Source organism: Collinsella aerofaciens (assembly GCF_015554145.1).
GTDB lineage: Bacteria > Actinomycetota > Coriobacteriia > Coriobacteriales > Coriobacteriaceae > Collinsella > Collinsella aerofaciens_AA.
On sequence record NZ_JADNHZ010000004.1, the window covers coordinates 56,884 to 114,554 of the forward strand.

General features: G+C 61.1%; 54 protein-coding genes and 1 tRNA gene (2 of these 55 only partly in view). 6 read left to right on the top strand and 49 right to left on the bottom strand.

Annotation, left to right across the window (positions count from 1 at the left end; all coding sequences use genetic code 11):
* The 4 genes from I2E13_RS02540 to pyrR all read right to left on the bottom strand — a co-directional run.
* A protein-coding gene (locus tag I2E13_RS02540) for a dihydroorotate dehydrogenase electron transfer subunit (RefSeq protein WP_117564270.1) crosses the window boundary here: on the bottom strand, positions 1-129 show its start. The gene continues 639 nt to the left of window position 1, outside the view; only the first 129 of its 768 coding nucleotides appear in the window; its start codon is at positions 127-129; the stop codon falls past the left edge of the window.
* A gap of 116 nt (positions 130-245) precedes the next feature.
* On the bottom strand, positions 246-1,535 hold the full coding sequence (locus I2E13_RS02545) for a dihydroorotase (RefSeq protein ID WP_117637247.1): 1,290 nt from the start codon (positions 1,533-1,535) through the stop codon (positions 246-248).
* On the bottom strand, positions 1,519-2,463 hold the full coding sequence (locus tag I2E13_RS02550; RefSeq protein WP_035138537.1) for an aspartate carbamoyltransferase catalytic subunit: 945 nt from the start codon (positions 2,461-2,463) through the stop codon (positions 1,519-1,521). The genes I2E13_RS02545 and I2E13_RS02550 overlap by 17 nt, the downstream gene beginning before the upstream one ends.
* Positions 2,464-2,467: 4 nt before the next feature.
* Complete coding sequence (pyrR, locus tag I2E13_RS02555) at positions 2,468-3,052, bottom strand: bifunctional pyr operon transcriptional regulator/uracil phosphoribosyltransferase PyrR (RefSeq protein WP_117800135.1); 585 nt, start codon at positions 3,050-3,052, stop codon at positions 2,468-2,470.
* A 451-nt stretch (positions 3,053-3,503) separates the two neighbouring features.
* On the opposite strand from pyrR, the gene rpmB reads away from it, so the two are divergent.
* The 3 genes from rpmB to I2E13_RS02570 all read left to right on the top strand — a co-directional run bounded on the left by rpmB (position 3,504) and on the right by I2E13_RS02570 (position 7,543).
* Positions 3,504-3,692, top strand: coding sequence for a 50S ribosomal protein L28 (gene rpmB, locus I2E13_RS02560; protein WP_022094725.1), 189 nt, complete (start codon positions 3,504-3,506; stop codon positions 3,690-3,692).
* Positions 3,693-4,041: 349 nt separating this feature from the next.
* A complete protein-coding gene (adhE, locus tag I2E13_RS02565) occupies positions 4,042-6,690 on the top strand; it encodes a bifunctional acetaldehyde-CoA/alcohol dehydrogenase (protein WP_117797767.1) in 2,649 nt (882 codons plus the stop codon).
* An 88-nt stretch (positions 6,691-6,778) separates the two neighbouring features.
* Positions 6,779-7,543 carry an aminoglycoside phosphotransferase family protein gene (locus tag I2E13_RS02570; protein WP_006236119.1) on the top strand — a complete coding sequence of 255 codons (765 nt, stop codon included), beginning with the start codon at positions 6,779-6,781 and terminating at the stop codon, positions 7,541-7,543.
* Positions 7,544-7,721: 178 nt separating this feature from the next.
* On the opposite strand, the gene I2E13_RS02575 is transcribed toward I2E13_RS02570, so the two are convergent.
* The 26 genes from I2E13_RS02575 to rpsP all read right to left on the bottom strand — a co-directional run bounded on the left by I2E13_RS02575 (position 7,722) and on the right by rpsP (position 34,436).
* Complete coding sequence (locus I2E13_RS02575) at positions 7,722-9,443, bottom strand: proline--tRNA ligase (RefSeq protein ID WP_229057793.1); 1,722 nt, start codon at positions 9,441-9,443, stop codon at positions 7,722-7,724.
* Positions 9,444-10,526 (bottom strand): flavodoxin-dependent (E)-4-hydroxy-3-methylbut-2-enyl-diphosphate synthase, encoded by a 1,083-nt coding sequence (ispG, locus tag I2E13_RS02580; protein ID WP_195404100.1) that lies wholly within the window; start codon positions 10,524-10,526, stop codon positions 9,444-9,446. It abuts the gene before it with no gap.
* 13 nt (positions 10,527-10,539) lie between these two features.
* Positions 10,540-11,901: a M50 family metallopeptidase gene (locus I2E13_RS02585; RefSeq protein WP_195404101.1), complete on the bottom strand. Its 1,362-nt coding sequence runs from the start codon at positions 11,899-11,901 to the stop codon at positions 10,540-10,542.
* 25 nt (positions 11,902-11,926) lie between these two features.
* On the bottom strand, positions 11,927-13,114 hold the full coding sequence (gene dxr / locus I2E13_RS02590; RefSeq protein ID WP_195404102.1) for a 1-deoxy-D-xylulose-5-phosphate reductoisomerase: 1,188 nt from the start codon (positions 13,112-13,114) through the stop codon (positions 11,927-11,929).
* Positions 13,114-14,013 carry a phosphatidate cytidylyltransferase gene (locus I2E13_RS02595; protein WP_253274573.1) on the bottom strand — a complete coding sequence of 300 codons (900 nt, stop codon included), beginning with the start codon at positions 14,011-14,013 and terminating at the stop codon, positions 13,114-13,116. Before I2E13_RS02595 ends, dxr begins: the two co-directional genes overlap by 1 nt.
* Before the next feature lie 2 nt (positions 14,014-14,015).
* The gene (locus tag I2E13_RS02600; protein ID WP_117735162.1) at positions 14,016-14,810 is read right to left on the bottom strand and encodes an isoprenyl transferase; all 795 of its coding nucleotides are present in this window, start codon (positions 14,808-14,810) and stop codon (positions 14,016-14,018) included.
* A 1-nt stretch (position 14,811) separates the two neighbouring features.
* The gene (frr, locus tag I2E13_RS02605) at positions 14,812-15,348 is read right to left on the bottom strand and encodes a ribosome recycling factor (RefSeq protein ID WP_055250029.1); all 537 of its coding nucleotides are present in this window, start codon (positions 15,346-15,348) and stop codon (positions 14,812-14,814) included.
* A 2-nt stretch (positions 15,349-15,350) separates the two neighbouring features.
* On the bottom strand, positions 15,351-16,073 hold the full coding sequence (gene pyrH, locus I2E13_RS02610; protein WP_035138557.1) for a UMP kinase: 723 nt from the start codon (positions 16,071-16,073) through the stop codon (positions 15,351-15,353).
* 118 nt (positions 16,074-16,191) lie between these two features.
* Positions 16,192-17,061 carry a translation elongation factor Ts gene (gene tsf, locus I2E13_RS02615; protein WP_022094736.1) on the bottom strand — a complete coding sequence of 290 codons (870 nt, stop codon included), beginning with the start codon at positions 17,059-17,061 and terminating at the stop codon, positions 16,192-16,194.
* A gap of 45 nt (positions 17,062-17,106) precedes the next feature.
* Positions 17,107-17,835 (bottom strand): 30S ribosomal protein S2, encoded by a 729-nt coding sequence (gene rpsB / locus I2E13_RS02620; RefSeq protein WP_006236109.1) that lies wholly within the window; start codon positions 17,833-17,835, stop codon positions 17,107-17,109.
* Between the two features lie 219 nt (positions 17,836-18,054).
* A complete protein-coding gene (locus I2E13_RS02625) occupies positions 18,055-18,975 on the bottom strand; it encodes a tyrosine recombinase (protein ID WP_195404125.1) in 921 nt (306 codons plus the stop codon).
* Complete coding sequence (gene trmFO, locus I2E13_RS02630; protein WP_195239256.1) at positions 18,972-20,309, bottom strand: methylenetetrahydrofolate--tRNA-(uracil(54)-C(5))-methyltransferase (FADH(2)-oxidizing) TrmFO; 1,338 nt, start codon at positions 20,307-20,309, stop codon at positions 18,972-18,974. The genes I2E13_RS02625 and trmFO overlap by 4 nt, the downstream gene beginning before the upstream one ends.
* 14 nt (positions 20,310-20,323) lie before the next feature.
* Positions 20,324-21,256: a DNA-processing protein DprA gene (locus tag I2E13_RS02635; RefSeq protein ID WP_117745984.1), complete on the bottom strand. Its 933-nt coding sequence runs from the start codon at positions 21,254-21,256 to the stop codon at positions 20,324-20,326.
* Positions 21,256-22,779, bottom strand: coding sequence for a YifB family Mg chelatase-like AAA ATPase (locus I2E13_RS02640; protein ID WP_195404103.1), 1,524 nt, complete (start codon positions 22,777-22,779; stop codon positions 21,256-21,258). Before I2E13_RS02640 ends, I2E13_RS02635 begins: the two co-directional genes overlap by 1 nt.
* On the bottom strand, positions 22,779-23,264 hold the full coding sequence (locus tag I2E13_RS02645) for a YraN family protein (protein WP_117637238.1): 486 nt from the start codon (positions 23,262-23,264) through the stop codon (positions 22,779-22,781). The genes I2E13_RS02640 and I2E13_RS02645 overlap by 1 nt, the downstream gene beginning before the upstream one ends.
* Positions 23,265-23,453: 189 nt before the next feature.
* Entirely contained in the window at positions 23,454-24,242 is a 789-nt protein-coding gene (locus I2E13_RS02650) for a ribonuclease HII (RefSeq protein WP_195404104.1), read from the bottom strand.
* 93 nt (positions 24,243-24,335) lie between these two features.
* A complete protein-coding gene (rplS, locus tag I2E13_RS02655) occupies positions 24,336-24,677 on the bottom strand; it encodes a 50S ribosomal protein L19 (protein WP_006236098.1) in 342 nt (113 codons plus the stop codon).
* Between the two features lie 210 nt (positions 24,678-24,887).
* On the bottom strand, positions 24,888-27,638 hold the full coding sequence (gene ppdK / locus I2E13_RS02660; protein WP_271817584.1) for a pyruvate, phosphate dikinase: 2,751 nt from the start codon (positions 27,636-27,638) through the stop codon (positions 24,888-24,890).
* A 326-nt stretch (positions 27,639-27,964) separates the two neighbouring features.
* Positions 27,965-28,840: a pyruvate, water dikinase regulatory protein gene (locus I2E13_RS02665; protein ID WP_117797758.1), complete on the bottom strand. Its 876-nt coding sequence runs from the start codon at positions 28,838-28,840 to the stop codon at positions 27,965-27,967.
* A gap of 34 nt (positions 28,841-28,874) precedes the next feature.
* Positions 28,875-30,971, bottom strand: a complete 2,097-nt coding sequence (gene glyS, locus I2E13_RS02670) for a glycine--tRNA ligase subunit beta (protein ID WP_195404105.1) — start codon at positions 30,969-30,971, stop codon at positions 28,875-28,877.
* Positions 30,972-30,974: 3 nt separating this feature from the next.
* Complete coding sequence (locus tag I2E13_RS02675; RefSeq protein WP_006236091.1) at positions 30,975-31,886, bottom strand: glycine--tRNA ligase subunit alpha; 912 nt, start codon at positions 31,884-31,886, stop codon at positions 30,975-30,977.
* 59 nt (positions 31,887-31,945) lie between these two features.
* Positions 31,946-32,509: a signal peptidase I gene (lepB, locus tag I2E13_RS02680; RefSeq protein WP_055250011.1), complete on the bottom strand. Its 564-nt coding sequence runs from the start codon at positions 32,507-32,509 to the stop codon at positions 31,946-31,948.
* Positions 32,510-32,511: 2 nt separating this feature from the next.
* The gene (gene trmD, locus I2E13_RS02685; protein ID WP_055250008.1) at positions 32,512-33,270 is read right to left on the bottom strand and encodes a tRNA (guanosine(37)-N1)-methyltransferase TrmD; all 759 of its coding nucleotides are present in this window, start codon (positions 33,268-33,270) and stop codon (positions 32,512-32,514) included.
* 10 nt (positions 33,271-33,280) lie between these two features.
* A complete protein-coding gene (gene rimM / locus I2E13_RS02690; RefSeq protein WP_055309865.1) occupies positions 33,281-33,802 on the bottom strand; it encodes a ribosome maturation factor RimM in 522 nt (173 codons plus the stop codon).
* Between the two features lie 4 nt (positions 33,803-33,806).
* Positions 33,807-34,052, bottom strand: a complete 246-nt coding sequence (locus I2E13_RS02695; protein ID WP_171021534.1) for a KH domain-containing protein — start codon at positions 34,050-34,052, stop codon at positions 33,807-33,809.
* Positions 34,053-34,094: 42 nt separating this feature from the next.
* Positions 34,095-34,436 carry a 30S ribosomal protein S16 gene (gene rpsP / locus I2E13_RS02700; protein WP_022094749.1) on the bottom strand — a complete coding sequence of 114 codons (342 nt, stop codon included), beginning with the start codon at positions 34,434-34,436 and terminating at the stop codon, positions 34,095-34,097.
* Positions 34,437-34,637: 201 nt separating this feature from the next.
* Here rpsP and dinB point away from each other — a divergent pair, with 201 nt between their 5' ends.
* Complete coding sequence (gene dinB, locus I2E13_RS02705) at positions 34,638-35,891, top strand: DNA polymerase IV (protein ID WP_195404106.1); 1,254 nt, start codon at positions 34,638-34,640, stop codon at positions 35,889-35,891.
* 98 nt (positions 35,892-35,989) lie between these two features.
* On the opposite strand, the gene rsfS is transcribed toward dinB, so the two are convergent.
* The 19 genes from rsfS to I2E13_RS02800 all read right to left on the bottom strand — a co-directional run bounded on the left by rsfS (position 35,990) and on the right by I2E13_RS02800 (position 55,866).
* Complete coding sequence (gene rsfS / locus I2E13_RS02710) at positions 35,990-36,445, bottom strand: ribosome silencing factor (protein ID WP_055250002.1); 456 nt, start codon at positions 36,443-36,445, stop codon at positions 35,990-35,992.
* Between the two features lie 28 nt (positions 36,446-36,473).
* Positions 36,474-37,007, bottom strand: coding sequence for a bis(5'-nucleosyl)-tetraphosphatase (symmetrical) YqeK (gene yqeK, locus I2E13_RS02715; protein WP_197736885.1), 534 nt, complete (start codon positions 37,005-37,007; stop codon positions 36,474-36,476).
* Between the two features lie 86 nt (positions 37,008-37,093).
* Positions 37,094-37,771 carry a nicotinate-nucleotide adenylyltransferase gene (nadD, locus tag I2E13_RS02720; RefSeq protein WP_055249998.1) on the bottom strand — a complete coding sequence of 226 codons (678 nt, stop codon included), beginning with the start codon at positions 37,769-37,771 and terminating at the stop codon, positions 37,094-37,096.
* A gap of 3 nt (positions 37,772-37,774) precedes the next feature.
* On the bottom strand, positions 37,775-39,238 hold the full coding sequence (obgE, locus tag I2E13_RS02725; RefSeq protein ID WP_195404107.1) for a GTPase ObgE: 1,464 nt from the start codon (positions 39,236-39,238) through the stop codon (positions 37,775-37,777).
* 85 nt (positions 39,239-39,323) lie between these two features.
* The gene (rpmA, locus tag I2E13_RS02730; RefSeq protein ID WP_006236075.1) at positions 39,324-39,581 is read right to left on the bottom strand and encodes a 50S ribosomal protein L27; all 258 of its coding nucleotides are present in this window, start codon (positions 39,579-39,581) and stop codon (positions 39,324-39,326) included.
* A 33-nt stretch (positions 39,582-39,614) separates the two neighbouring features.
* Complete coding sequence (gene rplU, locus I2E13_RS02735) at positions 39,615-39,989, bottom strand: 50S ribosomal protein L21 (RefSeq protein ID WP_035138585.1); 375 nt, start codon at positions 39,987-39,989, stop codon at positions 39,615-39,617.
* Between the two features lie 67 nt (positions 39,990-40,056).
* Positions 40,057-40,869, bottom strand: coding sequence for a TIGR03936 family radical SAM-associated protein (locus tag I2E13_RS02740; protein WP_195404108.1), 813 nt, complete (start codon positions 40,867-40,869; stop codon positions 40,057-40,059).
* Positions 40,866-42,743: a TIGR03960 family B12-binding radical SAM protein gene (locus tag I2E13_RS02745; protein ID WP_055249992.1), complete on the bottom strand. Its 1,878-nt coding sequence runs from the start codon at positions 42,741-42,743 to the stop codon at positions 40,866-40,868. The genes I2E13_RS02740 and I2E13_RS02745 overlap by 4 nt, the downstream gene beginning before the upstream one ends.
* A 10-nt stretch (positions 42,744-42,753) precedes the next feature.
* On the bottom strand, positions 42,754-43,683 hold the full coding sequence (locus I2E13_RS02750; protein WP_195404109.1) for a YcjF family protein: 930 nt from the start codon (positions 43,681-43,683) through the stop codon (positions 42,754-42,756).
* An 18-nt stretch (positions 43,684-43,701) separates the two neighbouring features.
* Complete coding sequence (locus I2E13_RS02755; protein ID WP_117816853.1) at positions 43,702-44,928, bottom strand: FtsW/RodA/SpoVE family cell cycle protein; 1,227 nt, start codon at positions 44,926-44,928, stop codon at positions 43,702-43,704.
* A gap of 9 nt (positions 44,929-44,937) precedes the next feature.
* Positions 44,938-47,007: a penicillin-binding protein 2 gene (gene mrdA, locus I2E13_RS02760; RefSeq protein ID WP_195404110.1), complete on the bottom strand. Its 2,070-nt coding sequence runs from the start codon at positions 47,005-47,007 to the stop codon at positions 44,938-44,940.
* Between the two features lie 13 nt (positions 47,008-47,020).
* Positions 47,021-47,587 carry a rod shape-determining protein MreD gene (locus I2E13_RS02765; RefSeq protein WP_195404111.1) on the bottom strand — a complete coding sequence of 189 codons (567 nt, stop codon included), beginning with the start codon at positions 47,585-47,587 and terminating at the stop codon, positions 47,021-47,023.
* 11 nt (positions 47,588-47,598) lie between these two features.
* On the bottom strand, positions 47,599-48,540 hold the full coding sequence (mreC, locus tag I2E13_RS02770) for a rod shape-determining protein MreC (RefSeq protein WP_195404127.1): 942 nt from the start codon (positions 48,538-48,540) through the stop codon (positions 47,599-47,601).
* A gap of 78 nt (positions 48,541-48,618) precedes the next feature.
* The gene (gene mreB, locus I2E13_RS02775; RefSeq protein ID WP_006236061.1) at positions 48,619-49,650 is read right to left on the bottom strand and encodes a rod shape-determining protein; all 1,032 of its coding nucleotides are present in this window, start codon (positions 49,648-49,650) and stop codon (positions 48,619-48,621) included.
* 127 nt (positions 49,651-49,777) lie between these two features.
* Positions 49,778-51,082, bottom strand: a complete 1,305-nt coding sequence (locus tag I2E13_RS02780; protein ID WP_055309859.1) for a tetratricopeptide repeat protein — start codon at positions 51,080-51,082, stop codon at positions 49,778-49,780.
* A gap of 11 nt (positions 51,083-51,093) precedes the next feature.
* Entirely contained in the window at positions 51,094-51,636 is a 543-nt protein-coding gene (locus I2E13_RS02785) for a peptidylprolyl isomerase (RefSeq protein ID WP_195404112.1), read from the bottom strand.
* A 107-nt stretch (positions 51,637-51,743) separates the two neighbouring features.
* Positions 51,744-52,886: a double zinc ribbon domain-containing protein gene (locus I2E13_RS02790; RefSeq protein ID WP_195404113.1), complete on the bottom strand. Its 1,143-nt coding sequence runs from the start codon at positions 52,884-52,886 to the stop codon at positions 51,744-51,746.
* Between the two features lie 103 nt (positions 52,887-52,989).
* Entirely contained in the window at positions 52,990-55,713 is a 2,724-nt protein-coding gene (locus tag I2E13_RS02795; protein WP_195404114.1) for an HAD-IC family P-type ATPase, read from the bottom strand.
* 76 nt (positions 55,714-55,789) lie between these two features.
* A tRNA-Arg gene (locus tag I2E13_RS02800) sits at positions 55,790-55,866 on the bottom strand.
* Positions 55,867-56,070: 204 nt separating this feature from the next.
* On the opposite strand from I2E13_RS02800, the gene aroF reads away from it, so the two are divergent.
* Both aroF and I2E13_RS02810 read left to right on the top strand, forming a co-directional pair.
* Complete coding sequence (gene aroF / locus I2E13_RS02805; protein WP_195404115.1) at positions 56,071-57,096, top strand: 3-deoxy-7-phosphoheptulonate synthase; 1,026 nt, start codon at positions 56,071-56,073, stop codon at positions 57,094-57,096.
* 3 nt (positions 57,097-57,099) lie between these two features.
* Positions 57,100-57,671 carry the 5' portion of a prephenate dehydrogenase gene (locus I2E13_RS02810; RefSeq protein ID WP_195404116.1) on the top strand. The gene runs 343 nt beyond the window's last position, so only the first 572 of its 915 coding nucleotides appear in the window; it begins with the start codon at positions 57,100-57,102; the stop codon falls past the right edge of the window.

The following is a 57,671-nucleotide window of genomic DNA, read 5'->3' on the forward strand; positions in this document are numbered from 1 at the left end:
ATCGCCGGGGACGGCGATGTTCACAAACTGACCGGGCTTGAGCGCACTTGCAAGCTTGGGGGCCGAGATGACGAGCGAGAAGATGCCGTCGGCGATCTCCCGGTTCGAGACGACCTCGAAGTCGTGCATGCGTGCAGTGGAAGGTGTGGGCATAGACGCTCCAATCCCCCATGCGGTTGCATGGTCTAAACGAACAGAAAGCGCGGCACCGCAAGGGCGCCGCGCACAAAAGCGATAAGGCTATGCTAGCAGATGCAGCCGTCGGCGAGCGTCTGCTTGCCACCGACAAATACATCGGTGGCACGACCGGTGAGCGTGCGGCCGGCAAAACCGGAGTTCTCGGCGCGCGACTCGTAACCGTCCTCGCCAACCGTCCAGGTTGCGGAGGGGTCGAACACGGTCAGGTCGGCGACAGAGCCCGCCTTGACCTGAACCTGATCGAGGCCCAGAATCTCACGCGGCTTGATGGCCATGAGCTCGACCATGCGGCTCACGCTCATCTTGCCCGTGTTGACCAGCTCAGTGAGCACGAGCGACAGCGAAGTCTCGAGGCCAATCATTCCAAAGGGCGCGAGCTCGAACTCGCGGGCCTTCTCCCACGGGGTGTGGGGAGCGTGGTCGGTAACGATAGCGTCGACGGTACCGTCGATGACACCCTGACGGATGGCCTCGGCATCCTCGTCGGTGCGCAGCGGCGGATTGACCTTGAGCGAGGTGTTGTAGGTCTCGTCCAGGTCGTTCTCGGTCAGGAACATGTGGTGCGGGGTGGCCTCGCAGGTCACCTGGACACCGGCAGCCTTACCGGCACGCACGAGCTCCAGGCCATGAGCGGTGGAGATGTGCTGGATGTGCAGCTTGGCACCGGTCAGCTTGGCAATCTCGATGTCGCGGGCGATCTGGAGCTCCTCGCCGGCAGCCGGCCAGCCCTCGAGGGCCAGACGGGTCGAGACCTTGCCCTCGTTGATCTGGCCGTGACCGACCAGGTCCTCGTCCTGGCAGTGGCTCATAAAGACCTTGCCGAACATCTTGCCGTAGTCCATGCAGCGACGGAGCATGCCTGCGCCCTGCACGCCGCGGCCGTCGTCGGTGAAGGCGACGGCGCCGTGGGCGACCATATCGCCCATCTCGGACATGGCCTCGCCCTTAAGACCGCGGGTCATGGCGCCCGACGGATAGACGCGGCAGTGACCGACCTCGGCAGCGCGGGACTTGACGAACTCCACGACAGTGCCGTTATCGGTGACGGGATCGGTGTTGGGCATGGCGCACACGCCGGTAAAGCCGCCCTTGGCAGCTGCGCGGGTGCCGCTCTCGATGTCCTCTTTGACCTCGTAGCCGGGCTCGCGAAGGTGAACGTGCATATCCACCAGGCCGGGGACGAGGTACTTGCCGGAAAGGTCGCGGACCTCGGCTCCCTCGACGGCGAGATTCTCGCCGACCTCAGCGATCTTGTCGCCGTCAATCAGGACGTCAACGACACCGTCAAGCTCGACGGACGGGTCGACGACGTGGGCATTCTTAAGAAGCAAGGCCATTATCGGCACCTCCAAGCAGCAGATACAGGATAGCCATACGCACGCAGATACCGGCGTAGACCTGCTCCAGGATGACGGAGCGTTGCGGGTGGTCGGCCATATAGGAATCGAACTCGACGCCGCGGTTGATGGGGCCCGGGTGGCAGATGATCGCGTCGGGCTTCATGAGCTTCTCGCGGTCCTTGGTCAGGCCGAAGAGCTTGTGGTACTCGCGAATGGTCGGGAACGGGGCACCCTCGAGGCGCTCCTGTTGCACGCGCAGCATGTAGACGACGTCCAGCTCGGGCAGGACGGAATCGAGGTCGCTCGTCACGTGGTCGCAGCCCAGAACCTCGGGCGCCGGCGGCAGCAGCGTGCCGGGGGCGACGGCGTAGGTCTCGCAGCCCATGATCTTAAGGGCGGGGATCAGCGAGCCGCAGACGCGGGAGTGGGCGATATCGCCGACGACGGCGACCTTCAGACCGTGGAAGTCACCCTTGTGCTCCCAGATGGTGTACAGGTCGAGCAGGGCCTGCGTGGGATGGTTGTGCTTGCCGTCACCGGCGCAGATGACGCTTGCGGGCGAGTTCTGCGTGACGATGTAGGGAGCGCCGGCGTGCTTATCGCGCACGACAATGCAGTCGATCTTATAGGCGTTGAGGGTCTCGACGGTGTCGACGAGGCTCTCGCCCTTGACCGTGGAGGTCGAGGAGCCGCCAAAGTTAAGGCTGTCGGCCGAAAGACGCTTCTCGGCGAGCTCGAAGGAGCTGCGGGTGCGCGTCGAGGGCTCGTTGAACATGTTGACGATGGTCTTGCCCTTGAGCGTGGGGACCTTCTTGATCGCACGCTCGTTGACCTCGGAGAACGCCTTGGCGGTCTCGAGGATGAGCTTGATGTCCTCTTCGGAGTACTCGGTAATGTCGATCAGGTGCTTATGGTTGAACGCCACGGTACTACTCACCTCCCAGCGGCGCGGAGCCCACGTGGGAACCCGGCGCGACGTCGTTAATCTCGACGGCGGTGTGGCCGTCGACTTCCTTCATATATAGGTGCACGTTCTCCTCATGCGACGAGGGAACGTTCTTGCCGACAAAGTCCGGCGAGATGGGGAGCTCGCGGTGGCCGCGGTCAACGAGGACTGCCAGCTCAACACGGCTCGGACGGCCCAGGTCCATAACGGCGTCCAGAGCGGCGCGGATGGTACGGCCCGTATACAGGATGTCGTCCACCAGCACGACGCGCTTGCCGTCGACGCTGAAGGGAATGTTGGTAGCGTGGATCGCGGGAGCGAAATTGGTCGCATAGTCATCGCGGTAGAAGCTGATGTCCAGGCTGCCGAGCGGAACGTCGACGCCCTCGATCTCCTTGATCTCCTCGGCGAGCTTCTTTGCCAGAAGGTCGCCGCGCGTGACGATGCCGACCAGAGCGAGGTCTTCACAGCCCTCGTTGCGCTCGAGAATCTCGTGCGCGATGCGGGTCATCGCTCGATTGACGGCGGTCTCGTCCATGATGACCGCCTTGGGGGAAGTCGTGCCCATCGATCTCCTTCCTCACATGTCTTGACTGCTGACACAGTCAAAAAAATAGATGCCCGACCGCTCAAAGCGGACCAGACACCCACAGGAAGGGCTGCTCTTTGGCAGCTATGTAATTCCATGTGGGTATCTCGTACCCCTTTAATGGTCAAGGGATAGTGTAGCCAACCTTGAGCTTAATTGCGAGCATAAATACAGAGCAATCCGTAAACGGAGCCCTACGCTCAATAAACCTATATATATTTGTGGGACGAGCTTGAAAACCTTGTTGCGAGCTGGCATAATCCCCCCTGCTGCACGCAAATCGGATCTACGTCCAGGGCCGTGGCGTGGGCACTATCGCCAAAAGAGAAATATCTCTGTGTAGATTGCGCACAGGGAGTGACTTCTGTGCTATAGTTCAGGCTTGTTTGTTAACGCGACATGTTCGTTTGTCGCCCAAGGAGGGTCAGTTATGTCCAAAGTTTGCGAAGTTTGCGGTAAGCACCCCGTTGCCGGTCGCTCCATCAGCCACTCTCACCGCGTCACCAACCGTAAGTTCCGCCCCAACATCCAGCGCGTTTACGTCGTCGTCGATGGTCACCGTCGCAAGATGAACGTTTGCTCCACCTGCCTCAAGTCCGGCAAGGTTGCGCGCTCCTAAATAAGGTCTTACCAACAAGTACCTCGGACTCTCCGGGTCAAAGACCTCGCGTTCATATAGAACTTACCAAAGGCGTCCTCCCCCACGGAGGGCGCCTTTTTGCACTCATTGGGGACGGATTTAAATGAGTGTTTGCGAATGTCAAAGGGATCCTAGCCCAGCTGATATGCCTTGTAGCTTGACCTGCGCCCAATAATTGAGGCGATGCGGCAGGCGGATCGTTTTGTTAAAACGCTTCAGTATATTGAAGCGTTTTAGTGTGCCTTTTACAGGAATCTGACCGTTCGCCGAATAATTTCTTGCTATCATGCAAGACGTAGGGTAAATCTCCGATCGCAAGGAGACACAAATGGTGAAAAAGTCACCGGAAAACACTACTCCCGCAATTGTGGACAACGTAGAGGCGCTTGAGGCTAAGCTCGCTCAGATGCGAGAGGCCCAGGCGCTTTTTGCTACGTACACGCAGGAGCAGGTCGACAAGATCTTCTATGAGGCCGCCATGGCCGCCAACAAGGCTCGTATCCCGTTGGCGAAGATGGCCATCGAGGAGACCGGCCGCGGCGTTCTTGAGGACAAGGTCATCAAGAACCACTACGCCGCAGAGTACATCTACAACGCTTACAAGAACACCAAGACCTGTGGTGTCCTGGAGCGCGACGAGGCTTACGGCATCACCAAGATCGCCGAGCCCATCGGCATCGTGGGCGCCGTCATCCCGACGACCAACCCCACCTCCACCGCGATCTTCAAGACGCTGATCAGCCTGAAGACCCGCAACGCCATCATCATCTCCCCGCACCCGGCTGCCGCCAAGTGCACCATCGCCGCCGCCAAGCTCGTGCTTGACGCCGCCGTCAAGGCCGGCGCCCCCGAGGGCATCATCGGCTGGGTCGATGTCCCCTCCATCGAGCTGACCAACATGGTCATGCGCGACGTCGACATCATCCTCGCCACCGGTGGCCCGGGCATGGTCAAGGCCGCCTACTCCTCGGGCAAGCCCGCCCTGGGCGTTGGCGCCGGTAACACCCCGGTCGTCATCGACGACACCGCTGACGTGCTGCTCGCCGTCAACTCCATCATCCACTCCAAGACCTTCGACAACGGCATGATCTGCGCTTCCGAGCAGTCCGTGACCGTCATCGACACCATCTATGACCAGGTTAAGGCCGAGTTCCAGAAGCGCGGCTGCTACTTCGTCAAGCAGGGTGCCGAGATGGAGGCCCTGCGTGCCGCCATGTTCAAGAACGGTGCCCTCGATCACCGCATCCCCGGCATGGCTGCCGCCAAGATCGCCGAGCTCGCCGGCATCGAGGTTCCTGCCAAGACCAAGATCCTGATCGCCGAGGTCACCTCCACCGACCCCGCCAAGGAGGAGTTCTCCCACGAGAAGCTCTCCCCGGTCCTGGCCATGTATCACGCCAAGGACTTCCAGGAGGCCGTCGACAAGGCCGAGCACCTGGTGCTCGCCGGTGGCCCGGGCCACACCGCCTCTCTGTACGTGCACCCTGCCCAGGCCGAGAAGATCAGCCTGTTCGAGCACGTCATGAAGGCCTGCCGTATCGTCATCAACACCCCGTCCTCGCACGGCGGCATCGGTGACCTGTACAACTTTGGCATGAAGCCGTCTCTGACCCTGGGCTGCGGCTCCTGGGGCGGCAACTCCGTCTCCGAGAACGTTGGGGTGAAGCACTTGATCAACGTTAAGACTGTGGCCGAGCGCCGTGAGAACATGCTGTGGTTCCGCGCTCCCGAGAAGGTCTACTTCAAGAAGGGTTCCACGCCCGTCGCCCTCGACGAGCTTGGCAACGTCATGGGCAAGAAGCGCGCCTTCATCGTCACCGACCAGTTCCTCTTCAAGAATGGCAACACCCGCGCCATCGAGGCCAAGCTCGACGAGATGGGCATCGCCCACGACTGCTTCTACGACGTCGAGCCCGATCCGTCGCTGCAGTGCGCACGTCGCGGCGCCAAGCAGATGGCTCTCTTTGAGCCGGACGTCATCATCGCCGTCGGCGGTGGCTCCGCTATGGACGCCGGCAAGATCATGTGGATGATGTACGAGCACCCCGAGTGCAAGTTTGAGGACATGGCCATGGACTTCATGGACATCCGCAAGCGTATCTTCACCTTCCCCGAGATGGGCAAGAAGGCCTACTTCGTCGCCGTCCCGACCTCTTCGGGCACCGGTTCCGAGTGCACGCCGTTCGCCATCATCACCGACAAGGAGACCGGCATCAAGTGGCCGCTCGCCGACTACGCGCTGCTCCCCAACATGGCTATCGTCGACGCCGACAACTGCATGACCGCCCCGCGCGGCCTGACCGCTGCCTCCGGCATCGACGTCATGACCCACGCCATCGAGTCCTACGTCTCCATCATGGCTTCCGACTACACCAAGGGCCTCTCCGAGCGCGCTGCTAAGCTCGTCTTCGAGAACCTGCCCTCCAGCTTCACGAACGGCGCCAAGGACCCGCATGCCCGCGAGGAGATGCACAACGCCTCCTGCATGGCCGGTATGGCCTTCGCCAACGCCTTCCTGGGCCTCAACCACTCCATGGCCCACAAGCTCGGCGCTTTCCATCACCTGCCTCACGGCCTCGCAAACGCCGTCATCCTGACCCGCGTCATGCGCTACAACGCCGCCGAGGCTCCCGTCAAGATGGGTACCTTCTCCCAGTATCCTTACCCCAACGCGCTGCACAACTACGCCGAGATGGCCAAGTACTGCGGCATCGAGGGCAAGGACGACAAGGAGGTCTTCGAGAACTTCATCACGAAGCTCGAGGAGCTCAAGGACTTCATCGGCGTCAAGAAGACCATCGCCGACTACGGTGTTGACGAGCAGTACTTCCTCGACACCCTCGACGAGATGACCGAGCAGGCATTCAACGACCAGTGCACCGGCGCTAACCCGCGCTACCCGCTCATGAGCGAGATCAAGGAGCTCTACCTGGACGCCTACTACGGCCGCGAGCCCCAGGACTACGCCGTCTGCTAGTTTTAGCACGGTTTTTAACGGCGGGGGTGCACGGGTGTTTCACATACCCCCGCCGTCGCTTCTATCGCATCGTTGAAAGGATGCAACCATGCTGCTACCCGATTCCAAGACCGAGCTCGTCCGCCGTGGCAACAAGGTCGTTTACGACCTGGGCGACAAGATCGTCAAGGTCTTTAACGAGACCAAGCCTGTCTCCGACGTGTTCAACGAGGCTTTGAATCTTGCCCGCATCAATGAGTGCGGCATCCGCAGCCCCAAGGCGCTCGAGGTTTCCCAGCTCGAGAACGCCAACGGCTGGGCGCTCGTGACCGAGAAGGTTCCGGGCACCACCCTTGCCGAGAAGATGACTGCCGAGCCCCAGCGCTTTGGTGAGTACCTCGAGATGTTCGTCGACCTCCAGATCGAGATCCACGGCTACACCTCCCCGCTGCTCAACCGTCAGCGCGACAAGTTCGCCCGCATGATCGACAGCCTTGATCAGCTCAATGCCACCACGCGCTACAACCTTCAGGAGCGTCTGGACGGCATGACTAAGGAGTTCAAGGTCTGCCACGGCGACTTCAACCCCTCCAACGTCATCGTCGGCGACGACGGCCAGCTCTATGTGTGCGACTGGGCACACGCTACCCAGGGCTCCCCTGCTGCCGACGTTGCCACCACCTACCTGCTCTTTGCCCTCAACAGCAAGGACCAGGCCGAGGCCTACCTGGAGCTCTACTGCGACCGCGCCGACATGCCCATGCAGGTCGTGCGTCAGTGGACGAGCATCGTCGCCGCTTCCGAGCTCGCTCGTAAGCGCAACGTGAACGATGAGTTCCTTAAGAACTGGATCGACGTCGTCGATTATCAGTAATATCTGAGCGATTTATTTCGCATCGGAGGCACAAGAAGACCCCGCAGCTCATATGGGCTGTGGGGTTTTCCTTTTAGCGATTGAGCACGCAGGCAAGGTAAAATGACGGCCCCGCATCTCCCCTATCTGGAGAAATGCGGGGCCGTCCCGTATATCGAACTACAAGCGAAATCGTCGATTAACGGCGAGCCGCCTTAACAAGCTCGGCAACCTTGGCGACGACCTCGTCGATCGCCACGTCCTCGCGCTCGCCCGTGGAACGGTCCTTGAGCTCAACGGTGCCATTCTTAAGGCCGCGCTTGCCCAAAACCACCTGATACGGGAAGCCCATGAGGTCGTTATCGGCAAACTTAAAGCCCGGACGCTCATCGCGATCGTCGACGACGACCTCGATACCCTCGGCACACAGGCCATCAACGATCTGCTCGCAGACGGTAGCGCACTCTTCCTTCTTGGGATCGAGCGGAATCACCGCGACCTCGTACGGGGCAACGGAGACCGGCCAGACGATGCCGTGCTCGTCGTTGTGCTGCTCCACGACGGCAGCAAGCGAGCGGGACACACCAACGCCGTAGCAACCCATGATAAGCGGCTTCTCCTTGCCGTCCTCATCCATAAAGGTGGCACCCATGGCCTCGGAATACTTGGTGCCCAGCTGGAAGACCTGGGAGACCTCGATACCGCGAGCAGCGGAGAGGGGCTTGCCGCAGTGTGGGCAAGGATCGCCGGCCACGACGGTGACCAGGTCGGCCCACTCGTCGACGGTAAAGTCACGCTCGGGGCAGGCACCGGTAAAGTGATAGTCGACCTCGTTGGCGCCGCAGGCCCACTGCTTGGACTCACGCAGGCTCTCGTCGCACACCAGGCGGATGCCCTCGGGCAAGTTAACCGGTCCGATAAAGCCCTTATGCAGACCGTAGGTCTGGAGCTCCTCGTCGGTCATCATGCGATAGCCCTTGCCAAAGACATGCTCGGCCTTGCAATCGTTGAGCTCGTGGTCGCCCGGGACAATGGCCACGACCGGCTTGCCCTCGGCGTCGATGAGCGCCAGCGACTTTCGCGTGCCGTTCTCGGGGAACCCAAAGAACTTAGCAACAGCCTCGATGGTGCCCATGCCCGGAGTCTCGACCTTGGTAAGCGTACCGTCGCCAGGACCCTCGGTCACGATGACCTTGGTGCTTGCAGCCTCATCGTCGGCGGCGAAGCCGCAATCATCGCAGTAGACGAGCGAAGCCTCGCCGGCGTCGGCCAAAGCCATGTACTCGACGGAGGTATCGCCACCGATCTCGCCGGAGTCGGCGACAACGGGCAGGGCCTTGATGTAGCAGCGCTCACAGATGTTGGCGTAGGCCTGCTTCATCTTGTCGTACTCCTCCTGCAGACTCTCCTGCGTGGCAGAGAAGCTGTAGGCGTCCTTCATGATGAACTCACGGCCGCGCATCAGGCCAAAGCGGGGACGGAACTCGTCGCGGAACTTATCCTGGATGTGGTACAGGTTGACGGGCAGCTGTTTGTAGGAGCGCAGCTCGTTGCGCACCAGGGCCGTGACGGTCTCCTCGTGCGTGGGGCCCAGGACGAACTCGCGACCATGACGGTCGTCAAAGCGCACAAGCTCCTTGCCATAGGCATCGATACGGCCGGACTCACGCCACAGCTCGGCATCGACCATGATAGGCATCATAAGCTCCTGGGCGCCGGCAGCATCCATCTCGTCGCGCACGATGTTCTCGATCTTGCGGATCGAGCGCCATGCGAGCGGCAGATAAGAATACAGACCGGCGGCCTCCTTGCGGATCATGCCGGCACGGAGCAGCAGGCGGTGGCTGGCGAGCTCAGCGTCCGCCGGATCCTCTTTAAGCGTCGGCGCATAGAGCTTAGACATATACATTGCTCGAGTCATTTATTTCTCCTCAATAAGTTTGTCGACCTCTGCCATAAGCGCGTCGACAATTTGGTCCTCAGCTACTTTACCAATGATCTGGCCATGCGAAAAGAGCAAGGCCTGACCACGTCCGCAAGCAACGCCCAGATCGGCATCAGAAGCCTCGCCGGGGCCATTAACGGCACATCCCATCACAGCGATCGAAAGCGACGCGGAGTAGTTCTTAAGCCGCTCGGTAACCTCCTCGGCAATGGGAATAAGGTTAACCTGGCAGCGGGCGCACGTGGGGCACGAGACAATCTCGGGGCCACGGCGACGCAGGCCCAACGACTGCAGAATACCCCAGACAACCGGCGGCTCCTCAACCGGATCAGCTGTGAGCGACACACGCATGGTGTCGCCAATGCCTTCGGAAAGCAAGATACCCAAGCCTACAGAGCTCTTGATGGTGCCCTGGAGCTTGGTACCGGCCTCCGTAACGCCCAGATGAAGCGGAACGTGTGGAATCTCACGCGACAGGGCTCGATAGGTATCGAGCGTCGTCTGTACGCTATGGGCCTTGGCGGAAAGCACAATGTTGGTAAACCCACGATCCTCAAAGTGCCGCACAAAGCGCTCGCTAGACATCACGAGCTTTTCGGGCTGCGTGAGGTCATCGCGCTCGGCGATATCCTGCTCAAGCGAGCCCGCGTTCACGCCAATGCGAATCGCGCACCCAGCGGCACCCGCAGCATCAATCACCGCGTCAACCTTGGCCCAATCGCCGATATTGCCGGGATTGATGCGAAGCTTGGCGGCACCAGCCTCGACGGCGCCGATGGCGAGTTTATGGTTAAAGTGAATATCGGCAACGATCGGCACCGGAGACTCGGCACAGATGGTGCGAAAACCCTCAAGCGCGGCCTCGGTGGGCACGCTCACGCGCACGATATCGCAGCCAGCCTGCGCCAACGCGCACACTTGCGCAAGCGTTGCCTGGGCATCAGCGGTATCGGTGCAGGTCATGGACTGAACCACGACCGGAGCGCCGCCACCGATCTGCACGCCGCCCACATGCACGGGGCACGTCAACTCGCGAGGCAAAGGATGGGATAAAGACAATCCAAACACTCCCCTACAGAATAAATCGAAGGATGTCGGAACGAAGCATATAGACAAACAGCAGCACAAAGAGCGCGATGCCCACATAGCTCACAATCGTCTGGACCTTGAGCGGAAGCTCGCGGCCAGCAATCTTTTGAATGATCTCGATGACCAGCTTGCCGCCATCGAGTGGTGGGATGGGCAGCAGGTTCATAAAGCCAAGCGAGAACGAAATGAGGGCGGCAAACGAAAGGAACGTGGCAGGGCCGGCAGCAGCAGCCTGTGAGGACATAACGCTAATGCCCACGATCGAAGAAGACTGATCGAGAATCTCCATCGTATGCTGCGGCTGGAGCAGGCGCATCACGCCCTCCGCTGTCTGCACGACATAGGAGAACGAAAGTCGAGCCGACGTGATGGGGTCTAAACGGACCACCTGCGTAGAGGCATACACACCTAGGCGCTCGTCCTCTTTGAGCGCAACCGCGGTCGAATGCTGCTTGCCGTCACGCTCGTACTCGATGGCGATATCGTCCTTACCGGCAGCCTTACCGATGGCATCGTAAACGTCCATCCAGGTAGAGCACGATACTCCGTCAACCGAAAGGATCGCGTCGCCGCCCTCGATACCCGCCTTGGCGGCAATAGACCCCTCGTCAACCTGACCGATCACGTTGGTATCCATCGGCACGGTGACACCCGCAATAGAGTAGATGCTCATAAGCAGCAAAAAGCCCGTCAGGATATTGACGAGAATGCCCGCGAGCAGCATAAAGGCGCGCTTGAGAAAGCCCTGGCCAAGATAGGTGTGCGAACGCTCTTGTGCAAGGAACTCGGCCTCGCCGCACGGCAGCTCCCACACATCGCCCTCGGTAGTCGCATGCTCTCGATCGAAACGGCGGCCGTCAAAGGTGGTGTAACCCGCCGCATCTCGTGGCAGCGTCTGATACTTGGTGGGATAGTAGCTCGGCGAGGGCTTCTCCCCTTCCTCATACCAAGGCGCGATAGAGCCCCAACCCAAGAGCAAGGCGCATGCCTCGAGCACATCCTCCTCGGAAAGCTCGAGCTCGACAGCAAGGTCGGCCACGGTCACGCGACCATGACGGTAGATAGCCGCGAGCACGCGATCGGCGCACGAGACATCGGTCGGATCCATACCGCAGATGGCAGCGTAGCCACCCAGCAGCAGCGGGGTCACGCCAAACTTGGTTCCAATGCGACGCGACGTGTAATGGATGTCAAAGCGGCACGGCAGGCCCAAAAAGAACTCGGTCACACGGACGCCGCAGGCACGCGCCGCCAAAAAGTGGCCGCCCTCGTGCAAAAACACGAGGACGGAAAGCATCAGCAGGCCCCAAAAGACCGATGAAAGAACGCTCAGAACAGTATCCATAAAACGAAAAAGCAATCCTTATGGGTTAGGAACGGGTTGCGGCGAGCGCCTGCGCAGCTTTTTCACGCGCCCACGCATCGATGTCGCGAAGCTGCTCAAACGAATCGACCGCCTGCATATCGTGGGCATCCATGCAGGATTCCACAATGCGATCGATATCGGTAAAGCTGCAGCCATCGTGCAGGAAGGCATCGACGGCGACCTCGTTGGCGGCATTGAGCACGCACGGCATGGTGCCACCCGTCTTGCCGGCACGCTCGGCCAGTGCCAGACAGCGGAAGGTATCCATGTCGGCAGCATCAAACGTGAGCTGTCCCAGCTCGCGGAAATCGATACGAGGCGCCGGGGTATCCCAACGCTCGGGATACGAGAACGCGAACTGGATGGGAATACGCATGTCGGAAGCACCGAGATGCGCCATCACGGAGCCGTCGGCAAACTCGACCATAGAGTGAATCTTGGACTGACGTTGCACGACCACGTTAATGAAATCGAGGTCGCAGTTAAACAGATGCATGGCCTCAATGCGCTCCAGACCCTTGTTCATGAGGGTGGCGGAGTCGATGGTGATCTTGGCACCCATGGCCCACGTGGGATGTGCGAGGGCATCGGCACGCGTCACGCGATTGAGCTCGTCGCGCGTGCGGCCAAAGAACGGACCGCCCGAGCAGGTGAGCCAAATACAATGAGCCTCGCGTGGGTTCTCCCCCAGATAGCACTGGTAGATGGCGGAGTGCTCAGAGTCAACTGGAATAAGCTGGCCCGGTTGCGCCAACGGCATAAGCAAGTCGCCACCGACGACGAGGGACTCCTTGTTGGCAAGGGCAAGACGCTTATTCGAGGTCAAGGCCGCATGGCTCGCTTCGAGCCCGGCAGCGCCCACAATGGCAACAAGCACACAGTCGACATCATCGCGACGTGCGAGCTCACAAACCGCCTGCGCACCAACACCGAGCTCCGTGCCCTCGGGCAGCTCCTGCAGCACGGCGTCCGCACCGTGGGCGGAGTCGGCCACGGCAACGGCCGGAACCGAGAACTCGCGGGCGGCGGCAACGAGCTCCGAGGTGCTGGAATTGACGGACAGCGCCGTTACCTGCAGTCGATCGGCATGCTGACGGCACACGTCGAGTGCCTGCGTGCCGATAGAGCCCGTACAACCCAGGATGGCAACACGAAGGCGTCCATCGGAGCCATACGTCGTCTGGAATGACATTACAGCACGCCCCCGATCATCAAAAGCAGCTGCGCGGTAATGCAGCCAAAGATAAGCGAGTCGCTACGGTCGAGCATGCCGCCATGGCCCGGGATAAGGTTGCCGGAATCCTTGACGCCCACGCCACGCTTGATGCGCGACTCAATGAGGTCGCCGATAACGCCCAGGATGGACACGACCAAGCCGCACAGCAGCGCATAGGGCAGGCTGAGTTTGTAGAAGTGCGTCGCCCACAGGATGAGCCAAATCAAAACCGAGCCCAGAATGCCGCCGACAAATCCCTCCCAGCTCTTTTTAGGAGAGATCTTGGGAACCATCTTGTGCTTGCCGATACGGCTGCCCACGATGTAGGCAAACGAATCGGAGACCCAAAGGGACGCGCAAACGCCCACCGAAAGCAAGGCGCCGGCAAAACCGGGCACGGCATCGCGCAGCAGCACGATAGCCGACAGCATAAAGCCAGTGTAGATGGGACCCATGAGCGTCACGGCCACATCAGAGATGCGGGTACGCGGCGACCAGACATACCAAATGCCCACAGCGAGCATCAGGGCAAAAAGCAGGGCATTCAGCAACATCGAATCGCCCAACGCCGACAGCGGAAAGAGTACGGCGGCAGCGATACCCATGCGCTCGTTAGCCATCTTGCCATCGAGCCTCGTCATACGGAAAAACTCATAGCAGCACAGACCGCTCATGACAGAAACAAAGATGGCCGTGGGCACGATACCCAAAACCAGGCACAGGATAAAGACAACGGCGTAAACGATACCGGCGGCGGCACGGGTGATAAAGCCCGCAAGCCACGAACCGGTGCCATTCTTCGCTGCGGGCGCTCCCGCAGCGACAGCCTTGCGCTCAGATGTCTTGGGAGCAGTTGCCTTGGGACGATCGGACACGATTAAGCCTCCTCGGTCTTGCTCAGACCACCAAACCTACGGTCACGGCCCTGATAGGCCAAAATGGCGTCGACAAGGCCCCAACGATCAAAGTCGGGCCAATAGGTATCGGTGACGTAGAATTCGGAATAAGCCACCTGCCACAGCAGATAGTTCGAAAGGCGCAGCTCACCAGAAGTGCGAATCACAAGCTCAGGATCGGGAAGGCCGGCGGTATAGAGGTGGGAAGCCACCATGTCGTCATCAATTGCGGCAGGATCGATCTTACCGGCGGCAGCGTCGAGTGCGATCTGACGGACAGCGCGGGTAATCTCGGCACGCGCGCCGTAGTTGACGGCAAGCGCCAGCGTCATGCCGGTGTGATCGGCGCACTCAGCAAGACCGCGTTCAAAAACGTCGCGGGTCTTCTTGGGCAGCGCGGAAATGTCACCCAAAAAGACAACGCGCACGTTTTCGCGCTTCAGAAGCGGCAGCTCGTCGATGAACGTCTTGGCAAACAGGTGCATCAGAACGTTGACTTCGTGCTGAGGGCGATTCCAGTTTTCGGTCGAAAACGCATAGGCAGAAAGCACGTCGACGCCCAGACGCACGCAGGCGGTAATAATCTCACGAAGGGAGACGATACCCGCCTTGTGGCCCTCAGTGCGCGCAAGACCGCGCGACGTGGCCCAGCGACCGTTGCCGTCCATGATGCACGAGATATGGTGCGGAATGTTATTGAGGTCAAGGTCGGAAAAACCGACGCCCGCAGGGGCGTCGGCAAAGTACTCGACCAGTTTATGCTCGTCGTATTGCACCTTAGATCTCCATGACCTCGGCTTCTTTTTCCTTCAGAAGCTCCTCGACCTTGGCGACATACTCATCGGTGTGCTTCTGGACCTTGGCCTGCTCGCGACGGACATCGTCCTCGGTGAGCTCCTCATCGCGCTCGAGCTTGTTGTTGAAGTCACGACGGATGTTACGGATAGACACCTTGGCCTGCTCGGCGTACTCGCGGCACTCCTTGACGAGCTCGCGACGGCGCTCCTCAGTGGGAGCCGGGAACGGAAGACGAACGACGGTGCCATCGGAGTTGGGGGTAATACCCAGATCGGAAGCGCCGATGGCCTTGACGATAGCATTGATGAGTGCCTTGTCCCACGGCTCGATGAGCAGCATGTGGGCCTCGGGGGTCTTGACGGCGGCAACCTGCGTGACCGGCGTGGGAACACCGTAATAATCGACGGTGATGTCGGACAGAATGTTGGCATTGGCGCGGCCGGTACGGACCTTGGAGAAGTTATGCTTGAGGGACTCGAGCGACTTGTCCATATGGGCGGTGATGTTATCTGCCATGCTTAATCCTCCTGATAGACGAGCGTGCCGACGGGCTCACCCGAAAGCGCGCGCTTGACGGTGTCCTCGCCATCGATGTTGAGGACCAAAATCGGCATACGGTTATCCTGGCACAGTGCCGTAGCCGTGGAATCCATAACCTGTAGACCGCGGACGAGAACCTCGTGATAGGTAATCTTGTCAAAACGGACGGCATCGGCGCACTTGACGGGATCCTTGTCGTAGATGCCGTCAACCTTGGTGGCTTTAATCAGAATCTCGGCGCCGATCTCGCACGCACGAAGAGCCGCGGCGGTGTCGGTCGTAAAGTACGGATTGCCCGAACCGGCGGCAAAAATAACGACGTTGCCCTTGGAAAGGTGGTTGATGGCGCGACGGCGAATATAGGGCTCGCAGATCTCGTTCATCTGGATAGCGCTCATCACGCGGCAGGGAACATCGTTATGCTCGAAGGCATCCTGCAGGGCGAGCGCGTTCATAACGGTTGCCAGCATGCCCATGTAGTCGGCCTGAGCACGCTCCATGCCACCGGCAGCGCCGGCCATGCCGCGGAAAATATTGCCGCCGCCGACAACGACGCCGACCTCATGGCCAACGGCGAGCAGCTCCTTGACCTGCTTGGCAAGATGGTCGGTAACCTTGGGGTCGATGCCATATTGGCCGTCGCCCATCAGCGCTTCGCCGGAAAGCTTAAGAAGCACGCGTTTATATCGGATGTCGGACAAAGCGATCCTCCTTTAGATTGAACTCTCAACATTCTATCAAAGGCTCTAAGAAGAGCCATGAAAAAGCAGGCTGTGAGTAAAACCCACAGCCTGCTCATTACCAGCTACAAGAGCTTATTTACTCGCCACGGACCAGACGGTCAAAGGCAACGACGGTAATGGTGTCGCCGAGCTCCTTGGAGACCTGCTCTGCGTACTTCTTGATGGTGAGGGAGCTGTCCTTGATGAACTCCTGCTCGGTGAGCACGGACTGCTTGTAGAACTTCTCCAGACGGCCGACAGCCATCTTCTCCTGAATGGCCTCGGGCTTGCCGGACTCGGCAGCCTGAGCCATGTAGATCTGCTTCTCGTGCTCGACGGTCTCGGCCGGAACCTGATCGCGGGTAGCGCAGATCGGGGCGACAGCGGCAACCTGAAGGGCAACGTCGTGAGCGAAGGTCTTGAAGGATTCAGCCTGAGCGGTCTCAGCCTTCTCGAAGGCGAACTCGACGAGGACGCCGATCTTACCACCCATGTGGATGTAAGAAGCGAGCGCGCCGTTCTCAGCCTTGCGGGCAGCGAAGCGGGAGATCTTCATGTTCTCGCCCATGATGTGAATCATCTCGGTGAGCTCGGAGGAAACGGTCTCCTCGCCCATCGGCTTCTCGAGCAGAGCGTCGACGTCAGCAGGCTCGGTGGTAGCGACAACCTCAGCGACCTTGGAAGCAAAGCCGGTGAACTTGGCGTTAGAGCCAACGAAGTCGGTCTCGCAGGAGAGCTCGAGCAGAGCGCCGGTCTTGCCATCCTCGGAGACGAACGCGGCGACAGCGCCCTCGTTGGTCTCACGGCCAGCCTTCTTGGCAGCCTTGGCAAGGCCGTTCTTACGCAGAACGTCGACAGCGGCGTCCATGTCGCCGTCAGCCTCGACGAGAGCCTTCTTGCACTCCATCATCGGGGAGTCGGTCATCTCGCGGAGCTGCTTGACCATAGCGGCGGTAATCTGGGCCATTGTGGTTCCTTTCAAAGAGATGAAAAAGAATTAACTAAGACTGATTTACTCGGCCTTGGGCTCAGCGGCCATCTCGGCCTCGGAGACCTGCTCCTTACCAGAGCCAGCGAGGCAGGCGTCAGCCATGAGCTCGCACATAAGGGTGACAGCGGAGATAGCGTCATCGTTGCAGGGGATGCCGTACTCGACCTCGTCGGGATCGGAGTTGGTGTCGATCAGGGCGACGACGGGGATGTTCAGGCGCTGAGCCTCCTTGATGGCGTTCTCCTCGCGCTTGGTGTCGATGACGAAGAGAGCCTGGGGCAGACCCTTCATGTCGCGGGCGCCACCGAGGTTGGTCTGGAGCTTGGTGAGCTCCTTGCCGAGAACAGCCTGCTCCTTCTTGGGCAGAACAGCCATGCGGCCGTCCTCGACCATGGCCTCGAGCTCCTCCATGCGGTTGATGCGGGAGCGGATGGTGACGAAGTTGGTCAGCATACCGCCGAGCCAACGCTGGTTGATGTAAGGCATGTTGGCGCGCTCAGCAGCGTTCTTGACGGCCTCCTGAGCCTGCTTCTTGGTGCCGACGAATAGCACGTTGCCACCCTTGGCGACGTTCTTGACGAAGGTGTAGGCCTGGTCGGCGTCGAGGATGGTCTGCTTGAGGTCGAGGATGTAGATGCCGTTGCGCTCACCGAAGATGAACGGCTTCATCTTGGGGTTCCAGCGACGGGTCTGGTGACCGAAGTGGCAGCCGGCCTCGAGCAGGGTGCGGATATTAATCTTGGTAGCCATGTTAAACCTCCTGTGGTTTGCCTCCGCGCGGGGTCATCCTCCAAAACCAACCCGGACATGTGCTACCAAAGCCCGGGCACCACGGTATGAAGTAGCCGCGCGTGCGTGATAAAAACATGTTGCCGTGAAGCAACCCGATGAATGATAGCAGGAATGCCTCTTCCTGCCAACCCGCAATCAAAACCACACACCTGAGTGCGGCGCGGGACGTCCCAGCCACTATTCGCCGCGGGGATGGGCTTGAGCCACGGCACGTTTAAGCCGATCGGGTGTGAGATGCGTGTAGATCTGCGTCGTGGACAGGCTCGCATGACCTAGCAGCTCTTGAACCGAGCGCAGGTCCGCACCGCCCTCGAGCAAGTCGGTCGCAAAGGTATGGCGCATCGCATGCGGGGCGATGTCAGCCGGAATGCCGGCGAGCGTCGCCAGCGTATGGAACCGCCGCCGAAGCATCGCGGCGCTCATGCGATTGCCGCGCGCCGATATAAGCAGCGGATGCGGCCCGGTAGCGAGGTCGCGGCGCTTTGCCCGAGCGAGCAACTCCGGCCTCCCCTCTTCAATATAGAGACGCGTCGCATCGAGCGCACGACGATACAGAGGGACGATACGCTCCTTGCTCCCCTTGCCCCACAGGCGCAGCGTGCGCTCGGACCATGAGATGGATTCCACATTGAGCGCCGCAAGCTCTGAGATGCGGGCACCCGAGGCATAGAGCAACTCGAGCATCGCCGCATCGCGCAGTCCCGCGGGTGTTGAGGTATCAGGCGTCTTGAGCAGCGCCTCGACCTGCTGGGTCGTAAGGACGCCCGGCAGGTCACGCGGCAGCTTGGGCGACGCGATCGCCGAGACCGCATCGCCCTCGACAATCCCCTCGGCAGCCATCCAGCGATAGAGAGATCGGATAGCCGACAGGTGCGCCGCAAGCGTTCGGGGAGCCACCTGCTCACGCGAAAGCTCGGCAAGATAGCGACGAATGGTGCGCACGTCGGCAGCGAAAGCATCAATATCCTCGCGCTCGCACCAGGCAGCAAAGCGCTCCAGTCTCGAGCCATAGGCCGTCACCGTGTTGGGAGAAAGCCCCTCAACGCGTGCGATATAGGCGATAAAAGAGTCGACGGTGTCGTACAGGTCAAAGGCTATGACCGGTCGCCTCCAAACAAGTCGGAACGCGTGGCCAAGTAGGCATCGAGGGCCTCGAGCGCACGGTCCGCATAGGCCTGATAGCGGTCGCGCTTGCTGCGGCGCTTACCGTCCTCGAGCGGCGGCACCAGGCCAAAGTTGACATGCATGGGCTGATAGCCCACGGTGGCAGGATCGGTCGCATAGCCCACGAGCGCACCCAGGGCGCCCACGCGGGGCAACTCGACGGAATCGGCGCCGATAGCCTCTGCATAGGTGTTGAGCGCCGCGAGCAGACCGGTCGCCACGGCTTCCATGTACCCCTCGGTGCCGGTGATCTGACCGGCCAGGCGCACGCCGGTACCGGGCACGGCAAAGGTGCCATCGAGCACGTGCGGGGCGTCGACAAAGGTATTGCGGTGCATGACACCGTAGCGGAAGAACTCAGCGTTCTCCAGGCCCGGCACCATATGGAAGACGCGCTTCTGCTCGCCAAAGGTCAGGTTGGTCTGGAAGCCCACCAGGTTATAGGCGGTCTTCTCCTTGTTCTCGGCACGCAGCTGAATCGCCGCCCAAGGGCGACGTCCGGTACGCGGGTCGGTGAGGCCGACGGGCTTCATGGCGCCAAAGCGAATGGCGTCCTTGCCGGTGCGCGCAACCTCCTCGGCAGGCTGGCAGGCCTGGAACAGATCGCCGCCCTCAAAGTCCTTGAGCACCACGCGGTCGGCCGTGGTGAGCGCCTCGATAAAGGCCTCGTACTCCTCCTTGTTGAGCGGAGCGTTGAGATAGTCGCCGCTCCCCTGCTCCTCGTAGCGCGACTGCGAAAACAGCACGTCCATATCGAGCGTGGAGGCATCGACGATCGGCGCCGCGGCATCGAAGAACGCAAGGGCGTCGCCACCGACGAGCTTCATGACCTCTTCGCTCAGCGCCGGTGAACACAGCGGGCCCGCGGCAATGACCACGTGGCCCTCGGGGATCTGGGTGACCTCGCCGTGAACGACCTCGATATTGGGGCGGGCGGCAACCTCAGCCTCGACGAGCTCGGAGAATGTAACACGGTCGACCGCCAGGGCGCCACCAGCGGGAACAGCAGCGCGATGGGCGCAGTCGAGCAGGACTGAACCCATGCGCTCAAGCTCGGCCTTCAGCAAACCAGCCGCGGAATCCGGACGGGTCGACTTAAACGAATTGGAGCAGACGAGCTCTGCCAGGTGATCGGTATGGTGAGCCGGGGAGCTCACCTGGGGGCGCATCTCGCACAGCTTTACGGCAAACCCGCGGTCTGCCAGCTGGATCGCGCATTCCGAACCCGCCAGACCGCCACCGATAACCGTCACCTGATCGAACTGCATCTGCAAACACCTTTCTAATTGACACGTTTTCCATTGTGACCGAAGGGCGTCTGGGCGTGAAGGGCAAACTTGGAGGGCGCATACCTTCCATCCATCATGCGCTCGATAAGGCCCTCGAGTTCAAGCGAACCCAAGAGTTTGAGTACGCCGACAGCATCGAGTGAGACGAGCGCCGCGATGTCGTCGACCTTGAGCGGAGAGGCGATGAGCGCATGCATCACGGTCTGCTGTGTTGGATTCAGGTCGGCAATGCCGGGAGCATCGGGGCGCGAGTAGCGCAGGGTGCCGTATATGCGAGAGATAGCCATCTCGATGGACTCCTCGTCGACAATGCAGCAGGCACCGTTCGCAATGAGGTAATTCGTGCCACGCGACTCGGGCGATAGGATCGACCCCGGCACGGCAAGAAGTTCGCGCCCCAAATCCATAGCAGCCTCGGCTGTAGAAAACGTCCCGGAAGGCATACCCGCCTCGGATACAAAGAGGGCTTGCGACAGGGCCGCGATCACGCGATTGCGACGCGGAAAGGCAAACTTGCGCGGACCCATGCCCCACGGAGAGATCGACACGACCGCGCCGCCCGTATCGAGCGTGCGCGTAATAAGCCCCGCGCTCGAACGCGGGTAGACCACGTCGGCGCCCGTCCCCAGCACCACGACGTGTTTGCCGCCGGCGTTGACCGCAGCCCAACCCGAGGCCTGGTCACAACCGACTGCACCGCCCGAAACTACCGTCACTCCCGCCTCAACCGCCACCTTCGCCGCAAGCTCTGCCACGGCAAGACCATACGGCGAGGCCTTTCGCGCACCGATGATGGAGAGCGCGGGCGTCGAAAGCGCCTCGGGGTTGCCGCGCACATAGAGCGTCTGAGGTACATCAGAAAGCTCCAAAACGGTCTCGGGATACAACGCGTCACCTGGATGCAGCTCGAAGGTCCCCTCAGCCATCATTGGTCCCTCCTTCCCTGGTACATCGCCGCCTCGAGCACGTGGTCCTGCGTCACCTGCTCGCTCTCGGCGACATCTGCGATCGTGCGCGCAATGCGAACAAGGCGCACGATGCCACGCCCTGTGAGATGCGTGCGCTTCGACAGGCCGAGCACACACTTCTCCGCCGCATCATCGAGCTCAAAGGTCGAAACGACGCCGTCAATGGACCGAGTCTCGTCATCCTCGGCCTCGGCATCCGCATCGTCCATGCGGGATTCGCGCCAAGCGCGAAAGGCGCGACCGCGCACAACGTAGTCACGTAACTCGGCCGACGACATGCCCTCCGCACCCTCGATAATCACTTGAGGGTCGGGACGGGTCACATCGATCATCATGTCGATACGGTCGGCCAAAGGACCGCGCAGTTTAGACCGATAGCGCTCGACCATCGCCGCCGAGCAGCGACACGGCACCTCGCGATCGCCCAAAAAGCCGCAGGGGCAGGGATTGCTCGCAGCCAGCAGCTGAAAGCGCGACGGGAAGGTAAAAGCCCCGTCGACGCGTACGATCCTCACGTAGCCGCGCTCGATGGGCTGACGCAGCGTCTGCAGCACGCCAGTGGGAAACTCGGCAAGCTCGTCCAAAAAGAGCACGCCGCCATGAGCAAGGCTGATCTCACCCGGGTGCACCGGGCGCCCACCGCCGATAAGACCTGCGGTCGAAATACTGTGATGGGGACTGCGGAAGGGCCGGTGCCCCGCCAACAAGCCATCAATGTTCTCACCCAAAACCGAATGGATGCACAGCGCCTCCTGTTGATCCTCAACGGAAAGCTCGGGCAGGATGCCGGTCATACGACGCGCGAGCATCGTCTTGCCCGATCCCGGGGACCCGATCATGAGCAAGCCGAGTTCTCCTGCCGCCGCAAGCGCCATGCCGCGTTTAGCGACTTCCTGCCCCAGCACGTCGGCATAGTCGAGCTCAGGCTCAAAGGTCGCCTCGACGCCCTCGGAATCCAGATAGTGCCGAGCCGCCTCGCCCATGCCATGGGCAAGCTGAGACAAATGATCGATGAATCCACAATCCACGCCCGCGAGCGGCACATGCTGGTCTGACCTGCCGGCGATAAAGGACAGCCCCATATCACGCGCCAATAGCTGAAACGCCACCTCGCCCTTGACGGGAAGCACCGTACCGTCCAAGCCGAGCTCGCCGGCGATAAGGCAGCGATCGAGGTTGTCACGGGGAATCTGCCCATCGGCCGCCAGAACCGCGATGGCGATGGGCAGATCAAAGCCGCTACCGGTCTTGCGAATATCGCCGGGCGCTAGGTTGACCGTAATGCCCGAGCGTGGGATCTCGAACCCGGCGGAGCGCATCGCGCAGCGAATACGACCGCGTGACTCCATCACCTCCATACTCGGAATGCCGAGCATTTGGATGCCCGGAACACCACCGGCAAGCGAGACCTCGACCGTGACGTGAATCGCCTCGACGCCACGGATGCAGGCCGCGTGAACGGCAAACGTCTCGAACGCCATCACGACACCTGCCAATCGAACGCGTTGTACTGATGCTCGATCTCGGCGATATGCCCGCCACGAATGGTGACACCCACGGCATCGAAGCGAATCGCCTTGAGCGGATAATGCTCCATGAGATAGCAACTTGCGATGCGGCGGTAGCGGCGTTGCTTTTGGGCGTCCACGGCCTCCTCGGGAAAGACCCGCGTGCTGCAATCCAGTGCGACGCGTCTGGTCTTGACCTCGGCCATCACCACGACATCGTCGAGTTCATCGAGCAGCACCAGATCGGCCTCGCCCTCGGAGCAACGATAACCCTGCTCCAGCAAGGTGTAGCCGCGCTCGTTAAAGTAGTCGATGGTGATCAGCTCGCCCAGCATGCCCAGCTCGCGGGGACTGAGTCCCTTGATAAACTCAGGCGTCATCGCCCCGCAGTCGAGCTCGCCGTTTTCCCAACGCTCCTTGAGCTGCTGCGTCTTGCTCTTTTTGCTTGCGGCACTCATGGGGTCTCCTTTCCCGCACGCTGCATTGCCCCGATGATGAGGGCACCTTTCGTGCGGGTAAGTACCGGAAGCAAACCAAAAGCTGACCAAATGCCGTCAAAAAACGGGCCGTACGCAGCAATGGTGTTGCATACGGCCCGCCACCAGCAGGTTTATAAAACCCCAGAGGTCCCTGTCTCCACAATTGACCTAGAAAAGGCGCTCAGTCTGCAGAAAGTTTCCGCAAAAGCTCACGCGGTGCAGTGGACAAAGTCCATGTTTGCGAATGGCCTCGATATGCTCGGGGCTTGCATAGCCCTTCGACTCGGCCAGATGGTACTCGGGATACTCGGCGTCGTACTCGACCATCATCTCGTCACGCGTGACCTTGGCCATGATGGACGCCGCGGCGATGCAGGCGATTTTGGCATCGCCCTTCACCACATCGCGCTCGTTAGGAACGGCGCCCAAGGGGTTACCATCCATGAGGACGCAGTCGGGCTCAAGTCCCGTATCGGCCACGGCGCCCGCAACGGCGGTACGGATAGCACGGGCCATGCCCATTTCATCGATATCCTTCGGCGCGATATGGCAAAAACCGATCGCCGTCGCCACCTCGGCAATCTTCACTGAGAGCAACTCGCGGCGCGCGGGCGTGAGCTTTTTGGAATCGTTGATGCCCCAGACGCGCGGCTCCATAGGAAGGCAGACGGCGCATACCGTCAAAGGACCGGCCACCGATCCGCGACCCACCTCGTCGACACCAACGACTACCCCATCGCCGCCAAGCTCATGCATAAGCTCGTACATGTCATTGACGCGCTCGCGCTCGGCAAGTTCCTTGGCATGGCGCTTAAGAGCACGCTCGCAAGCCTTGATCACCTGCTGGCGCGGGTCCTCGCGATAATGCTCCACGAGGGCGGGGATCTCCTCAAACGTAGCGCTCGCCAACTCACCGGCAACCTCCGATGCCGAAACCGAGCTCGTCATATTGGCCATACCAGGCCCTCCTTGCATGCAAATCAGATAAAAAGAAGGGCCACCCGAAGGTGACCCTTGTGTCCAAACGAGTGGACAGACGCTGCGATCTTCTTAGCGCTTCTCGGGGATGCGAGCAGCCTTGCCCACCTTGTCGCGGAGGTAGTACAGCTTGGCGCGACGGACGCGACCATGACGAACGACCTCGAGCTTGGCGATCTTGGGGCTGTGAAGCGGGAAGGTACGCTCAACACCGACACCGAAGGACATCTTGCGGACGGTGAAGGTCTCGCGGGCACCGGCGCCGGCCATGCGGATGACGTCGCCCTGGAAGACCTGGATGCGCTCGCGGTCGCCTTCCTTAATGCGGTAGTGAACCTTGACGTTGTCGGCGACGCGAACCTGAGGAATGTCCTCGCGGATCTGCTGACGCTCGATTGCGCGGATGTAATCCATGTGCAATTCCTTACTCTTCTAGAGGTGCCGTACCACCCTGGCCGGCACGTAGTTGAACAAACGTATTTGAGTATACACGCGCGGGTTTCTGCTGCAAGAACAATTTTTTACGCAGACAAAAAGACAAAACCCGCACATGATAACCGCCCGCCTCACGAATGAGACGGGCGGTATGAAGGGGCGCTACGCTAGGCGTCGATGCGCAGGGGGCTAGGCGCTGCGCTTGGCCTCGAGCTTGGCCTGAGCGGCAGCCAGGCGCGCGAGGGGCACGCGATAGGGCGAGCAGGACACGTAGTCCACGTTGGCCACGTTAAACAGGCCCTTGATGGACTTGGGGTCGCCGCCGTGCTCGCCGCACACGCCAAAGTGCATGTCGGGATTGGTGGCGCGGCCCTTCTCGACGGCCAAGCGCACGAGCTCCAGCACCGCCGTGTCGATAGTCTCGAAGGGATTGTCCTTCAGGATCTTCTTGTGCATGTACAGCGGGATGAACTTGGCCTCGGCATCGTCACGAGAGAAGCCGAAGGTCGTCTGCGTGAGGTCGTTGGTGCCAAAGCAGAAGAAGTCGGCATGATGGGCGATCTCGTCAGCGACCATGCAGGCACGCGGCAGCTCGAGCATCGTGCCCACGGGAATATTGAGCTCGACGCCTTCCTCGGCGGAAACCTCTGCGATCACGCGCTCGATGACCTCGCGGGTCTGGACATGCTCAGCCGTGATGGAAACGAGCGGAACCATGATCTCGGGGCGCGGGTCGACACCATCCTTGATAAGGCGGGCAGCAGCCGTGGCCACAGCGCGGACCTGCATGAGCGGCAGATCGCCAAAGACGACGGACAGGCGCACGCCGCGCAGGCCGAGCATCGGGTTGGACTCGACCATGCCGTCAATGCGACGCAGGCGGGCGCGCAGGACGGCAAGCTCTTCCTCGCTGACGCCAGCGGCTTCCTTCTTGGTGATGGCGACCTCGAGGTCGCGAGGATTATCCAGGAACTCATGAAGCGGCGGATCGAGCAGGCGGACGACCACATCGCAACCGGACATGGTCTTGAACATCGCCAGGAAGTCCTCGGTCTGAACCTTGAGCAGGTCGGCCAGGGCCTGCTGCTTCACGGCCTCATCGTCAGACAGGATAAAGCTCTGGATGATGTTCTTACGGTCGCCTAGGAACATGTGCTCGGTGCGGCACAGGCCAATAGCCTCGGCGCCAAACTCGAGTGCGAGCTCGGCATCCTCGGGATTGTCGGCGTTGACGCGCACATGGTTGGCATGGCCACAGGTCTCGTCCAGACGAATCTCATCGGCCCAGGACAGGATAGTGTCCAGATCGCCGGTGAGCTCGGCCGAGACCAGATCAACGGCGCCGTCGACGACGATACCCTGGGTACCGTCGATGGAAATGACATCGCCCTCGCGCAGCACGCGGTCGATGCCCTCGATACGCACGACCTTCTCGGCGGCGTCGATGTGGAAGCGCTCAACGCCGCAGACACAGGGCGTACCCATGCCGCGGGCGATAACGGCGGCATGGCTCGTCTTGCCACCGTGGCTGGTCAGGATGCCCTCGGCGGCGACCATGCCCTTCAGGTCGTCGGGGTTGGTCTCCCAACGAACCAGAATGACCTTGTGACCCTCGTTGGCGCGCGCGACGGCGTCATCACTCGAGAACACGACCTCGCCCACGGCGGCACCGGGGCTGGCGTTAAGGCCGCTGGCCAGGGCCTCGTACTTCTTGGAGGCGTCGAACTGCGGGTGCAGGAGCTGATCGAGCTGTGCGGGGTCGATGCGGCTCACGGCCTCCTCGCGGGTGATGAGGCCCTCCTCGACCATTTCGATAGCAATGCGCAGGGCGGCAGTGGCGGTGCGCTTGCCCACGCGGGTCTGGAGCATCCAGAGCTTGCCCTGCTCGATGGTGAACTCGATATCGCACATATCGCGATAGTGATCCTCGAGCGTCAGGAACACGCGCTCGAGCTCCTCGCCTGCGGACTCGAGGCCCGAGGTGGTCTTGAGGTCGGCGATGGGCTCGGTGTTTCTGATGCCGGCGACGACGTCCTCGCCCTGGGCATTCACCAAAAAGTCGCCATAGAACTCCTTGGTGCCGTCGGCCGGGTTGCGCGTAAAGGCGACGCCGGTCGCAGAGGTCTCGCCCTTGTTGCCAAAGGCCATGGCCTGGACGTTGACGGCGGTGCCGAGCTCGTCGGAAATGCCGTGCTGCTTGCGGTAGATGCAGGCGCGCTCGTTCATCCAGCTGCCAAAGACGGCCTGGATGGCAAGGCGCAGCTGGAGCTCCGGATCGTGCGGGAAGACGTGCTTACCGTCGGCGACCTCGAGCTCGGGGTACAGGGCGGCCTCGACGTTATCGGAGAAAATGCCCTTAAAAGTCTCGACGAGCTCCTGCAGGTCCTCGGCCGAAAGATCGGAATCGACGCGAACGCCGGCGACCAGGCGGGCCTGGGTCAGGGCGTTCTCGAATAGGTCGGCGTCGACGCCCATGACGACGTTGGAGAACATCTGGATAAAGCGACGGTAGCTGTCCCAGGCAAAGCGCGGGTTCTGCGTCTGCGCGATAAGGCCCTGGACGGAATCGTCGTTGAGGCCCAGGTTGAGGACCGTGTCCATCATGCCGGGCATGGAGAACGGAGCGCCCGAGCGAACCGACACGAGCAGCGGATCGGAGGCATCGCCGAGTTTCTTGCCGCAACGGGCCTCGAGGTCCGCCTCGGCGGCAACGATCTCATCGAGTGCGCCTTCGGGCCAGACGTTGCCGGCACCGGAGTACTCGACACAGGTCTGGCAGGTAATGGTAAAGCCACCGGGAACCGGCAGACCGATGCGGCTCATCTCGGCAAGGTTTGCGCCTTTGCCGCCAAGCACGAAGTTCATGGATTTGTCGCCCTCAGTGACACAGGTGCCCTGGGCGTCGGTTCCAAAACGGTAAACCCTCTTGCAATCGCTCACGATACTTCCCCTTCCATGCGCTTGCGCGCACGACCGTGGTAACGAATCGACCCGCCGGATGCGGGCCGTGAGGGAACTATACGGCGGGTTTTGGACAGGCTTGAGCAGAGGGTGCGCGGTTTGGTAAACGTGCTAAAACCGGCGGTAAACGGTAGGTAAAGGTGGCTACCTTATGAAGATACCACTACAAGGAAAGTGCAGGTCGGATGCGATGTATTTGCTAAATCGCTTTACCATTTATCAGCATTATTTCCAAGTATTCTCTTTGGTTAGCTAAAAGAGCCCCGTCCCAAATTAGCTACCCAAACAACCTTGTCCCAAGTGAGCTACTTTTGTTGAGCGCGGCGGGCGGCACGGCGGGCTCTTGCCTCTTGAATCTCTTCGAGGTGAGCAATGATCTCGGCAGCGCTTTCCTCGATGGCTTTGCCGTCGGTACGCACAACAAAGCAGCCTAAGCGCTTCATGAGGGCACGAGCTTCCTCAAGCTCGCTGCGCACGCTCTCAGGCTCGGCATAGGAGCCGGCAACGGCACGGGCGTAGTCATCGCCCAAGCGGCTATCGCGAATCTCAGAAATAACGTCGACGGTCGAAATCAGGCCGAACAGGTGCATCGGGTCAACCTCGTAAATCGACTTGGGCGGCTCCATGCCATGCGCCAGTGGGACATTGGCGACCTTGTAGCCCTGATAGGCTAAATACATCGACAGCGGCGTCTTGGATGTACGCGACACACCCAGCAGCACGATATCGGCACCCGACAGATCGTCGCAACCACGACCGTCATCGTGCTCAACGAAATACTCCATGGCCTCGATACGATGGAAATAGCGGTCATCGGTCTTGTGAATCACGCCCGCAACGCACTTGGGCGGCACACCGATGAGCGACGACAGCACGGCAAGCGTCGGGCCGATCAGGTCGACCGAACGGATATGCAGCATACCCAGGTAATCGAGCACGCGGGCGCGAAGCGCCGGATCGACAATGGTATGGAACACGGCGACATCGCGATGGTCGGCATCGACGCGCGGCCCCACAAATGACTTGACCTGCTCCACGGAGGTCACCTTGGGCAGGCGCAAAACGCGAAAAGCCCCTTCATCAAATTGCCCGGACGCCGCAAGCACCACCTCACAAGCGGTATCGCCGAGCGAGTCGGAGATAACGATAACGGTGGGACGAGCGGTGACCGGACAATCCATGCGGGGCTCCTTTTGCGCTTATGCGCAGGCTGGCTTACTTTTTGCGGGCAAGCTCACCGATGTTGGCAATGCCGGAGAAAACGGCCTCGAAGCGGTTGAGCAGCTTAAGGCGATTATCGCGAAGCTGCTCGTCCTTGTCCATGACCATGACCTCATCGAAGAAACGGTCGATGGGCGCGCGCAGGGCGGCGAGGGCGGCAAATGCGGTCGAGTAGTCCTCGGCAGCAAGGGCGGCATCGACGGCGGTCTGAGCAGCCTCGGAGGCGTCGGCGAGCGCAAGCTCGACCTCGCCCATCAGGCTGCGGTCATACTCCGCACCCAGCTCGGGCTTGGAGATATGCGCGGCGCGGGCATAGGCGGTCGCCAGGTTGTCGAACGTCTCAGCGTCGTTCTTGCGGGCCTCGTCGAGGACGGCGCAGCGGGCGAAGAAGACGGACGGGGCGATGATGTGCACCGCGGAGACGGCGGCGACGGTATCGGCCGGAATCTTTTCGTCGCGGGCCATGCTCACCAGGCGGCCATGGAAGAAGTCACGAACCTGCTGGGCGACCTCGGCGGCGTCGAACTCAATGCCCTGCTCACTGTAGAGTTCGAGGGCAAAGTCGATGAGCGACGTGGGGTCGATCGGCAGACGGTCGCGCAGGATGTTGATAATGCCGATAGCGGCACGACGCAGCGCGTAGGGGTCGGAGGAGCCGGTCGGGGGCTCGCCGATGGCAAAGATACCGGCGATGGTATCGAGCTTGTCGGCGCAGGCCACGATGCAGCCAGCGGTGCCCTCGGGCAGCTCGTCACCGGCAAAACGGGGACGATAGTGATCGCGAATAGCATGGGCGACCTCGTCGTTCTCCCCCATCGCGGTCGCGTAATAACCGCCCATCACGCCCTGCTGGCTCGTGAACTCGACGACGGCGTTGGACACCAGGTCTGCCTTGCACAGGTGTGCGGCGCGAGCAGCGTCGGCGGCAAGATGGGCGCCCAGGTGAGCCTCGCGGGCGATAGCGAGCGCGAGCTGCTCGATGCGCTCGGACTTGGCGAGCACGCTACCGAGCTTCTCCTGGAAGGCAACCTTGGACAGACGCTCACGGAACTCGTCGAGGGAGATCTTCAGGTCCTCCTCGTAGAAGAACTTAGCGTCGTCCAGACGGGCGCGCACGACGCGCTCGTTACCGTCGATCACGCGCTCGGCGTTCTCGGGCTTGCTGTTGGAGACGACCACGAACTCACGCGTCAGCTTGCCCTCGCCGTCATAGATCGGGAAGTAGCGCTGGTTGGTGAGCATGGACTCGCAGATAATCTCGTGCGGGACCTTGAGGAACTCCTCGTCGAAAGTACCGACGAGCACCGTCGGCCACTCGCAGAGGTTAATGACCTCCTCAAAGACCTTCTTGGGCGTATCGACATGGCAGCCGGGGCGAGCGGCCTCGACCTCGGAGATACCGGCAAGGATGGCCTCGCGACGGCGCTCGGCAGAAAGCACGCCGGCGTCCTCGAGTACCTGCTCGTAGGCGGCGGGGCTGGCGACAACGTGGTCACCGGGGCCGAGCACGCGATGGCCGCGCGTGGTGTTGCCGCTCGTCACGTCGGCAAATGACACAGGCACAACATCCTCGCCCAGAAGGCAGCAAATCCAGCGGACCGGACGCACGAACGTCGCGTGCTCGTGGCCCCAGCGCTGGGAGCGGTAGTTGGGCCACTGCAGGCCGGCAATGGTCTTCTCGCACAGGGCCGTCAGGATCGGGGTTGCCGGTGCGGAGGGAATGTTCTTCTCGGCAAAGACATACTCGCGACCGTCGGTATCCTCACGACGGACCAGGTCCTCGGCAGCCACACCGCACTTGCGGGCGAAGCCCTGGGCGGCCTTGGTGGCGTTACCGTCAGCGTCGAAGGCGATGTTTGCCGCGGGGCCACGCTTGACCTCGTGAACCTCATCGGTCGCGGTGGCAACGTCGGCAACGAGCGCAGCCAGGCGACGCGGGCTCGAGATCACGCGGACCTCGCCGTGGGCCAGACCGGCCTCGTCGAGACCCTTGGCGATCATGGTACCAAGCTGCTTGACGGCATTGTTCAGCGGTGCAGAGGGCATTTCCTCCGTACCGATCTCAAACAGGAAATCCTTAGCGTCTGCCATGGCTTACGCCACCTCGCCTTCCTGGTCGGCATTCTCGTTGACTCCGGCGACCTCGGCCATGTAGGCCTCGCAGCACGCCTTGGCGACGGCGCGGACGCGCAGGATGTAGTTGGCACGCTCGACCGCGGACAGGGCGCCGCGGGCATCGAGCAGGTTGAAGGCGTGGCTGCACTTCATGACACAGTCGTACGCCGGCAACGGCAGCTTGCGCTCCAGGCAGGAATGGCACTCGGCCTCGTAGTCGTCAAACTTCTGACGCATCATCTCGACGTTGGCGACCTCAAAGTTATAGGCACTGAACTCGCGCTCGTTCTCGAGGAACACGTCGCCGTAGGTCATGGGCGTGCCGTCGGGCAGATAGCTCCACACCAGATCGTAGACCGAGTTGACGCCCTGAGCGTACATGGCGATACGCTCCAGGCCATAGGTGATCTCGACGGGCACGGGGTCGACCTCGATACCGCCCACCTGCTGGAAGTACGTGAACTGCGTGACCTCCATGCCGTTGAGCCAGACCTCCCAGCCAAGGCCCCAGGCGCCCAGCGTCGGGCTCTCCCAGTCGTCCTCGACAAAACGGACGTCATGGTCGTTGGGGTCCAGGCCAATGGCAGCAAGAGACCCCAGGTAAAGCTCCTGAGCATTAACCGGAGAGGGCTTAATGAGCACCTGGAACTGATAGTAGTGCTGCATGCGGTTAGGGTTCTCGCCGTAGCGGCCGTCGGCGGGACGGCGGCAGGGCTGCGCATAGCAGGTGCGCCATTCGGCGGGACCGAGCGAGCGCAGCGTGGTCGCGGTATGGAAGGTACCGGCACCGACCTCGGAGTCATAGGGCTGCATAATGACGCAGCCCTGCTCGCCCCAGTACTGCTGGAGGCGCAGGATGATGTCTTGGAAGGAAAGCGATGAAGCGTTCATGCCTCTAATATCCCCTCGTCGAAACGATTACACGGTTAGGTACTGTACTATAGCGGTTTTTAGTCGATAGCGCCGATGCGGTTGAGCGGCCAGTAGCGCACAAGCGCCACAGCGATCAAATCAGAGCGATCGACGGGACCAAAGTAGCGCGAGTCGGCAGAGTTTTCGCGGTTGTCGCCCATCACCCACACGCACCCGTCGGGAACGGTGTAGGGATAACTCACCTGGGCGCCAGGCGCTTGGACCGAAAGCGGCCAACTCATGCCAGTCGTATAGTCCTCGTCGAGCGCTTGGCCGTCAACGACCACCTTGCCGTCCTGCAGGTCGACCGTCTGGCCGGCCGTGGCAATAACACGCTTGACAAGAACATCATGCTCGGAAGTGGCATCGGGGTTGTGGAACACCACGATATCACCCTGTTTGACGGGCTGACCGAGCTCGAGGCTCACCTTTTGTGCCAGGATCTGGTCGCCAATCTCGATCGTGTCCTCCATGGAGCCGGTGGGTACCACAAAGGGCTCGACCACAAAGGTGCGGATCAGGAAGGTGGCCACGAGCGCGATCGCGATGACCGCGACCCACTCAAAAGCGCCCCTCAACGCGGAATGCTGCGATGGAACCATTCTCACTCCTCGCTCTGCGAATACGAAGCGTCCAGAATCTCCTGCGCGTATGCGCGCTCCTGGGGCGTAAGCCGTGCCGTCTCGATCAGGTCGGGACGCCAGCGGCAGGTGCGCTCGATGGCATTCTTACGGCGCCAGGCATCGACCTTGGCATGGTCACCGCTCACGAGCACCGGCGGCACGCCCTCGCCGTTGAATTCAGCAGGGCGAGTGTACTGCGCATACTCGAGCAGGCCTCCGTCCTCGGCGGTCGAGAACGACTCGTCGACGTTGCTCATCTCGTCACCAAGGGCGCCGGGAATCAGGCGTACGACAGCATCGGCAACGACCATAGCGGGAAGCTCGCCGCCCGTGAGCACGTAATCGCCGATCGACAGGCGCTCGTCGGCATACGCATAGGCACGCTCGTCGACACCCTCGTAACGGCTGCACACAAACAGCAAGCGCTCGCTTTTGAGCAGGCGCTCGGCCACATGCTGTGTAAAGGGCTCGCCACAGGGGGTAAAAAACACCACGGTGGGCTTAGGACCCTCGGAGCTAATGGCCTCGATGGCCTCTGCGATAGGCTCGACCTTCATGAGCATGCCCTGCCCGCCGCCGTACGGCTCGTCATCGACGGTACGATGGCGGTCGTGCGTCCAGTCGCGCAGGTTATACGCCTTAAAATCAAAAAGGCCGGCCTTGCGGGCGCGGCCCAAAATCGATGTGGACATGACGGGCTCAAACATCTCGGGAAAGACCGAAAGGGTCTCGATCAGCATGTTGTCCTCCCTACTTGTCCATATCGATCAGGCCGTCCATAACGTGGACGGAAATTGTTCCTGTGTCGGGAAGATCGAGCACAACCTGCTCGATCACGGGAATCAGTACCTCGCCGTACCGATCGCCCTCGACAACCCAAACATCGTTAGCGGGCGTCGACATGATCTCGACGATCGTGCCGAGCGAACCGAAGCGCTCGTCGACCACCTCGCGACCCATCAGGTCGGTATAGGCAGCATCGAGCGAATCGAGCTCAAAGTCGTCGCGATTTGCCAGCACATAGCATCCCGTGATGCCCTCGGCGGCCGTCAAGTCGTCAATGCCCTCAAACGAGACCAGATCGCCATCGCCCGTATCGGTGACGGACACGACCGTGCAAAAGCGGTCGCGCTTGAGCGCCGGCGGCGTCAGGGCGACGCGCATACCCGGCTCTAATACAGAAGGAAGCCCCCGCAGCGGCTGCGCGAGGACCTCCCCCTTCCTTCCGTGCGGCTTGACCACACGGGCGATGTTTTTGTACTGGGACCTCAAGGTCCTAGCCCAGAACCTCTACCTCGACAGCAGTGTCGAGGCGAGCGGCCAGTGCACGGGCGAGCGTGCGAATGGCCTTGATGGTACGGCCACGACGGCCGATGACCTTAGCGACGTCATCCTCGGCGACAGAAACCTCAATCGTAGAGGCGTCATCACCATCAATGACCTCAAGGCTCACGGAATCCGGGTCGTCGACGATCTGAACAACGAGATATTCGACGAGATCGGCGATGCGATCTGAGAGCATTGCCTCACCCTCGAGCTGTGCAGCGTCAACCTCAGGCACGATTTACTCCTCGGCGCCCTCAGCGGCCTCAGCGGCAGCCTTAGCGGCCTCGGCCTCTTTGGCGAGCTGCTTCTTGGACTTCTTGACGACGGTCTCGGTCTTCTCGCCCTCGTTGGCGGCCTTGACCAAAGCGGCGACGGCGTCGGTGAGCTGAGCGCCCTTGGACTGCCAGTCGGCGATCTTCTCGAGGTCGAGGTTGATGGTCTTGGGGGCGGTCATCGGGTTGTAGCGGCCAACCTCCTCGATGATACGACCGTCACGCGGGGCGCGGGAATCGGCGACGACGACACGGTAGTACGGACGCTTCTTAGCGCCGTGACGAGCAAGGCGAATCTTGACTGCCAAAGGAAACTCCTCCAACCAAGCAGCTTTAGGCTGCAACTACAAACAAACAGTTGAACATAATACGCCATCGACGCGGGCAGGTGAAGTCCGTGAGACCAACTTCTTCGGTGTAGTCGAGGGCAAATCCATATCTTAGACAAGAATTCGGGATTTGCAAGCACATACACGCACCCCACATGAGCTGCGCGGTATACTCATGACATGGAAATACGCGAACATACATACGGTTATGAGGATGCCATGGGCGTCACGCCGCCTCCCTGGACGGGTCCGGCGGTGGGCCTCATGGACCTCGATGCGTTTTTTGCGAGCGTGGAGATGCTCGATCATCCCGAATGGCGCGGTAAGCCGCTCATCGTGGGCGGAGACGCCGATTCGCGTGGCGTCGTGTCCACGTGTTCGTATGAGGCGCGTCGCTTTGGCGTGCACTCTGCCATGGCCTCGGCCGAGGCGCGGCGCTTGTGCCCGCAAGCCATTTGGACGCACGGGCACTTTGATCGCTACCGCGAGGTGAGCGCGCAGGTCATGGCGATTCTTGCCGAGGAGACGCCGCGCGTAGAGCGCGTATCCATCGACGAAGCCTTTATCGATATCACACCGGGTCGCTTTGCGCCCGAAGACCCGCGACTGGTTGCGCGGCGTATAAGCGACCGCGTGGCAGCGCTGGGAGTGACGTGCTCCATTGGCGTGGGCTGCAACAAGACGGTCGCAAAGATCGCAAGCGAGCGTGACAAGCCGTTTGGATTGACGATTGTGCGCCCCGGGACGGAACAGCGCTTTTTGGCCGCGCTACCAGTGTCTGTCATGAGCGGCATCGGGCGCTCGGCCGAGGAACGACTGCGCCGCATGCGCATCTACACCCTCGGCGAGCTATCACGTGCACCGGAATCCACCTTGGCCTCTATTTTTGGCGTCAACGGCGAACGCATGCGCCAGCGTGCGCTGGGACTCGAAATCTCCGAAGTCACAAGTCTCGATGAAGAGCGTGAGGTTAAATCGGTGAGCAATGAGCGCACCTTTGCGAAAGATTTGACTGAGCGCGGGGACATCGAAGCGGCGATTGCGCTGTTGGGCGAGTCAGTGGGACGCCGCCTGCGCCGTCAGGGACTGACGGGCGCCACGGTGACGCTCAAGCTCAAGTATTCGTATGGAAGCGGTCGCTCGGCACAGCGCCGGCTGCCTCATCCGACCGACGATGAGAACATCTTTGTGGCGGTTGCGCTCGAACTGCTCGACAACATCTGGCAGGAAGGCATGCATGTGCGTCTGGCGGGTATCGGGATGAGCGACTTTGACCATCAGGGCGGCATCCAGACCGACCTGTTCTGCGAAGTCGACGACCGCGGAGCCCAATCCAGCGACCGACGCGACCTCTCGGTTGCTATCGACGCCGTCCGAGACAAGTTCGGCGACACCGCCCTATCCTTCGGCCGCCAATCCCGCTTCAACGATTAACCGCCTTTGGGCAAAAAGAAAGCCGGGCAGGTACGGAAAACCGCAACTGCCCGGCAAAATGCGCGAGGCTAACTAAAAGCCCCGTATCAAATGAGCCACTAGAGGAGGTCGAGGGGGAGCTGGGGGGCGTCACCCCAGAGCTTTTCTAGACGGTAGAAGTCGCGGGCTTCGGGAGTGAAGACGTGAACGACGACCGAGCCGTAGTCCATGAGCATCCAGGTCTTCTGCTCGCGGCCCTCGATGGAGAACGGATGCTCGCCGCAAGCCGCGGCGACCTTCTCCTCGATCTCGTCGACGATAGAATCGACCTGGCGGTTGTTGGTACCGGTGGCAAGCACAAAGTAGTCGCACACGTCGGAAAGCTCGGTCAGGTCGAGCACCTGCACGTCCTCGCCCTTCTTGTCGTAGGCGGCCTGCGCGGCGGCGCGGGCGACATCCTCGGCGGCGACACCGCTCGCGGACAGCGAGGCGGCGGTGCGGTCGGACGTGGCAACGAAACTCTTGTGCTCCACACCTTCAAGAATCTGCTCGTCAGTCATGGTCTCGTCGGCCATGGAATACCTCTTTCTAGACACACCCGAGCTAGCGCAGCTGGGCGTAATGGTTGTAAATCGTAATAGCCGTGGGATAAAGATAGCGCCCGGACTGGATCACATAGACCAGACCCTGCGCAAAACAGGAGAAGAACAACTCGTCGAGCGAGGACTTCCCCACCATCTTGCGCAGCGCATGGGCATAGTCGCCGTGGCGGTTGGGCTCGATGGCATCTGCCACAAAGACCACCATATCGAGCGGCGTCATGTCGCAAGCACCCACGGTGTGACGGTCGACAGCCTGAAAGACTGCCGGCGACAGCTCGGGAAAAAGCTGCGGAAGCTCATAGGCGGCAACAGGGCCATGCAAAAGCGGCGTCGCGGCGGAAGGAGAGCCGGCAACCTTGATGCCATAGTGAAGCGCGCGGGCCACGAGCTCGTCATCGGAAAGCACCTTGTCCCAGTCGTGAATTAAGCCGGCGGCAGCGGCATCAAAGCGGTCAACGCCGTAGACCTCGGCCAGATGAAGTGCGGTCTCGGCAACACCCAGCGAATGCACATAGCGCTTGCGCTTATCTTTCATGCGAACATCGAGCAGCTCTTGAATGCGCTTGAGCAGCGCGCGCTCATCGCCCTCAAACTGATCCTCAACCGACAACGTAGCCCCCATCACTCAAAATCTTCTTGACCCAGATCGACATACAAACTGCGCTTGCGAATGTAGCCGAGCACAGACTCGCTCGTAAGATAGCGCACGCTCATGCCGCGGGCAACTCGCTTACGAATGTTCGTCGAGCTGATCGCCAGCGCCGGAATCTGAATATAGCGAACATCGAACGGCAGCCCCGACTCTTTGATTCGGGCACGCGCCGTATCGATATCAAAACCCGGTCGCGTCGCCGCAATAAAGGTAGCAAGCTCAGCGATTCGCTCGGCATCATGCCAGGTCACAATATCGATAATCGCGTCGGCGCCCGTAATAAAGTAGAGCTTTACCTGCGGCGGGTAAAAGTCGCGAAGGGCATGAAGCGTATCGGCAGTATAGGTCACGCCCGGACGGTCGATCTCGAAACGGCTCGCCAAAAAAGCCGGATTCGCGGCGGTGGCGAGAACCGTCATGGCATAACGGTCCTCAGCAGGCGTCACCGGTTTGTCGAGTTTAAAGGCAGGAGAGCCGGCCGGCATAAAGAGCACAGCGTCCAAGTCGAGCGACTCGCGCGCCTGCTCGGCAGTCACCAAGTGCCCGTAATGAATCGGGTCGAAGGTGCCGCCCATAATGCCAAGCCGAAACTCTTTGCCCTCTTTTATGGGCAGCTCGGGCAAACCGATTCCACCGCGCAGCGACATGGCTTACTCGCCCTCCGGGGTCTCAACAACGTCGACTTCGGTAGTGCCTTCGGAGCCTTCAATGGCATCAACCACGTCTGCGTCCTCGGCCGCTACGTCAATAACCTCAACGCCAGCGTCCTCGAGCTCCTCGTACTCCGAGAAGTCCTCAGCGCCCTCAAAGTCAAAGGCACGCTGGCAAATGCGGACCTCGTCGCCCGCACGGCAACCGGCCTTCTCGAGCGCGTCGTCAACACCCATACGCGCAAACTTATGCTGCAGGTAAATGACGGCTTCCTCGTTTTCCCAGTCGGTCTGGATGACCATGCGCTCGATGGCACGACCAACCACACGGAAGGCACCGGGCTCCTCCTGGACAATGCGGAACCGCTTCTCGCGCTGCAGACGGCGGCGCTCCCACTCCTCGTCGCGAAGATCGACCGGCTCATCGGAAACCGCCAGCTCGGCGCGAAGCTTAGCCACCTGCTCGCCCACGGCAAGCATCAGCGTATTGAGCCCGGCGCCCGTCACGGCGGACACGGCAAAGAACATATGTCCATCGTCGAGCGCGGCGCGCTTGAGGTCGGCAATCTTGTCGGCCGTGCCCGGCGCATCGCACTTGTTGGCGACAACGATTTGCGGGCGCTCCGAGAGCTCTGCGCCATACTGCTCGAGCTCACGGTTGATGATGCGGTAATCCTCAACCGGGTCGCGATCCTCAAAACCGCCCGTCATGTCGACGACATGCATGATCAGGGCCGTACGCTCAATGTGGCGCAGGAACTGGTGGCCCAGGCCCTTGCCCTCGCTCGCGCCCTCGATCAAACCAGGAACGTCGGCAACGACGTAAGAATACTCACCGGCACGCACCATGCCGAGGTTCGGCACGAGCGTGGTAAACGGATAGTCGGCGATCTTGGGACGGGCGGCACTCATGCGCGCGATGAGCGAAGACTTACCCACCGAGGGAAAGCCCACGAGCGCGGCATCGGCCATAAGCTTCATCTCGAGCTCAATCCAGTGCTCCTCGGCCGGTTCGCCCAGCTGAGCGAACGCGGGCGCGCGACGCACCGACGTCACAAAGTGGGTATTGCCCAGACCGCCGGCGCCACCGGGCGCCACGACAACGCGCTCGCCGTCGTGTACCAGGTCGGCAATCTCAAACATCGGTGTCTGCGTCTCGGGGTCGAGCTCGCGCACCACGGTGCCCATAGGGACCTTGAGAATCAGGTCCTCGCCGCTCTTACCATTGCGGCGGGCACCCTGGCCATGCGTTCCGCGCTCAGCACGAAAATGATGCTTGAAGCGGTAATCAATCAGCGAGGAAAGCTGAGCGTCGGCCTGGATGACGACGTTGCCGCCACGACCGCCGTCGCCGCCATCGGGGCCGCCCTTGGGAACAAATGCCTCGCGCCTAAACGACATGCATCCGGCTCCGCCGTCGCCGCCGCACACGTTAATGCGGCTGATATCGGTGAACTGTGACAACAGAATCGCCTCCTACAAAAAAGAGGGAGACCCTTGAATCCTAAAACTCAAGTGCCTCCCACATATGTGCTCTATGAAGGGTGAATTACGCGTTCGCGAGCGGGCGTACGCTGACCCTGTGCTTGATACCCTTGTGGAACTCAACGGTACCGTCGACCAGCGCGAACAGCGTGTCGTCCTTGCCACGGCCAACGTTCTCACCCGGGTGGATGTGAGTGCCGTGCTGACGGACGAGAATCGTGCCCGTGGTTACCGTCTGGCCGGCATAGCGCTTCGTGCCAAGGCGCTGACCGCGGGAGTCACGGCCATTACGGGAGGAACCGAGTCCTTTTTTGTGTGCCATTGTGTATACCTACTCTTTCGTTACGAGTGTAATCTACTCGGCGACGGGAGCCTCGGCAACAGCCTCGGCCTCTGCCTTGACAGCCTTCTTGGCGCGGGACGTAGCCTGGACCTTCACGATCTTCAGCTTGGTGAGCTGCTGACGGTGACCCTTCAGACGACGATAGCGCTTACGCTTGTGGAACTTGAAGACCAGCTGCTTCTCGCCCTTGAACTGCTCAACGATCTGAGCGGTAACCTTGGCCTTGGCCAGCTTGTCGGGATCGGTGACGATCTTCTTACCATCGTTGAGGAAGATAACCGGCAGGGTGACCTTGTCGCCCTCATTGCCCTCGATCTTCTCGACGGTGATGACATCGTCGGTGGCGACCTTGTACTGCTTGCCGCCCGTGTTAACGATTGCGTACATGTTTACTTGCCCTTCATGCATCAGTTAGTGCAACAGCCGAATATAGTAGCAGGCGAAAATACCCCCGTCAACGAGTATGTGGAGCAAATCCACAAGTTCGTACAGGTATGGGGCTGACGAGTCGGCCCTCGTCGTCCTCGCATGCTTGATTCTGACGCTCGACATCGTAGGAGCAGATGGTCACGAGGTCTTGCATACCGGTGGAAACAATAGGTGCATCCACGCCCGGGGTCAAGCCCTGCAACAAAACATCAGCTGCAGAAAGCAAAATTTCCGGACGCATGGAGCCCTCGTTATCGGCATGGGTGTCGAGCATGAGCACCAAATGGTCCGGGCGCTCCCCCGCCGTGAGCTCATAGCCCACGAGCGTGTGATCCAAATCCAAGCGCTTGCTCTTTTTGCCGCGCGCGTAGTCGATGCCATGGTCCGCGCGCAGCGTGTCGATCGCACGACGCACCTCATCGGCGCTTACGGGCGCCTCGGGATCCAAGTGCAGGTCGATGCGATACGACAAGCGCGTGAGCTGCGCCGTCAACGCCGGCGTGCGCACGTCGATGTACGCTGCCTCGATAGGTGCCAGATCGGCCGGAGACGCCACAGACAGGCGCTCAAACGCCTCGTCGAGCGCCACGAACTCGGTCATAAACAGGTCATACCACTCGCAGGTCGACGACGTACCAACCGGCAGCGCCGAAGAGAAGCCCACGCGCATGTGCGGAGAGAAGCCCTGCGTGACGGCATAGGGAAGTCCCGCACGGCGCACGATGCGCTCAATGGTATGGATCACTTCGAGATGGCCCAGGTACTTAAGGCGATCGCGCTTGCCATAGCGAACACGAAGTCTAAAGAGCGTGGGGTTGTCGGTCAGGCGCTCACTCATGCGCGATCACCCATCAATACATTCTTGGCGTGGAGCGTGGGGCAGATTCCGCAGCCGGTGCACGACGTGCGGGTGCAGTCGGGAGTCGTAACGCCCTCGAGCGAGCGACGGTACTCGCGTTCGAGGAAGCCACGCGTGCAGCCGGGGCTCACGTGCTCCCACGGCAGGCGCCAGTCCAACTCGTAGGGCAGGTGCACGAGCTCATTGAGGTCGATGCCGTTTTTGGCAGCAGCCTCCTTCCAGTTATCGAGCGAGAAATGCTCTACCCAGGCGTCAAAGCGAGAGCCCGCGCGCCAAGCATCGATGATGACGGGCGTCATGTCACGACCGGCGCGGGACAGAGCGGCCTCGATGAGCGAGGTCTCGGCATCGTGGTAATGCACGCGGACGGCACGGTTGCGAACGCTCGTGATAAGCAGCTTCTGGCGACGCTTGACGTCGTCGTAGTCGAGCTGCGGGCACCACTGGAACGGCGTGGCAGCCTTGGGGATAAAGACCGAAACCGAGATGGACACCGAGATCGAGCCGCGACGAGCCTTGGGCACCACGGAACGACCGAGCTCCAGCACGTGATCGGCCAGATTGGCGATGGCCACGATGTCCTCGTCGCGCTCGCCGGGAAGGCCCATCATAAAGTAGAGCTTCATGCGGTTCCAGCCGGCCTCGAAGGCCGCCTTGGCCGCACGGTCCAGGTCCTCCTCGGTCACGTTCTTGTTAATGATGTCGCGCATGCGCTGGCTGCCGGCCTCGGGTGCGAAAGTCAGGCCGCCCTTCTTTTCGCCGGCGACCGACTCGGCCATATCCACGCCAAATGAATCCAGGCGCTGCGACGGAATAGACACGCGAATACCCGTATCCTCCAGGCGACGGTTGAGCCTGCCGAGCACGTCACGAATGCAGGAGTGGTCGGTCGTGGAGAGCGAGGTCAGCGACACCTCGTCATAGCCGGTCTTTTCCAGACCCTGAATCACCGACGAGACGATCTGGTCGGCCGAGCGCTCGCGCACCGGGCGATAGGTCATGCCGGCCTGGCAAAAACGACAGCCGCGGGCGCAGCCGCGCAGGATCTCGATAGACAGGCGGTCGTGGACCAGCTGCGCATAGGGCACGCACGACTGCGACAGCGGATTCGTGGCACCGAAATCCTCGACGACGCGCTTGTAGACCACGGTCGGCGCATCCTTGCCCTCACGCGGCACGGTGTAGCCATGCGGCGAGCAGGGCTCGTCGTGACGAACCTCATAGAGCGACGGCACGTAGTTGCCGGCAATGGATGCAAGCTGCTCGACAATCTGCGCGCGCGGGACCCCTTCGTCACGCAGGCGGCGATGCAGCTGGCAGGTCTCGAGCAGCGATTCCTCGCCCTCACCGATGAGGATGGCATCGAAGAAGGCCGCGTACGGCTCGGGGTTGTACACCGAGGGGCCGCCGGCGATGATGATGGGGTCGTCTTCACCTCGGTCGGCCGCTAACAGCGGAATGCCAGCGAGGTCGAGTGCCTCGAGGAAGTTCGTCACCGCCATCTCGTGCGGCACATGCAGGCCGACGATATCAAACGAAGCGACCGGCGCTGCACCCTCGAGCGAGAGCAGCGGAATGCCCGCCTCGCGCATGGCGTCACCCATATCAGGCCACGGCACATAGCCACGCTCGCAGGAGATGCCCTCGGCCTGGTTAAGAATGTTGTAGAGGATGGCGATGCCCTGGTTGGGCAGACCAACCTCGTACACATCCGGATAGATCAGGCAGCAACGGTAGTCGGCATCGGCCTTGGAAAGCGTGCCCCACTCGTGATCGATATAGCGGCTCGGCTTCTCGACCTTGGCGAGCAACGGCTCAATTAAATGAAAACAATCTTGGTACGGAACGCGCAACGGAAAACCCCTAAGCAGCGAGATCTGATGCGTCTTGGTAGGACGCCATAGGACGGGTAGCGCCCGCGACCGTGGTCACCAGATCGCGAACGCGGGAGAACGTGGCAGTAACCACCTCGTTGGCACGACTGTAGTCGACATCGCGCTCGTAGAGCGAAACGAGCGCACGGCCCATGCCATAGGTGCCCGCAGCAGCAGTGAGCGCCTTAACGGCAAACCCAATATGCGGCGTCTGCTTGACGAGCGCGCGGGTGACCGCGCGGATCACAAGACCGCCGGCAAGCACGCCAGCGACCTCGTAGCCGCGCTCAGGCTTAATGCCGCGTCCAAAGACGGCAGCGAGCTCAAAGAGCATGCCCACCTGCGCCAGCGCCATAACGGGATAATCGGCGCCCGGCAAAAACACCAGCGCACCGGTCGCCATATTGGTGAGCGCGCACGAGGTGATGATACGATTGGCCGCCGCGATGCGCATGAAGGCAAAGTTCGCCGCAAAAGCCGTTTCCTTTTCGGTGCGATCGAGAATCCAGCGGGCAAGCGTCTCGAGCAGATACGTCTTATCGGTTGCCGCCACCACGCCGAGCATGGGCGTGGACTCCTCGATAAACGGCACCTCCACAGCGGACTCGGCAAGCACGCACACGGGCGCGCCGGCGATCACGAGCTCCTGCACGGCACTCTCCAGGCGGTCGGAACCACACGAGAGCACCAGTACCACATCGGTATCGGTCTTTGGAGCAATTCGCTCCTCCCCCAGACGCTCGACGCGCACAATGCCCGAGGTCGTCTGCGGCACAAAGGCGTCACGCACCGTCTCAGCAAGAAAGCGCGAGGCGGACGAATCCAGATAGACCGAGACGCGCACCGGCGCATCGGAATCCTTCTTAACGGACGCGCCCATCTTAAAAGCGCGGGTCAGCTTATCTACGGGAATTTTCATAGCAAACCCCTCCAGCGGTTACGCGGCGCCAGAACGATGCCGCCATATGGATTGTACGATACCCACCGTCAGCAGCTGAATCATCATCGAAGACGAACCGAAGCTAATAAACGGTAGCGGAATACCGGTAATCGGCATCATGCCGATGCACATGCCGATGTTTTCGAAGGTCTGGAACGCCCACATGCCAACGATGCCCACACACGAAAGACGCAAGAACAGCGACTCACACTTAAAGGCGACGCGAATCGTCGAAAAGATCAGCAGCACGTAGAGGCACAGGAGCAAAAAGGAACCGCAAAAGCCAAAGGTCTCGGACAGGAAGGCGAAGACGAAGTCGGTGTGGAACTCAGGCAGAAAGCCGCCGGCCGACTGCGTCGCATGGCCCAAGCCCTTACCAAAGAAGCCGCCCGAGCCAACGGCGATAAGCGACTGCTGCAGGTTGTAGGCATCGTCCGAATCGGCATTATCGGGGTCGATAAAGACCGTCAGACGGTTCATCTGATACTGCTTGATGAGCACATCGTGGCCGAGCAACGAATCAAAGACCGAATCGAGCGCCAGGACGAGGGCCACCAGGCCCACGAGCAGGGCTAGGGTCGACAGCACCCATTCGCGACGTGCACCGCTCATGCAGATGACGATGGCGCCCGAGACCAGCACGACCAGGCCCGAGCCCAGGTCGCCCATGGCGACGACGGCCAAAAACGGGATGGACAGCATGCCGCAGAGCTTGACGTAGTCGCGAACGGTATCGATGCGGCCGTTATACTGCGAGCCAAGCGTGGCGATAAAGAAGATGGTGATGAGCTTGGCAAGCTCAACCGGCTGGAATGTCAAGCCGATACCGGGAATCTTGATCCAGCCCGTCATGCCCAGACCGCCCGTATAGGACAGACCCGGAATCTTGGGCGAGAAGATCACGATCAGGTCGATGACGAGCAACGCCGTCGAGAAATTGGAAATACCGCGCAGGTCGGTACGCCAGACCAGCACCGCCAGCATCGCCCCGATACCAATTCCCAGCAGATGGCGTGAGAACGAAGCATCGGCCTTAAACTGGGAAGCCGACCAGATAATGATGGCACCGTAGGCGACGAGCGCCACTGTAGCCAAAAGCACACCTATATGCACCTTTTGGCGAAACGTGCCGCGCGAGGCCGAAAGTTGCTTGTTGACACGGTCCAGGCTGCTGCGAGAGCCGGTCTTGGTTGAACGGAACAGATCCGCCGGAGAAAAATCCATCGCAACCTCCTATCGAACCGAAGAATCGCCCGAGGCCGAAGAGGTATCGGGCTCGTCATAAATCACGCCGAGCACATCGCGCGCGACATGCATCGCGGTATCTGAGCCACCGCCGCCCTGCTCCAGGACAGTAGCGATGACATACTTGGGATCATCGGCCGGCGCATAGGCGCAAAACCACGCGTATTCGTCCTCGCCGCTTTTCTCGCCCGTGCCCGACTTGCCGTATACCTGCGGCGTCAGGGTGCCAAAGTGAGCCGCCAAGGACGTCGATGCCGTGTAAATCACGTCGTGCATGCCGTTGCGAACAAGAGCCAAATCCGAATCGCTGTTGATCTTGGCCTCCAGGCGCTTCTTCTTGCCCTTGCCGTTGTACTTATAGGCATCGCCGTCGCCATCGCGCGACACGGCAGACAAAAACACGTGAGGCACGTACTGCTTACCGCCGTTGGCAAGGCCCATGTAGGCGCATGCCATCTGCAGAGGCGTCACCAAAATGTCGCCCTGGCCGATGGCGATGTTGGTCATATCGCCGGCATTCCACTTGCGGTCTTCGGCAGAGGCGTCGGTAAAGTACGACTCCTTCCACTCGGCATCGGGAATACGGCCCGCGCCCTCACTCGGCAGATCGATACCGCAGGTCTTGCCTAGGCCCCAGCGACGAAAGACCTCCTGCAGCCCCTCGGAATGTTGCTCGTCATAAAAGAACGCCTTGCCCATGTCGTAGAAGACGGGGTCGCACGAGTTGGCGATACCCGACTGCAGCGTCATGGTGCCGTGGCCAGACGTCAACCAGCAGCGCTTGCCCCAAGCCTTGCCCAAGCCCGTCCAATAGCCCGTGCAGTTGGTTGTCTGTGTTGAAGTGTAGGTTCCAAACTCAAGACCGGCCAGTGCCGAAAGCGGCTTGATGGTCGAGGCCGACATGTACTGTCCGCTAATGGCGCGGTTGAGCAGCGGGTGCGAACCCTTGTCATCATTGAGCTCGGTCCACACGTCATTTGAGACGCCGCCGATAAAGACGGACGGATCGAACTTGGGCTCGCTCGCCATGCCCAGGATCTCGCCATTGTTGGGATCGAGACACACCACAGCGCCGTTGCCGGCATTGCTGTAGCCAGTGGTCTTGGCAAGCTCGATGGCGCTCGCCAGCGCCGTCTCACAGGCCTGTTGGATCTTAAGGTCAAGCGTGAGCTTAATGTCGGAGCCGGCCTTGGCGGGCACGGCGCCGGCCTGACCGGTCACATTGCCCGAGGCATCGACCTTGACGGTCTGCTCGCCACGAATACCCTGCAGCAGGTTTTCGTAGTAGCTCTCAACACCCGCCTGGCCCACGATATCGCCCGACTGGTACGTAATCCGGCCAGCAGAAGCATCATCATCACCAGAGGTTTTCTTATTCTGGGCCTCGAGCTGCTCGGAGGTAATGGTGCCGGTATAGCCCAAGATATGGCATGCCGTCTCGCCATATGGATACTGGCGCTCGGTACGCTCGGCAATCTTGACGCCCGGGAACTCGCCGGCGTGCTCCTGAATATAGGCAACCGTGGAGCGACGGACGTCCGTCGCGATGGTATGCAGGCTCTGAGCGCCCTCGGAATTGTCCTGAATATTGCGCAGCACCGCCACGTAGGGCATACCGAGCACGTTGGCAAGATGGCGAACCAGAACCTCATCCTCGGCAAGGTCGCGGTAGGCCACGACAGCAAGTGAGGGACGGTTCTGGACAAGCGCCACGCCATTGCGGTCGAGGATGCGGCCGCGCACAGCGGGTGTGGTAACGGTGCGCGTCTGATTGCTATTAGCCTGCTTCTCGTAATAGTCCGACGAGACCATCTGCATGCCCCACAGCTTGACGGCAAGCGCCGCGAACATCGCGCCCACACCCGTGGTGAGGATGGAAAAGCGGCCCTTAAAGGCGGTCGCCGCGGTATTGCCCTCGCCCTCGGTGGCGCGCGGGGCCGTTCCATGCTGCGTATCGTAGGTAAAACGGGAATCGCCGCGACGCATGATGACCAGCGCGACCACGATAGCCACAACCAGCACGATACCGGCGATAATAACCGTCATCTGGGAAGACATCTACGGGCCTCCCCTATTTGAGCTTACGGGTCTTGGGCTTAAAGCGCATGCCCGTCTGGCGTCCGCCACGTGCGGAGAATCCATAACCGGACTGCGGCACGACGCCGGACATCAAAAACGGAATGGCAACCAGACCCGTCAGGATCGAAGACGGCAGCGCATGGCCGAAGATCGCGACGGCAAAGCTCGTCTCCAAACCCATAAACAGCAAGATGATGCTGTAGATCACATTTATGACGAGCGCGAAGGCGCCCACCGTGATGCCGCGCGCACTCGGGGTACCGCCCGTCTGACCGGCAGCGCTGTGCACCAGGGTAAAAGAACCCAAGGTCAGCAGGAGCGACATAACGCCCACCGGCACGGCAGCGGAAAGGTCATAGAACAAGCCACTGCAAAAACCGCACACGACGGCACGGTTCGGGTCGCCCGAGAACACGCTTAGGCACACCAGGATAATCATAAAGTTGACGCGACCGCCCGCAATAGAGATCTGCGGTGCCAGGCCTGCCTGCAGCAGCACGCACACGATGGCGGCGATAACAAACGTGCGGGAGCTCATCCCCTGCTCGTGTAGATCCATGGACATGCCCCCTATTCGCTCGAGCCGGAATCGGTCGTCTCGGACGTGTCGGAACTGTCATCCGAGCTCTCGTCCTTCGTCTTGGTCGCAGCATCGCGCGACGTTCCCTGCGGCGTGCTGTTAGCGGTGCTCACGTCCTCATCCGAGGCCGACTGTTCGTCGGTCAGCGAGGTGATGACCAGCACTTCCTCGTTGTTCTCGGCCGTCGTCTGGGCGCGCACCACAATGGTGTAGTACACGTCGTTTGCCGATTTCTCAACCGACGAGACGGTGCCGAGCGGTAGACCCTTGGGGAACACACCGCCAATGCCCGAGGTCACGATGATGTCGCCAACCTTAACGTCGGAATCGACGCTCACATACTCAAGACGCAGCGTGCCGTCAGCCTGACCCTGCAGCATGCCCTGGGCGCGCGTGTCCTGCACCATGGCGGACACGCCCGAGTTCTCATCGCCAATCAGGCGCACGGTGGACGTCTTGGCCGAGACCTCGATAATCTGGCCTATGACACCGGCAGAACTCGTCACGGGCATGTTGATGGTAAGCCCGTCGGCAGAACCCTTATCGATGGTAACGGTCGAGGTCCAGGCATCGCCCGAAGCGCCGACGATACGAGCTGCAGTGGACTTGAGGTTGTAGGTCGACTGCAGACCGACCAGACCCTCCAGTCGCTCGGCGGTCTTTTGAGCCTCGGAGAGCTCGGCGACCTTAGAGGTCAGTTCCTCGTTTTGCTTCTTAAGCTCGTCAAGCGTGTCCTGTGACGCCGTAAGGTTAGAGAACACGTTACCGATCGCATTGAAGGGAGCCGCCACAGCCGAGCCCAGAAAACGCACCGGCGAGGTAATCGTCGTCACGCCCGAACGAACGGCATGAATCGGCCCCGTCTCGCCCTCACGAATATAAAACGTGAGCAGCAACACCGAAATCAGGCTGAAAACAATCAACGGGCGCATACCCGTTGATTGTCGCTTGGTATTCAGATTTGTGGAGAAACCCGAAGATCGTGCCAAATGGAATCCACCTTTTGGAAATTAAGCATTGGTCTGGACGAAGCCGCCATCAAACGCATTGGCCTCGAGCACGCGGGCACAGCCGTTAACAACGTTATCGAGCGCCGTGGGGCTGACGTTGACCGAAACGCCGGTCTCATCGCGCAGGCGCACGTCGAGACCGCGCAGCAGCGCGCCGCCACCGGTCAGCAAAATGCCGTAGTACATAAGGTCCGAGGCAAGATCGGGAGGCGTAGCGTCGAGTGCGTCCTTGACGGCCTTGGCCATCTCGTCGAGCGGCTTGTTGAGCGCGCGACGAATCTCCTCGCTCTCGATGCGCACGGTCTTGGGCAGACCGGTGATCACGTCGCGGCCGTTGACCTCGACGTCGAGCTCGTCCTTGAGCGGCACGGCGGAACCGACCTTGATCTTGATGTCCTCTGCCGTACGCTCGCCGATGGCCAGGTTGTAGGCATCACGAACGTGCGTGAGGATGGCCTGATCGAACTCGTCGCCGGCAATACGAATGGACTGCGAGACGACGATGCCGCCCATAGCGATAACGGCAACCTCGGTGGTACCGCCACCGATGTCGATGACCATGGAACCGGTAGGTTCCTCAACGGGCAGGTCGGCGCCGATAGCGGCGGCCATAGGCTCTTCGATCAGATAGGCCTGGCGGGCACCGGCCTGGATCGTGGCCTCAAAGACAGCGCGCTTCTCGACCGACGTGACACCGGAGGGAACGCAAACGACGACACGCGGACGCGGAGTCCACGGATAGCGCTTCTCGGACGCCTTGTCGATAAAGTAGCGAAGCATGGCCTCGGTAACATCGAAGTCGGCGATGACGCCGTCCTTCAGGGGACGAACGGCCACGATGTTGCCGGGCGTACGGCCGAGCATGCGCTTTGCCTCGATACCGACCGCCAGGATGCGCTCGTCGTTCTTGTCGATGGCGACAACGGAGGGCTCGCGAATGACGATGCCCTTGCCGCGCACGGAGACAAGCGTATTTGCGGTGCCGAGGTCGATGGCAAGATCGCCCGCATAGCTACCGAAGAACATATCCATCAAAGAAAACAACGCAACTCCTGATGTGTTGGATGATTGCTGGAAAACTACTAGCTCATCATACTAGCGCAAGCCCGGCGCCTCACTTGCGGTGAAGCGCCGGGCAAAGCTAAATCCCATAAGGTCACTACTGGTTGTCAGCAGCCGAGAAATCCATATCAAGCGAAGAAACGGCCCAGCCGATATGGTTGTCAGAGCGCACGAATTTGACGGTGTACTCCTGCTCGCCGCCCTTGGACAGCGATGCCTTCACCTTAGCGGTCGTCTCGGTCATGGACTGATCCATGCCCTCGACGGACACGGTGGCACCCTGCGGAATCGAGGAGATGATCATCGACTTAGCGTCCTCGGACAGGCTCGAGGCCAGACAAGACTCGGCCTTTGCGGTGTCACCGTCACCGGCAGCCTGGAACAGATCGGTAACGACAGACTCCTGAGACGGGAAGCCAAAGCCGCGCGTGTAGGCAAAGCCCAGACCGCCCGCGGCGATCAAAATGAGCAGAAGCAGCACGATGAAGACTTTGAGACCCGTATGGCGATGGCGACGACGGACCTTGGCCTGCTTACGATCCTGACGGTCCTGCTGGACCATCTCGGACTCGGACAGCGTAAAGAAGCCGGTGTCCGAGGGATCGGGCATAAACTGACCGGTCGCGCCCGTAGGATCGAGCGGATCGACGGCAGGAGCGTCCATCGCGGGCGCCGGAGCCGTGGCCATAGCCGTCTGGGCAGACAGCGCGGCAAGCGAATCGTGCACGCGGGCAAGCTCATCGGCCTGCTCGGAGGTGAGCTGGTAGATGCCATCGGCAGTAGCGGCGTTAAAGGCGTCGAGTGCGTCGGAGGGACGGCCGGCAGCAGAAAGCGCCTGACCCATGCCGGCGTTGAGCGCACGCGTGTCGTCGCGGGGGCCGGCAAAGTCGATAGCCGTGCGGTAGGTCTCCACGGCATCCGCCGGACGGCCGAGCTTAATGAAGCAACGACCGAGCTCGCCGAGCGCGGCGGCAGGAGCCGGATTGGCGCCGTCGATAGCAGCCTGACGGAAGGCGGTTCCCGCGTTGGCATAGTCGCCCGATTGGAACAGCGCATTGCCTAGACCCAGATAGGCCTTGAACGGCGTGGCATAGGAAGCATCCTGCGTAGCAGCAGAGAAAGCCTGAGCGGCCGTCGTGTAGTCGCCCACGGCGGCGAGCGCCTTGCCGCGGTTGGTGAGCAGCGCGCCGCGCTTGCCGTAGGTGCCGTCGTTGAGGGCGGCGGCATAGGCCTCGGCGGCCTCGGCATACATGCCCAGGTGCATCAAGGCGTTGCCACGAAGGTGATCGGCCTCGCCCATAATCTCATCGGGAGTCTTTGCCGCCCCAAGCATCTGGGCTGCAGCAGAAAAATCACCCGCGCGGTAAGCGGCGCGGCCCTGTTGGATCAGCTGGCTATTCAAGGAAGTCCCCTTTACTCGTGAACTATCTCGACATGAACGATCTCGTCGCCGGCACGCAGCTGCGAAATCACATCGAGACCCTCGACCGTGGTACCAAAGACGGTGTAACCGGAATCGAGGTTATGCTGGGCGCCCAGGCAGAAGTAGAACTGCGAACCCGCGGAATCGGGGTCCATGGAGCGCGCCATGGCAAGGGCGCCATCGACATGGCTGTTGCGCGGATTGGTGGCGAACTCGCCCTTGATGCAGTAGCCGGGGCCACCGGTACCGGGCATGCCGTCGGGGCCCTCAAGACCGGCGGCGACGTCGGCGCCGGACATGTCGCGGGTATTGGGGTCCCCGCCCTGGATAACAAAACCGGGCACATAGCGATGGAACTTAAGGCCATCATAGAAGCCCATCGTGGAAAGCTCGCAGAAGTTCGCGACATGAATGGGAGCGCCCTCGCCGTCAAACTTGACCTTGATGGTACCCTTCGACGTCTCGATTACGGCGCACTCGTCGCCGACAAGCTGATACTCGGGCGTGTAGAGCCCTTTCTTAAAACCAAACATGTGGTTCCTTCCTCGTGCGTTTAAAGCATATTTGTACGAATTGTAGCAATAAGCACGGGCTTACATCAATTGCGCACGTAGGTTATGCCGACTATGGCGAACTAATTTTAGGAACGCTGCTGCGGCTTCCAGGAACCCACATTGGCATCGTACTGGTTCAGCGCGCTGTTGCCGCCCTGCGCGATGGGCGCCAGGATCTCGCTTTGGTGGGAACTCATCGACTCGCCATCGGGAATGGCCAGCGAGATATCCCAGCTCTGGCAGATCACGTCGACGCGCTCATACATCCACTCGGCAAGCTGCTTTAAGTGGGCGATGTCATCCGCATAGACCGTATCGTCCTGTACTTTCAGGTTGTTAAGCTCATCTTGCGTCTTTTTTATCTGGTCACGCAGGGCGTAGGCACTCTGCGACAGCTCCTGACGGGTGGACAGCGGCGTTCGGAGATAGCCGTTGTTAAAGGAATCGATGACCTCGCCGATCTGATCCTCGTCAGCATAGGACACGATGGTCTGATACAGACCGTCGAGCCTGGTATAGAGCTGATCATCGGTGAGCACGGTTTCTTCCTGGACCACCTCGGCAGAATCGTCCTGCTTGGTATCGTCCTCAGTGGCCTCGCCCTTTTGGCGCGTGGGGAAGGTGGTTTGTGCAGCTTGGCCAAACTGGTCGTAGAAGCCGGGCATGACACCCATGGGATCGGCCGTCACGAACCAATAGGCACCACCGCAAACGACGGCGAGGACCGCGATGACAATAAGCGGCTTGGGAATATGACGCTTGTGCTTGTGATAGGCGTCCTCGTCGGGGTGCACCTTGCGCTTGGGTTTTTGAGCATCGTCATGCAGGGAAACGGGCATGGGAATATCGACCTTGGGGATACCGAAATCCTTATCGAAAGCCGGCAGCACGCAGGTCTCATTGGGGTCGGCGGCGTCTGAGAGCACTGCAGCGGCAGAGGTCGGCGCATGAGGCACTTCGGTATCGATCTGCTCTTGCGTTAGGCGCGGAAAGCCCGCCGTGCGGCCCGCTGCCAGGTCGGATGCGGCCGCGTCCTCGGAGAGGATACCCGGAGCGGGGCGTCCGCATTTGGGGCACGTACGATCATGCGGAGAAAGACGGGCACCGCAGCCCTCACAGAACACGAACTCGGTGTGCTCCGGACCATCGCCCGGACCCACGTAGGCGTTGCAGTAGGGGCAGAACGAGGCGCCGTCCTCGATAGTCTTAAGGCAATGCGGGCAGATCACGGCATCCTCTTTTCGAAGCAATTCAAACAATCGAGGTTAGAGCATAACATCGCCACGGCCCCACAGGAGCAAGGCACCAATTCAACATCGGCAGGGTGCGTAGTTACTTCTTCTTTTTGCTTGGCATCGAGACTTTGATGCCTTGGGCGGACTTGGTTACGCGAGAGCGCTTGGCTCCGCTACCCTTCTTTTTCTTGGGCTGGGCCTGGGCCACGCCCTCGAGTGCGCGGGCCTCGGCCTCGCGAGCGGTGCGATCTTCGCGGCGCTGCGCCATGTCGGCGGCGACGCGCTTGGCAAAACGCTCGGCCGTCGAACCCGTCGAGCTCACCTTGCCGCCACCGCGACCCAGGTGGACGCGCACACCGCGGCCAAAACCAGTTGCGGCATGACGACGACGCGGCTTGAGCGAATCCATCATCGTGGCGAGCTTAAAGAACACCGAGCAGGTAAAGACCACGATGACAGCCAAGATTACCATCTGGCCCATCGACAGGTTGGCAATAGACAGCAGCTCCGGGAATCCGATAACGCCCACCAGGATGCCGGCGACAACAAACACGAAGAGCACCACACGTAAGGACGTGAGAGGCTGCGAGATGCGCCAGATCAGGCTGACGCTCGCCGCGCACGACGTAAGCAGGCACATCGTAGACAGCGTGAGCTGGCTAAAGCCAAACACGCGCGCCACAAAGATATCGAGCGCCGCGGCCAAAATGACCGCAATCGACGCCGGCAGTGCCCGCTTGAGCACGTTCGTCAGGAACGACCCCTTCACGCGAGCATTGTTGGGCTCCAGGCCCAACACAAAGCCCGGCGCGCCGATGCAGAAGAAGTTGATGAGCGTCATCTGAATCGGCTCGAAAGGGTACGGCGGCAGCGCGATGCACAGCGCCGCCAGGCCCATCGAGAACAGCGTCTTAGTCAGGAACAGCGAAGCCGAACGCTGCAGGTTGTTGATGGAGCGACGGCCCTCGGCCACCACGGCGGGCATCGAGGCAAAGTCGTTGTCGACGAGCACGATCTCGGCCACGTTACGCGCGGCATCGGAGCCGGCCGCCATGGCCACGGAGCAGTCGGCCTCCTTGAGCGCCAGCACGTCGTTGACGCCGTCGCCTGTCATGGCCACGGTGTGCTCGCGGCGCTTGAGCGCCTGCACGAGCTCGCGCTTCTGCTGCGGGGTCACACGACCAAAGACATGGTAGCGGTCCACTGCGGCATCGAGCTTGGCCGGCGTATCGAGCGTCGTGGCGTCCACATAAGCGTCCGCCCCCGGCACGCCCACCACGCGCGCGATCGACGACACCGTACGCGGGTCGTCGCCACTGATCACGTTGAGCGTCACGCCCTGCTCGTTAAAGTAGCCGATGGTCTCGGCCGCCGAGGTACGGATCTCGTCGCGGATGGTCACAAAGCCCACAGGCTCGGCCTCGCCCACCATATCGCCATCGGGCGTAAAGCCGTCAACGCGCGCCACCACGAGCACGCGGCAGGTATCGGCAAGCTCGGCGACACGGTTCTCGACCTGCGAAAACACACGATCAGAGAGCACAAACTGCGCGGCGCCCATTACGTAGGAGCCCTGCGCAAACGAAGCGCCACTCCATTTTTTAGACGACGAGAACGGAATGACCGACAGCGGCTCAGACACCTCGACCGGGCGATCGGCGTAATAGTTGAGCAGCGCCTGGCAGGTCTCGTTGGCATCGGCCGAAGTCGCACGCGCGACGTTAGCAAGGGCAAAATCGAGCACCGTGGTATCGACGGGAACAGCCGCCTCGTTCTCCCCCACGCCCAAGGCAACGCCCTCAACCGGCAGCGGATAGGTACCCTCGACCTCCATGCGACCCGACGTGATGGTGCCCGTCTTGTCCAGGCACAGTACGTCGACGCGAGCGAGCGTCTCGATGCAGTAGAGCTGCTGCGCCAGAACCTTGCGGCGGGCCAGGCGCACCGTGGCGATGGCGAGCACCGACGAGGTCAGCAGCACCAGGCCCTGCGGAATCATGCCCAGCAGGGCGCCCACCGTGGACAGCAGCGCCGACGAAGGCACGCGGCCGGCCAGCAGCTCGGAGAAGCACCAGGAAAGCGCGCTATCGCCCGGGGTTCCCGCGGCATCCCACAGCTCGCTCACACTCGAGGCAAACAACGCCAAACCGAGCGGGATCATGATGATGCTCGCAAAGCGCACAATGGCGTTCAGCGCGTTCATGATCTCGGAATTGACCTTTTTGACGTACTTGGCCTCGTTATTAATTTTGGCCACGTAGTTGTCGGCGCCGACATGGATCACGCGGGCGCGCAGCAGACCTGAGTCGATAAAGCTACCGCTCATGAGCTCGGAGCCGGGCTGCTTCTTAATAAGGTCGCTCTCGCCCGTCAGCAGGCTCTCGTTCACGAGTGCCTCGCCCGAAACCACCACGGCGTCGGCGGGAATCTGGTCACCGCGCCCCAAGCGGATAATGTCGTCGAGCACGATCTGGTCCAGGTCGAGCTCCACCTCAGCGCCGTCGCGCACCGCGATGGCCTTCTTGGAGGTTAGCAGCGTAAGCTTATCGACCATCTTCTTGGAACGCATGGACTGAATGACGCCAATAGCGGTATTGAGGAACACCACGAACAGGAACGTCAGATTCTTAAACGAACCGGTCAAAATGACCAGGAAAGCCAAGATCACGTTGATCAAATTGAACAACGTGCAGAGGTTCTCAATGATGAGCTCTTTGACCGACTTGGTCTTGAGCTCCATGTTGCGGTTGATCTTACCGGCGGCGATGCGCTCCTCGACCTCGGCGGTCGAGAGTCCGCGCTCGATATCCGTTGCTGCCATACCACGTCCCATCACGTCGCGTCGGTATAAGAAAAACCGCCCGGACCATGCGAGGTTCGGACGGTCTCACGTTCGATGGTGCCCCATGTTGGATTCGAACCAACGGCCTTCTGCTCCGGAGGCAGACGCTCTAATCCTCTGAGCTAATAGGGCGAACGGTAGGCATTATACCCAAGTGCGCCACGGGCTATCAAAATAAAAGAAAAAGCTTTGCAATTCCGAGGAAGACGCGGCGCAACGGCCCACTTTAGAAGGCAAAAGCGAATCAGATAGTATAAACTCTCATGCACCATATATACACGGCTCGCGATGCGGGCCGTTTTTACAAGGGTTATCCATCGAGGTGAGAGGCACACCATGATTGCAATTTTAAAGCAGAGCGCCAGCGACGAGGCCGTCAGCCATATCGTCAGCTGGATTGAAAAAAAGGGCCTGAAGACCGACGTCTCGCGCGGCGAGAACGAGACGATCATCGGCCTGGTGGGCGATACGACCAAGATCGACCCGTTCCTGCTCGAGTCCATGGACGTCGTCGAGCGCGTGCAGCGCGTCTCCGAGCCGTTCAAGCGCGCCAACCGCAAGTTCCACCCCGAGGACTCCGTCATCGACTGCGGCCACGGCGTCAAGATCGGCGGCGATCAGTTCCAGGTCATCGCCGGCCCGTGCTCCGTCGAGGGCGAGAACCTCATCCGCATCGCCCGCCGCGTGAAGGCCGCCGGTGCCACGATGCTGCGCGGCGGTGCCTACAAGCCCCGCACTTCCCCGTACGCCTACCAGGGCATGGGCCCCGCCGGTCTGGACCTGCTGTGCGAGGCGTCTGCCGAGCTCGACATGCCGATCGTCACCGAGATCATGGACCCGCGCGACGTGCAGGTCTTCCTGGACAAGAAGATCGACGTCATGCAGATCGGCGCCCGCAACGCCCAGAACTTCCCTCTGCTCAAAGAGGTCGGCAAGACCAAGACTCCGATCTTGCTTAAGCGCGGCATGTCCGGCACGATCGATGAGCTGCTCATGGCCGCCGAGTACATCATGAGCGAGGGCAACGACAACGTCATCCTGTGCGAGCGCGGCATCCGCACCTTCGAGACCCGCACCCGCAACACATTCGACCTCAACGCCGTGCCGGTGCTGCACCACCTGTCGCACCTGCCCGTCGTCGCCGACCCCAGCCACGCCACCGGCTACACCCGCTACGTTGAGCCCATGGCGCTCGCGGCGACCGCCTGCGGCGCCAACGGCCTGGAGATCGAGGTCCACGACGACCCGAGCCACGCTTGGTCCGACGGCGCCCAGGCCCTCACGCCCGACCAGTTCGACGACACCATGCGCCGCATCCGCGCCATCCGCGAGGTCGTCTGCCAAGAACCCGTTCAGGAGTAGCCCATGGGTACGGTGAGAAACGCACGCGTTAACCAGGGTGGCCCCAAGTGCGCCGGCATCGTGGGCCTGGGCCTCATCGGCGGCAGCTTTGCCCGCGGCTATGCGCAGGCGGGCGTTCGCGTGCTGGCCTGGGACCCCGACGATGACGTGATGACGGCCGCCAGCATGGGCACCGTTGCCGGCGAGCTCAACGACGAGACGCTCGGCGAGTGCGACATCATCGTCCTTGCCTGCTATCCCGAAGCCTGCATCGAGTGGCTCGAGGCACACGCCCAGGCACTCGCCGACGCCACCGACACCGAGGCCATCATGGGCCCCGTGGTGATCGACACCGTGGGCGTCAAGAACATCGTGTGCGAGCGCGCCTTTAAGCTTGCCCGCGAGCACGGTTTTTACTTTGTGGGCGCGCACCCCATGGCGGGCACGCAGTTCTCGGGCTACGCGCATTCCCGCTCCGACCTGTTCCAGGGCGCCCCGCTGGTGCTCGTACCGCCCGCGGTAGACGATGCGCTCAAGCTGGAGCTTTTGGGCCAGGTGCGCGAGATGGTGCGCCCCTTGGGCTTTGGCAAGTTCAG

Bases quoted from the DNA above. Each gene is read 5' to 3' on its own strand.
- frr (WP_055250029.1), bottom strand. From the start codon at position 15,348: ATGGCAGATAACATCACCGCCCATATGGACAAGTCGCTCGAGTCCCTC.
- dxr (WP_195404102.1), bottom strand. From the start codon at position 13,114: ATGTCATTCCAGACGACGTATGGCTCCGATGGACGCCTTCGTGTTGCC.
- I2E13_RS02795 (WP_195404114.1), bottom strand. From the start codon at position 55,713: ATGGCAGCAACGGATATCGAGCGCGGACTCTCGACCGCCGAGGTCGAG.
- I2E13_RS02645 (WP_117637238.1), bottom strand. From the start codon at position 23,264: ATGAGTGCCGCAAGCAAAAAGAGCAAGACGCAGCAGCTCAAGGAGCGT.
- adhE (WP_117797767.1), top strand. From the start codon at position 4,042: ATGGTGAAAAAGTCACCGGAAAACACTACTCCCGCAATTGTGGACAAC.
- I2E13_RS02585 (WP_195404101.1), bottom strand. From the start codon at position 11,901: ATGGATACTGTTCTGAGCGTTCTTTCATCGGTCTTTTGGGGCCTGCTG.
- I2E13_RS02675 (WP_006236091.1), bottom strand. From the start codon at position 31,886: ATGAACGCTTCATCGCTTTCCTTCCAAGACATCATCCTGCGCCTCCAG.
- I2E13_RS02575 (WP_229057793.1), bottom strand. From the start codon at position 9,443: ATGACTCGAGCAATGTATATGTCTAAGCTCTATGCGCCGACGCTTAAA.
- rpmA (WP_006236075.1), bottom strand. From the start codon at position 39,581: ATGGCACACAAAAAAGGACTCGGTTCCTCCCGTAATGGCCGTGACTCC.
- rpmB (WP_022094725.1), top strand. From the start codon at position 3,504: ATGTCCAAAGTTTGCGAAGTTTGCGGTAAGCACCCCGTTGCCGGTCGC.
- I2E13_RS02695 (WP_171021534.1), bottom strand. From the start codon at position 34,052: ATGCTCTCAGATCGCATCGCCGATCTCGTCGAATATCTCGTTGTTCAG.
- I2E13_RS02635 (WP_117745984.1), bottom strand. From the start codon at position 21,256: ATGGCTGAGGGGACCTTCGAGCTGCATCCAGGTGACGCGTTGTATCCC.
- dinB (WP_195404106.1), top strand. From the start codon at position 34,638: ATGGAAATACGCGAACATACATACGGTTATGAGGATGCCATGGGCGTC.
- pyrR (WP_117800135.1), bottom strand. From the start codon at position 3,052: ATGGGCACGACTTCCCCCAAGGCGGTCATCATGGACGAGACCGCCGTC.
- I2E13_RS02785 (WP_195404112.1), bottom strand. From the start codon at position 51,636: ATGTTTGGTTTTAAGAAAGGGCTCTACACGCCCGAGTATCAGCTTGTC.
- I2E13_RS02740 (WP_195404108.1), bottom strand. From the start codon at position 40,869: ATGAGTGAGCGCCTGACCGACAACCCCACGCTCTTTAGACTTCGTGTT.
- glyS (WP_195404105.1), bottom strand. From the start codon at position 30,971: ATGGCAGACGCTAAGGATTTCCTGTTTGAGATCGGTACGGAGGAAATG.
- tsf (WP_022094736.1), bottom strand. From the start codon at position 17,061: ATGGCCCAGATTACCGCCGCTATGGTCAAGCAGCTCCGCGAGATGACC.
- mreB (WP_006236061.1), bottom strand. From the start codon at position 49,650: ATGGATATGTTCTTCGGTAGCTATGCGGGCGATCTTGCCATCGACCTC.
- I2E13_RS02640 (WP_195404103.1), bottom strand. From the start codon at position 22,779: ATGGCGTTCGAGACGTTTGCCGTTCACGCGGCCTGCATCCGTGGCGTC.
- rsfS (WP_055250002.1), bottom strand. From the start codon at position 36,445: ATGGCCGACGAGACCATGACTGACGAGCAGATTCTTGAAGGTGTGGAG.
- trmD (WP_055250008.1), bottom strand. From the start codon at position 33,270: ATGCTGATCGAGACCCTTTCGGTCTTTCCCGAGATGTTTGAGCCCGTC.
- trmFO (WP_195239256.1), bottom strand. From the start codon at position 20,309: ATGCAGTTCGATCAGGTGACGGTTATCGGTGGCGGTCTGGCGGGTTCG.
- I2E13_RS02545 (WP_117637247.1), bottom strand. From the start codon at position 1,535: ATGGCCTTGCTTCTTAAGAATGCCCACGTCGTCGACCCGTCCGTCGAG.
- I2E13_RS02665 (WP_117797758.1), bottom strand. From the start codon at position 28,840: ATGGATTGTCCGGTCACCGCTCGTCCCACCGTTATCGTTATCTCCGAC.
- yqeK (WP_197736885.1), bottom strand. From the start codon at position 37,007: ATGAAAGATAAGCGCAAGCGCTATGTGCATTCGCTGGGTGTTGCCGAG.
- mreC (WP_195404127.1), bottom strand. From the start codon at position 48,540: ATGCGCCCGTTGATTGTTTTCAGCCTGATTTCGGTGTTGCTGCTCACG.
- rpsB (WP_006236109.1), bottom strand. From the start codon at position 17,835: ATGGCTACCAAGATTAATATCCGCACCCTGCTCGAGGCCGGCTGCCAC.
- I2E13_RS02570 (WP_006236119.1), top strand. From the start codon at position 6,779: ATGCTGCTACCCGATTCCAAGACCGAGCTCGTCCGCCGTGGCAACAAG.
- I2E13_RS02765 (WP_195404111.1), bottom strand. From the start codon at position 47,587: ATGGATCTACACGAGCAGGGGATGAGCTCCCGCACGTTTGTTATCGCC.
- rplS (WP_006236098.1), bottom strand. From the start codon at position 24,677: ATGGATTACATCCGCGCAATCGAGCGTCAGCAGATCCGCGAGGACATT.
- I2E13_RS02650 (WP_195404104.1), bottom strand. From the start codon at position 24,242: ATGGCCAATATGACGAGCTCGGTTTCGGCATCGGAGGTTGCCGGTGAG.
- I2E13_RS02750 (WP_195404109.1), bottom strand. From the start codon at position 43,683: ATGAAAATTCCCGTAGATAAGCTGACCCGCGCTTTTAAGATGGGCGCG.
- nadD (WP_055249998.1), bottom strand. From the start codon at position 37,771: ATGTCGCTGCGCGGTGGAATCGGTTTGCCCGAGCTGCCCATAAAAGAG.
- rplU (WP_035138585.1), bottom strand. From the start codon at position 39,989: ATGTACGCAATCGTTAACACGGGCGGCAAGCAGTACAAGGTCGCCACC.
- lepB (WP_055250011.1), bottom strand. From the start codon at position 32,509: ATGGTTCCATCGCAGCATTCCGCGTTGAGGGGCGCTTTTGAGTGGGTC.
- I2E13_RS02755 (WP_117816853.1), bottom strand. From the start codon at position 44,928: ATGGATTTTTCTCCGGCGGATCTGTTCCGTTCAACCAAGACCGGCTCT.
- mrdA (WP_195404110.1), bottom strand. From the start codon at position 47,007: ATGTCTTCCCAGATGACGGTTATTATCGCCGGTATCGTGCTGGTTGTG.
- aroF (WP_195404115.1), top strand. From the start codon at position 56,071: ATGATTGCAATTTTAAAGCAGAGCGCCAGCGACGAGGCCGTCAGCCAT.